Below are 57,671 nucleotides of genomic sequence, written 5' to 3'. Positions count from 1 at the left end.
CAAGGTGGTGGATGCGGGGAAGAGCATCGCGCACCGTCTGAGGGTTCCGTCGGTGGTGGTCCCTTCTCTCGCTTCGAATGATGCGCCCTGTTCCGCGGCCTCGGTCATCTATACGCCCGAGGGCGTTACGGAGGCCTTTGAGGTATTCACGGAAAACCCGGCGCTGGTTCTGATGGACACTGCGGTGGTTGCCGCCGCACCGGCCCGCTATCTCATTGCGGGTATGGGTGACGCCATGGCGACCTGGTACGAGGCACGGGCCTGCTCCAAAAACCCCGCTGCGGTGACGGCCTTTGGTGCAAGGCCGACCCTTGCGGGCGCCGCTATTGCGCAGCTCTGTGCCGAGACGGTGTACCGCGATGGTGAGGCGGCCCTGGCGGCCCTGGCCTCGGGGAGCATTGACGAGGCCCTGGAGCGGATCGTCGAGGCCAACACCCTGTTAAGTGGTATTGGATTTGAGTGCGGCGGTTTGGCGGCGAGCCATGGCTTTGCCCAGGCCTACACGGTATTGGACCACGTGCATAAGCAGTTTCTCCATGGCGAGATGGTGGCCATGGGTGTCCTCGCGCAGCTGGCGCTGGAGAATTGGCATGATGAGGCGCGACGCGCCACGGCCTTTTTTGTCAACGTGGGACTCCCGGTACACCTGGGTCAGCTTGCGCTCTCGGCTGACGATGCCGTAAGCATTGATGCGGTGGTCGAGGCCGCTCTGGCCTTCCCGTTTATGGCGAACATGCCTATGGAAGTAAGCGCCGAAAAGCTGCGGGCGGCCATTGTGGCGGCAGATCGCTTGGGGCGCGAGGTGACTGAGGAGTTGGGGGATGCAGCTTATGCGCAGATACATAGGAGCAGCTAGACCGGGTGTCGGCGGGGCCCTCTGCGCTGCGCTGACGATTTTACTCAGCGCATCCGCCCTTGCCGAGGATGCGTCTCAGTCTGAGGTCCATGGTAGTGTTCATGAATCTTCTTCTCATCACGGCGGACTTGGTTTTCCTCACCACACCCTTGGCGTGTTTTTTGGCGATACCACGGAAACACGCCGAAATCAGGGCTTTACCCTGGGTCTGGAGTACGAGTACCGCGTGAATGAGCAGTTTGGCGTGGGTGCTATCCTGGAGCATGTAGGCGGCGACTTCCATACCAACGTTGCCGTGGTACCCCTGGCGTACCATCGCGGTCCCTGGAAGCTGTACGCCGGGCCCGGCATCGAAGACTCCGAGGAAGAGGGCAGTGCTTTTTTACTCCGAGTGGGCCTTGAGTACGGTTTCCACGTGGGTAAATACGAGCTGTCGCCGCAGATTGACGTGGATTTTGTCGACAATGAGCATCTGTTTATTTTTGGTGTCACGGTGGCGAGACCCTTCTAGCTGCCCGTGAGTGAGCGAGGCCCGAATTTGCACGCCCCTGCAAACCTGCAGGGTGCCCTGGAGGGGGTGCTGCCCGGTGCGCGCTTGAGTGTCCAGTCCGTACTCTCAAATCACGCTCTGTCTCTGGCGTTGATCCGGGACATGGCACCGCAGCGACAGCTCGATGAGGCAACGGCGCGCCGGGTGATGGATAACCCCCTGTACTGGATTCTTTGCTGGGCCTCGGGGCGTGTGCTGGCGGCCCATGTGCTGGAGAACCCGGAACTAGTGCGGGGAAAACGCGTCCTGGACTTTGGCTGCGGCTCCGGCGTGGTGGCCATTGCGGCGGCGATGGCTGGCGCGGAGGAAGTTGTCGCCTGTGATATTGATCCCCTGGCCCTCACAGCGACGCGTCACAATGCAGCCCTCAATAATGTGGCCCTCAGCTTCAGCGACGACTTTGAGGCCGTGCAGGGTGAGGTCGATCTGATCCTGGTGGCCGACGTGCTCTATGACAAAGGTAACTTTCCGTGGCTGCGGCGATTTGTGGAGCGCGCCGATACCGTACTCATCGCCGATTCCCGGGTCCGCGACTTTGCGGTAAAGCCCTACAAAAAGATCTGCGAAGAAATCAGCTGTACCATCCCCGACATGGACGAGGCGGGAGAATTCAATCGCGTCTCGATTTACGCCGCGTCCTCGCGGTCTGTTTATTCGGCTACCGGGGCGTGATGGTGGTCAGGATCGCCGGAGTAAGGCCGTAACCGCCCCTTTTTTTAGGCAGCATTACAGTAAACGAATCCTGCGATAGTTCTCGAGTATCGGTATGATTTTGGGTCCTGTGTAGTGTAGCGGTGCAGTTTCCTCATGCGACTCTGGTTTATCCCCCTGATCTATTCTTTACTCAGCAGCCCCGTCTGGGCTTGGTCCGATCATGCAAGCCTCCTGTGGCCCCTGGTGCGCACTCAGCCGGAACTCCTGAGCCCCTCCCTGGAGGTGGAGTCTCTCGATGCGTTTTTGCAGGCCGAGGCGTCGGGACTGGCAGAGCTGTTGAATAGTCATGAGGCGATGTCCCGGGCGACTCTGTCTCACTACGCCTCGCGACCCGAGGGCTTGGCCTTCTCCGCCGACGCCGATGATTTACGCGACGCGTTTTTGCGTGCTATCCGGGTGAACCCCGAGCTTGCCTATCCCCTCTACCGGCAAAGTACCGTGGAGGACCCTGCCGTGCCGCCCCTCAAAGCACAGCGCTTTGATGATCTGAGTTTTCTCGATGGCGGGGTGTCTCACGATTCCATCGTCTACATCGCGCTTGAAAGCGGTGAGCATGTGGCGCCGGCGCATGTGCTGGCGAGCGGCAGCGATGAGCCGGACTTTGGTATGGACATCGGACTTTTTGCGGATAACGACACGGAATTTGGCGCCGGGTATGGGTTTGGCGATCAGCCCTTTGGCAATCCCAATCTGGAATACAGCTCCCAGGCCCCCTTTCACATGGGCTTTTATCATCTGGACTGGGTGACGCGAAAAGCCCAGCCCGATTTGCTGCGTACCTACCCCGAGTGGCGTGTGTCCTTGTTCCGTGCCCTGTCGCGTTTTGCTTTTGAGACGGGCCACGACTATTGGGGGTGGCGCTTTGCCGGTTGGGGGCTGCACTACATCGGCGACCTCACCCAGCCTTACCATGCCCACCCCCTGCCGGGCGTTGGCACCATGAAAGGTATCTGGACCGTGCTTCGCGGTAAAACCGTAGACGCCATTCAACTGGTATCCAACCGTCACGGCGTGCTGGAGTCCTATCAGTACCAGCGGGTCCAGAAGGCTCTCGAAGAGAAGTCCTGGGACAACATTATCCTCGCCGCCGTTGCCCGGGGCGAACCGGTGCCCGAGTTCAATGAGCGCACTGTCCGCGACGAGCTGACAAAAGAAAGCGTGGATGCCGGCAAAGATCTCGACCTGGCCCTCGTCGTGGATATGCCGCCGCGCTACGTGTCTGATCCGGCCTTTGAGTGGAATGGCTCGGGCGAGGAGGCCGCCATCGTGGTGACCGTTGCCAGCGATCGGGGTGAGATTGCCATCGAGACCCTGGACGCTGTGATCGCCGAGCAAATGCTGCGTTTCTCTCGCTTCGCTCAGGCGTGGATCAATGATGCAAAACAGGCGTGGTCGGCGGATAGTTAAGAGCGCTCCACCGGACCCGGGACCGTTGTCGGTTGCCCGGCCAGGTTTTCCGGTCTAGGCTTTGGATCCCTCAAAAATAATTCACAGGCAGAGGATGCCCCCGCATGACGGATTCCCGAGATTTTGACATTGTGGTCTTTGGCGCCACTGGTTTTACCGGCAGGCTGATTTGCGAATACCTGCACCAAAGCTATGGCGATGAGCCGGAGTTTCGCTGGGCCATGGCGGGTCGCAACAGCGCCAAGCTGGAGAAGGTGCGCGACGAACTGGGCATCGACGGCAGCGTTCCGCTCCTGGTCGCTGACAGCGACGATCAGGAGAGCCTCGATCGCCTGGCGGGCGCAACGCGGGTATTGCTCAGCGCCGCGGGTCCCTACGCGCAATACGGCAGCAATATGGTCGACGCCTGCGCCCGTCTGGGAACGGATTACGTGGACCTCAATGGCGAGCCCCTGTGGATGAAGGACATGATTGCGGCCCACGACGAAACGGCCCGCGACAGTGGTGCACGCATCGTCTTTTCCTGCGGTTTTGACTCCCTGCCTTCGGATCTTGGAGTCCACCTGTTGCAGCAGGTCGCCAATGCGAAGTTCGGGGCACCGCTTCCCCGGGTGAAGTGTCGCGTAAAGGCTATGCAAGGCACGGCCTCCGGTGGCACCGTGGCGTCTTTCAAGGGCACCATGGCTTCGGTGAAAGCGGATCCCGCGCTGTTTGCTGATCTCGTGAACCCCTTCGTGCTCACGGACGGCTTTGTCGGTCCCGATCAGCCGCCGGGCAACGAAATGCTCTTTGAAGAGGAACTCAACAACTGGTCCGGCCCCTTCATCATGGCCTCCATCAATACCAAGAACGTCCATCGCTCCAACCAGTTACTGGGCCATGCCTATGGCGCTGATCTGGTATATAACGAAATGATTCTTCTGGGGGAGAGCAAGCCCGATGCCGCCGGCGGTGACATGGTGCTGGATATGACCCTCAAGCCGGGTGAGGGCCCGAGCAAGGAGGAGCGCGAGGCCGGGTTCTACGACATGCTTTACATCGGCAGTAACGACAACGGCGACAGCGTCACCGTGCAGGTCTACGGGGATCGCGACCCCGGTTATGGCTCCACTTCCAAGATGATTGCCGAGGCGGCTATTTGCCTTGCGCAAACGCCCAAGGGTCACGGGGGATGTTTCACCGCGGCGCCGGTGATGGGTGAACCGCTGCGCAAGCGCCTCCAGGAACACGCGGGCGTGTCCTTTACCGTTTTATAAAGAGCCTTCAGCGGTTTTGTAAGGAGCCCTCAGCGGTCTTATAAAGAACCGTCGGCGGTAATTTCCCGGGTATGAGGGAGCCGCGTATAGCGGCGACTCAGCCAGGCCTGCCAGTCCTCCTGTAGGGATGCTGTGCCGCCGGGATAGTCCTCCAGCGTGACTCTAAGGTCCCTCCGTGAGTCACAGCGGCCGGCGTAGGCCGTAAGGACCGTACCCTTGAGCGTCTCGGCGCCGGCGGGCGTCTCCAGCAGAAAGGCGATCAGGGCCCAGGCGCTGGCGTAGCGCCTTTCGGCATCCTCGCCCATCCATTCCTGTTGCGACAGCGTGGTCAGCGTGTCTACGCTCACGGCGCCCCGGCGCTGCAATAAGCGAAGGTGGTCCGCGTTGCTTGTGAATCGCGCATTGCTGCCCTTTACCTCCAGGGACTCATAGTGTTCCGCAAGTCCTTCGTTGAGCCACGGCGGCGTGGCGCCGAGATGACGCGCAGTGATGAGATGGGAGATTTCGTGAAAGGCATTGCCCAGAGCGCTTCCGCGATACGCAGGGGTGTAGAGAATCAGCGCCTCATTGCTGCGCATGCGGTAGAACCCCGTGGTGGTCCATGCTTCCCCGTTGGGTTTGCCATAGATCTCGCGGAACCGCCGGGCGTCCCCCACAAAGCGGATATTGATTTGGGACTGCCGCAAAGCGCCATCCCCCAGCCATTCCTGCCACTGGGCGTAGGTCCGGGTGGTGCCTACTGCGAGCTTCTCTTCCAGGGCCCGATTAAGCGTGACGCCCTCGGACTCCACACGCAGGGAAAACGCTTTTTCCGCTTCCGCGGCGTTGATGCCGGTGTCCGCACAGTCGCTTGCCGCGAGGAGAGGGGGCGCCGATGCCTGGGTTGAGGACAGAGGTGACCTTAGAGGTGACGCGGAGGGCGGAGATTTGTAGAAAAAGGCCACCGCCGCACCGGCGCAGAGTCCGATGGCGATGCCAAAGATCACCCCGGCAGTGACGGTCTTGCGGTGCTGCCGCGCCTGGTCTCTTAGCCCCCCCATGCCGTGCCGCCGTGATCCTAGCCGGGCATGACTTCGTTGTAATCCGCGGTGATGCGGTCAAGGCGTTCTTTCATCGCCGGCCAGAACTCCGGATGCGTGAAGAGATAGAAAGTGCCCGAGGCCATGCCATCCACGACGCGCTCGGCGAGAGCCTCGACGCTGATGCCCTCGTTGGCAATGATCTGGTCGATCATGTTCATGCCATCCTGCTCTCCGCTGGCCTGCGCCGCTTCCTCAGGATCGGGGTGGTTGCGACGGCTCTGGGCGATGCGGGTTTTTACCCAGGCGGGACAGAGGACCGAGAGCTCGATATTGGAGTTCGCCAGCTCATAGCGCATGGCTTCGGAATAGCCGACAACGGCAAACTTGGTGGCGCAGTAGGCGCCCATGCCGGGGTTTGCCGTATGTCCGGCGAGGGATGCCGTGTTGATGATGTAGCAGGACTCACCGCATGCGCGCATCGCCGGCAGAAAGAACTCTACCCCGTGGACCACGCCCATGAGATTGACGTCAACGACCCAGCGCCAGTCCTGCAGGGGCGTTTCACCGGCATTTGTGTGACCGCCGCCTACGCCGGCATTGTTAAACAGAAAATTCACTTTGCCATGGGTTGCCAGGGTGCGCTCGGCAACCTCGCGATAGGCGTCGGCGTCGCGCACATCCAGAACTTCCGTGTGCACGGTAATGCCCTCGGCGCGCAGCTCCTCCGCCGCTTTATCCAGCGTATTTTCTTCCACATCGGCTAACACCAGGGTCATGCCCTTGAGTCCCAGGGCGCGACCGACGCCAAGGCCGATGCCGGCGGCGCCGCCGGTAATAAATCCCACGGTGTTGTCAAAGTTATTCATGGCGGATCCTGTCGTTAAGAGGAATGATCGGGAAGCTGGGCACAATAAGGGAGAGCTCGGGTCGGGTCCAGCGGGTATACTGACAACCCCGTAGCACTGTTGGCGTCGCTTTCTGCCATTTCGCCGGTACGTGCCTCCTTTTTTCAGCGTTCTAGGAGTTTCCTATGTCGTTTTCCCATCGTCATCCCCTATACGCGGCTCTGCTTGCCGCCGGTTTCGCCCTGTCCCTGGGCGCCTGTCAATCCGATGAAGCTACCGTCGCAGGCAGTGATGCCACAGCTGATGCCGGCATAGCGACTGCGGCTGGAGATGCTGCTGATAATGCTGCTGCAAGTGCTGCGAATGCCGCTGAGATTGCTGCTGAGAACGCGGCAGCGGCTTCAACCGCCGCGGCGCAGGATAGCCTCACCGCGGTGCTGGCGGCTCAGCCGGCAGAAGCGCAGGCCCGTTACGACGCGCGCCATCCCGCAGAGACCCTGAACTTTTTTGGCATCGAACCGGGTATGACGGTGATCGAAGCCCTGCCCGGCGGTGGCTGGTACAGCAAAATTCTCGCGCCCTATCTGGGGGCTGAAGGCACGCTCATCGGCGTTGACTACGATCCGGCCCTGTTCCCCCTGTTTGGTTTTTTCTCCGAGGAGCAACTCAAGGCCAAGGAAACCTGGGTAGATGACTGGCTGGCGGAAGCCCGCGGCTGGTTCGACGCCCCCGTGGCGGATCTCGACGCATTCCAGTTTGGCAGCCTGCCTGAGCGGCTCGATGGGGAAGTGGATGCCGTGCTCTTTATTCGCGCCCTGCACAATCTTGCCCACTTCGAATCCGATGGCGAGTTTCTGACCACGTCTCTGGAAAACACCCGGGATGCGCTAAAGCCCGGCGGCATTGTGGGCGTCGTGCAGCACAGCGCGCCGGAAGATGCCCCCGATGCCTGGGCCGACGGTTCCGCGGGCTATTTGAAAAAGAGCTTTGTCATCAATCGTTTTGAGGCTGCCGGATTTGAGTTTCTGGGGGAGAGCGATATCAACGAAAACCCCCGGGATATGCCCAGCACCGACGATGTCGTCTGGCGTCTGCCCCCGACGCTCTCGGGGAGCAACGACGATCCTGAGCTCGCCGCAGCAATGACCGCCATCGGCGAGTCAAACCGCATGACGCTGCTGTTTAAGAAGCCTGAGTAACGCGGCCCATTGCACCAACAACCCCAAAGCTAGTTAAAACACAGGCCGTGCACCGCTCGGCCTTCGGTCAGCCGCGCTTTCGTCGCTATTTTCCCTCTACCTGCCTATCGACCCTGGGCAGTTGGATCATCCGGTTTCTCTTTGGTTGGACGGCCTGGGAGCTGACGGCGTCCGCCTTCTGGGTGGGCACGATTGCCGGACTCATGCTCGTGCCAACGTTTTTGCTGACGCCGGTTTTCGGGATTACCGCCGATCGCATCAATCCCCGCAATGGACTGCTGGTCACCATCAGCCTGGCGGGACTGCTGGCGGCTCTTGCGGCGATCACGGCGACCCTTGGGTTGCTGGAACTGCCGGCCCTGGCGGCGCTCGCCCTGGTGTTCGGCGCGGTAACCTCCGCCCACACGCCAATTCGCCTGGCGTTTCTGCCCCGTTTGGTGGAGCGCGAGGCCTTGCCCAGCGCAATCGGTTACTCGGCGATTATCTTTAACACTTCACGCATCATTGGTCCGGCCCTGGGAGCCTGGCTGCTCCTGGTCACCTCCGTGCCCGCGGCCTTTGCCACCGCAGCCTTGATCTGCATCGGTGCTGTGTTACTGCTGACCAGAGTGACCGGCACCGAGCGCGAAGCGAGCAGCGAAGCAAAACCCCCATTTATCGCACAGCTGCGCGCGGGTCTTGGGTATCTGCGTCGCGACACGATGCTCAAACAGGTGTTCTTGCTCACGCTTGCCAGCGGCATGCTGGGGCGCACGGTGATCGAACTGTTGCCGGCGGTCTCGGGAAAACTCCTCGCCGGCGACTCAGCGACCCTGGCCACCCTCACGGCGGCGGCGGGCACCGGTTCTATTCTGGGCGGCTTGCTGGTATCGAGGCAGAGCGGGCATCTGCGACGGCTCTTTCATATTGTTCTGCTGGGGCTTTCTCTCTCCGCCATGACGGCCTTCAGTGCCGGGCTTTGGCGGGAGCTATGGGTTACGACGCTTGCTATCGGCCTGATCGCCGGCTGCACAACGACCATCGGCACGGGTTGTCAGGCGCTCACGCAGCTCACCGTGGATGAGGACTATCGCGGGCGGGTGATGAGTCTCTGGGCGGTGGTCGCCATGGGAACGCCGGCGATAGGCGCGGTGCTGGTGGGCAGTGTGGCGGATGTGGCAGGGTTCCCCTTAGCTTTTGCCGGCACCGCGTTGTTTGCATTGGTGGTCGTGCTCAAGCTGCGCAGCAGAGCGCCGGATCACTCCACCGATTCGTAGGGTGTGATGCGGCCGTTGGCGATGCCCTTTCGAAAGCGAGCGACCTCGGCTTTTACCTCGGGGGCAAACAGATACAGGCCAATGATGTTGGGTACTGCGATGAGGAACACCATGGCGTCGGAGAACGCCAGCACCGACTCCAGCTGAATCATGCAGCCCAGGGCGAGGAATCCGCAAAACACGAACTTGAAGATGTTCTGCACCAGGGCGCCTTCACCGAGAAGATAGGTGCAGGCTTTCAGGCCGTAGTAACTCCAGGACACCGCGGTAGAAAAGGCAAACAACAGGGCCGCGACGGCGAGAGGGTAGGGCGCCCAGCTCACGTGATGGGCGAAGGCCGCGGAGGTCAGGGCGATGCCTTCCAGGCCACTGTCCATCAAACCATTGGGGAAGGCGGTCACGACAATCACCAGCGAGCTCAGGGTGCAGATCACCACGGTGTCGATAAAAGGCTCCAGCAAGGAGACCAGGCCCTCGGAGGCGGGCTCATCGGTTTGCACCGCCGAGTGGGCAATGGAGGCGGAGCCGATACCCGCTTCGTTGGAAAACAGCGCCCGCTGAAAACCTACGATCATGGCGCCGATCATGCCGCCCGTGGCGCTCTCCCAGGTAAAGGCCGTGGTGACGATCAAGCTCAGGGCCTGGGGGATTTCGGCGTAGCTCAGCAGAATGATGACCAGGGCTGAGACCACATAAAGCAGCGCCATGGCGGGAACCACCTTGGCGGCAAAGCCGGCAATGGTGCGAATGCCGCCGATGATCACCAGGCCCACGAGCACGGCAATGGCGATGCCAAATAACCAGCCTTTGTCGGCGAAATAGCTCTGCTCGCCGCCGCTGATATTCACAAACTGCACGTAGGCCTGATTCGACTGAAACATATTGCCAATGCCCAGACAGCCGATCATCAGGCTCGCAGCATAAAAAGCGCCCAGGGCCCTCCCCAGTTTTGGCCAGGCACGGACGCTCAGCCAATGCTCCAGGTAATACATGGGGCCTCCGGAGACGGAGCCATCGGCGTTGTGTCGCCGGTATTTCACGCCGAGGGTGCATTCCACCAGTTTGGTGCTCATGGACAACAGACCCGCGACCACCAGCCAGAGCGCCGCGCCGGGGCCGCCAATGGTAATGGCCACGGCGACGCCGCCGATATTGCCGATGCCCACGGTGCCGGAGACGGCGGTGGCCACCGCCCGGAAGTGGGATATCTCTCCCGGGGCATCGGGGTCGTGATAGTCCCCGCGGATGATGCGCAGGGCGAGGGGGAAGGCGCGAATATTGAGAAAGCCCAGGTAAACGGTAAAGAAGCTCGCAGCGACAGCGAGCCACAGCACTATCCAGGGAACGGGGATGCCGGCGATGGGGATTTCGTAAAAAATGAATGACGCCAGGCCGTCAGCAAAGGGTTTTATGAGGGCTTCTACGGTGGCATCGATGGACTGACTCATCAAAGTTTCTCGGTCGAAGGAGTCACGACCATACCGGCTGTGGCGAGCAACACAAGTTTTGGGCGCGAGCCGGCCTCAAAGGGGGCTTACCCGGACTGGTTTTTTTTTGGAGCCTTAGCTGCACTGGTCTTTAGTGGGGCGAAGCGAGGACAATAGCGGGGTCGACAGCAACGGGAAGGTGAGAAGACAGCAAATGGCCAGCTACTCGGTGATCAATCCCTGGAATGACGAATGTCTCGGGGAGTACGTTTATGCGGACGCAGGGGCGGTTAGCGCAAGCCTTGATGCTCTTCGCCGCGGTGAGTTGATTCAGCGCAGTCTCGCAGCCCATGAACGTGCGGATATCCTCAGGCGCCTGGCGGAATTGCTCAAAACCCATAGAGAAGAGCTCGCCATGCTCATCACGGCGGAGATCGGCAAAACGATTTCCGATGCGCGGGTGGAGTTGGACCGGGCGTTCAATACCACCATCGCTTCCGCGGAAGAGGCCCGGCAGATCGCCGGCGAAGCGCTGGACTCCGATGCCTACCCGCCCACCCGTGAGCGCATTGGCGTCGTGGTCTGGCGGCCCCTGGGTACGGTGCTGTGCATTACACCGTTTAATTTCCCCCTGAATATTGCCATGCACAAGCTGGGGCCGGCCTTTGCCGCGGGCAACGCCGTGTTGTTTAAGCCCGGTCCGCAAAATACCGCCTCTGCCCGGCGTCTGGTGGAACTCTGCTATGAAGCGGGGATGCCTCCCGAAACCCTGCAACTGTGCATTCCCGACGTCCCGGCCATGGCAGAACTAGTCGCTCACCCGCAGATCAAGGCGATTAACTTTACCGGTGGCACCGCGGCTGCCAATGCCATTGCCAAAGCCGCAGGTTTTAAGAAGCTGCTCCTTGAACTCGGCGGTAACGACCCCCTGATCATCATGCCTGACGCCGACATCGATGCGGCCGTTGCGGCTGCGATTAATCAGCGTTTCGCCACCGCCGGGCAGCGCTGCACCGCCACCAAGCGCGTGTTTGTGCATCGCGAGGTTTACGCGCGCTTCCGGGATGCGCTGGTGGAAAAAACCCGCACTCTGGCGGTGGGGGATCCGACCTTGGAGACGACTTTTGTGGGCCCCGTGATTCACGCTGCCGCCGCCGATGAAATTAGTGGGCGCATCGAGGATGCGCTATCCCGAGGAGCGGTGCTTGCCTGTGGTCACAAACGGGAGGGGAACCTTCTCTGGCCGACGGTCATCGAGGAGGTTCCCGATGATGCAACGCTGGTGGTCGAGGAGACCTTTGGGCCGGTGCTGCCGCTTCGGCAGTTCGATCATCTCGATGAGGTGGTGGAACTGGTGAATGCCTCGCCCTTCGGGCTCCAGGCCGGTGTATTCACTCAGGATATCCGCGTGATGCGACGGCTGTTTGATGAGCTGGAGGTGGGGCTTTTAGCTACAAACGATGGGCCGGGTTTTCGGGCGGAGCACTTCCCCTTCGGTGGCGTTAAAGACAGCGGTATCGGCCGTGAGGGCGTGAAGTACGCGATTCGCGAGATGAGCTATCAAAAGACGCTTGTGATTTGAGGGGTGGTTTTAGCGGTGGGCGTTGAAGCTTCAGCCCATTTTTTTGGGATGGTTGCAACGCGAGTGGCGATGACCGCTTTCGCCTAATTTGAGACGTTAGCTTTATCAAATCTTGGGCAATAAAAAGCCCTCACTCTGAACTGCCCCCCATTTGTTGGACAGTTTAGGCGGAGTCTTCAAAGGCCTGAGTTCGGTAAGCAACGGGACTTAGGCCTTTTAGTTTGGCTTTGATTCGCCGATGATTGTAATAGTCGATGTAGTCGTGGATCTCGGCTTCGAGCGCTCTGATCGATTCAAACTTTTCGCCATTGAAGCACTCGCTCTTCAGATGCCCAAAGAAGTTCTCCATCACCGCATTATCCAGACAGTTGCCCTTGCGAGACATGCTTTGGGTCATCTGTGAAGCTACCAGCCGTTCCCTAAATCCCTCCAGCTGATAGAGCCAACCCTGGTCAGAGTGCAGCAGCGGCTGCTCTTCAGGCCCGAGCAAAGCCCGAGCATCATCCAGCATGTCGTTGACCATCCTTGCGTTGGGGGAGCTGCTCACTCGATAGGCAACGATCTCTTGATTGAACAAGTCCATCACAGGCGACAGGTATAAGCGCCGCCCGGCCACGTTGAACTCGGTAACATCCGTCACCCATTTCTGCCTGGGCTCAGGCGCATAGAACTCTCGATTCAGGCGATTTTCGGCGATGCGACTAATTTCGCCTCGATAAGACACAAAACGACGCCGACGCACCTTGGCTCGCAGATCCATGTCCTGCATGAGGCGCTGGACCTAATTGTGGTTGATCGGCAGCCCCTGTAGCCGCAATTCCAGTGTTACACGCCGATAGCCGTAACGCGCCTCGTGATCACGGAATACTGCCTGGATCCGAGCCTTGGCATGCCTATCGACATCGGGTTGCTACCGTTTAGCCTGCCAGTAATAGAACACGCTGCGAGGCAGGCGCGCCGCCCGCAGGAGGTATTTAAGCCCATGCATGTGCCTCAGTTCAGTCACCGCTAGCGATCGTTGTTCTCGTCCGATCGCTGCTCCCGAACCAAGGCTTCCAGCTTTTTTAGGTAGTCGGTCTCCGCTCGGCGGTAGAGCAGTTCCTCGCGCAACTCCTCAGCGGTCATCTCCTCGACGGGTTTATCGAGAATCTCATCCAGATCCGCTCGCCCCTTAGGTCGTTTACGTTTCATGCGCTTGGGTCTCCGGCTTAGTCCGGCTTCGCCGGCCTGCGCGAACCGCTTTGCCCATGTCGCTACGGTGCTTGGAGAGGCAATACCGAAGTGCGCGCTGGCCGTCTTGGCAGACCATGACTCTGCGCGCATCTTGCTCAGAACGCTAGTTTTGAATGCGACACTGAAGTGTCCAGAGCGCTTGGTGAGGCCTTCGTAACCGTGATGCTGGTAGAGACTTAGCCAGTTGCGAATGTGCGATGGACCAACACCAAAACGCCGGCTTAGGCGTCTGGCGCCATCACCTGTAGCTAGGTGGTAATCAATGATCTGACATTTATCGTCAAAGGAATACTTCGTTATAAAGAACAAACCCCCGAAGTTGGTTTGTCCAACTATCGGGGGTCAGTTCACTCGGAGGGCTGTATAAGGAGTGCCGTTTACATTTTTTTGCGCTTCGACCATCCAAGGCCTGCAAGGCCGAGGCCAAGAAGGGCGAGGGTCGCAGGTGACGGAACAGAGGCTTGAGCCGCTGCTGTGGAAAAAGCAACCTCACCAAGAGAGCAGTAGGGGCTACCACACGAATTCATATCCAAGCGCACATATTGAGCGTTCACGCTGCCACCAAGAGAAATCACGTCTGCGAGGTAGTCAACACTACTTGCGTTGTCCGTGGGAGCAAAATCGCTTACCCGTTCCATAAACGTGCTGCCGTCTACTGAGGTCAGAATATCCAGCGACAAAATGCCCGAAACATCCTCGTTCCACAAGGCAATTTTATCGACACTAAACAAGCCACCCAGATCGTATTCAATTACCCCGCTTGTTGTGCCACTTTGGGAAAAGTATTCTCGCTCGGCAATAAGCGAATGGAGGGGATTCAACCCCAAATAGGTATCGAAATCATCGACGCCACTTGTAAACCCGGTAAGCAACCCTGACTGATCAATGGTATTGCCAACGCTATATACCGCGCTGAATTCAGTGCCAGATATAAGCGTCGCAGAGACCGCTCCTCTTATTATTCCGGCTTGCACGCTTCCTCCGATCAATAAACCGAAAAGTGCTGCCACAACGCTAAGTTTGATTTTCATAGATATCTCCTTTTACGAGTATTAAGCATAATATGGTCCAAAAAAAATAAAAAATATAATTATCATAATGTTACCGTATTGACAGAAGGCTTAAATCGCGCCTGAAGTGCTTTATTGTAAAAAATACTGACACTTAGCTATGCGTATGTGCGAAACGTAAACGCAATGACCAACATAACCAGAGAGTTAACAAACGTTCGCGTGTGACTGTTTCACGTAGTTTTTTAGGCGGGGCTACTGATACGACCGCCTTGAGGTGGGAGCAGTCGCCAAACACCGCAGCCAGATAGTGGGTTTTGGCAGACATCCTTCAATACTTGGCCGCTTGTCTTCTAGCCAATTTGGGAGGCAGCTGGCAGCAGCTGCGGCTCTACTATGACACTGTTCTTGACTAGAGCGACAATACACGTGGTTTGAGCAGTAAAACCACTTTCAACCGCGTTTTGTACACTAGATAGAAACCGGGTGGCTCACACCCACAAATCAACGACTCCGATACAGCCCCACATGCACCAGCGGAGTTTTCGCAGGAGTTCCGGGTAGAACCTGTTTGGGCACTTTGTTCTTTACGGGCTCCAAAGACAGCAAGTAGCTACCAATGGCGCGCGCATCGTCGGTGCTTAGTTGGGCGTAGCTTGTCCAGGGCATGATCGCCATGGTCTGGCGGCCGTGGCGGGTTTTGCCGCTGCGCAGGAGAGTAACGATTTCGTCAAGAGTCCAGTCACCCAGGCCCGTTTCTTTATCCGGGGTGAGGTTAGGCGGATACACGGCACCGGGGTAGGTGTTCACCATGGGATTGCTGTAGGCGATGCCGATCGTGGACCCTGCCAGGGTTTTATTCGGATCCGGTTTGCCGATGAGTGCTCCGTCCGTGTGGCAGCTTGCGCAGCCCAGTAAATTCACCAGGTAGCGTCCTTTGGCAACCGCCTCGTCGTCGGATCCCATGGGCAGTTCAATACCCTTGCTGGCCTCCACGGACGTCATACCCTTGAGGGGGTTTGGCGTCTTGCCGGTGCCTCGCTCATCCGCGGCAGCCGCGAAGGAGGGCATGACAATGGCCGAAACCAGCCCCGCCGTGAAAGCGATCCTCATGATTATCCAGAACTTCTTATCCATGGATCAGTACCCCTATGCCTTGGTGATTCTGCACCCTGTTTTTAAGCTTGAATCAAGGTGCTTTAAAACTGCCAGCCCAGTTCGGCGCGAAAGGCGTCGAAGGTCGGGTCAGCGCCCTGGCCACCGTCAATGGTCGTTTGTTCCCAGCCGCCGCGAACAAACATGCCGCGGCCGAATTCATAGCGCAGGCCGGCGCCGATATTCCAGCTGAAGTTGGTTTCTGCGTAGGTAGAGTAAAAATTGCTGCAGATGTAACCCCACCAGGGATCCCACCAGCAGCCTGTGCTTGGGGGTCCGTCGGCCACATTGGAGTCGAGATAGGTCCAGCCGATGCCCGCCTGCACGTAGGGGGTGAAGGGACCATCCAGTAGGTTCCAGACGCCGTTGAACTGGCCCGTGAATGTCGTCAGGCGGTGGTTGATGAACACCAGGCCCTCGTCTTCCGTATCGAGCACCGCGTCATAGTCGGCGCGGGACCAGGAGCCGTCAAAGCGCAGGGCGAGGTTCTGGGTAAAGTTGTAGCCAGCGCTGAAGCCGATGCCGTAGCCGCTGTCGATATCCACGGAGGATTCATTGAGGCCATCGCTGCTCTCGGAGCCGGTGAGGTAAAGCCCGATGGTGGTCTCCCACTTACCAGACCGCTGAACCATAGGGCCGGCGAACTGGGCCTGCGCAGTGAGGGAGAATAGCGCTAGGGCGACGATGAGTAATTGCGCTGTGCGCATAGGAACATTCCTTGTAGCAATGTGGACAAAAACCGTTTGAATTTGATGGCGGCTTTGAACTCGGCAGCAGTGGCTGACAAACGACGTTAATGCCCGCCAGTGCTGCACGACCTTGAAAAATTATAGCAGCCCACTCTTACAGATCACTATTTCAATTCCCCTCCGCAATTCCCTATTGCAATCCAAAGCCCCGTTAGCCCACGATAGCGCCGGTCACAGGCTTGCCGACGCGTTCCCCATGGGCAGCGACAGGCATCAGAAAACGAAACCTGGAAAACAAACCAGCAAATCATCTGGCAATGACACCAACAAAGACACCGACAAAGAAACCAACAAAGACACCAGCAAAAAAAGAGACCCGATATGAAACCCGAGACGATTGCCCTGCACGCAGGCTATGAGGGCGACCGCGGCAACACCCGCGCCGCGACGACCCCCATCTATCAGACCACCTCCTTTACCTTCGATGACACGCAGCACGGTGCGGATTTGTTCAATCTGGCGGTGCCGGGAAATATCTACAGTCGCATTATGAATCCCACCAACGGCGTGCTCGAAGAGCGTCTCGCCCAGTTGGAGGGGGGTGTCGGAGCCCTCAGTGTGGCTTCCGGTATGGCGGCGATCCGTTATGCCATCGAGGCCATCACCGAGGCGGGGAACAATATCGTGAGTACCTCGCAGCTCTATGGAGGCACCTACAATCTGTTCGCGCACACCTTCCCGCGGCAGGGCATTGAGGTGCGCTTTGCCGAAGCGGACGATTTTGACGCCGTGGCGGCGCTCATCGACGACAACACCCGGGCGCTTTTTTGCGAGTCCATCGGCAACCCCGCGGGGAATGTCGTGGATATTCAGCGCTGGGCGGACATTGCCCACGCCGCGGGCGTGCCTCTGATCGTGGATAACACCGTTGCCACGCCGATCCTCTGCCGCGTATTTGATCACGGTGCCGATATCGCCGTGCACTCCCTGACCAAATACATCGGCGGCCATGGCACCACCATTGGCGGTGCCATCGTGGATTCGGGCAAATTCGATTGGGCGGCGCAGCCCGAGCGCTTTGCGGTGATGAACACGCCGGATCCCTCCTATCACGGCGTGGTGTACACCGAAGCCCTGGGCCCGGCGGCGTTTATCGGACGCTGCCGCGTGGTGCCCCTGCGTAACACGGGCGCTGCCCTGGCGCCTCACAGCGCCTTTTTGATCATGCAGGGCCTCGAGACCCTGGCGTTGCGCATGGAGCGCCACTGCGACAATGCCGAAAAAGTCGCCGATTACCTCCTGGGTCATCCAGCGGTCAAAAAGGTCAATTACGCGACCCTGTCCGACAGTCCCTATGTGGAGACCTGTAAAAAGATCTGCGGCGGTCGCGCCTCGGGGATCATCAGCTTTGAGCTCGAAGGCGGGCATGAGGCGGGGGCGCGGTTTATCGACGCCCTGCAGTTGATTCTGCGCCTGGTTAATATCGGCGATGCCAAATCCCTGGCCTGTCATCCCGCAAGCACGACGCACCGGCAGCTCAATGCTGAAGAGCTGGCCTCGGCGGGGGTCAGCGAGAGCATGGTGCGTCTGTCCATCGGCATCGAGCACGTGGATGACATCATCGCGGATCTTGAACAGGCACTGGCTGCCAGCGCCGGCTAGGGGCACAGATACTGCGCGGGGCGGCTATGACCGCCCTGAGTTATTCAGGCTGTTAAGCACGGTTAAGCGGTTGCAGGGACCCGGGGGCGATGGCCCTCGCGAAGGTGCTCAATGTTCTCGCCGCCCAGGGTGCCCCCACTCAAGGTATAGGCACGCCCAAAGCCTTTGACGTAACGCCCCTGTACAGGCGCGAGGGAAAACAATCGAAAGTCCGCCAGTTCGCTGAGGCGTCGGGGCCGCTCGCCAAATCTTTTCTCAAGATGGTTCAAAGCCATGTTTCCCGCATCGGACTCAGTTTTCAACTGCGTGGCGCGTACCTGATAGTTCACGCGAACCCGGGCAAAGTATTCTTCGGCACTATCCTCGTCCTCGATGATTAATACCGAGGCTCTGGGATTCGCAAGAAGATTCAGGCCGTGCACCGCAATATCTGACAACACCACGTACAGGCGATCGTCAGCGACTGCAAAGGGTGCATAGGAGGCATAGGGCACACCATCCTCCCCGAGGGTCGCCAATTGCAGTGTCTTCCGTTGTCCTATAAAGCCCAATACCTCTTCCGCCAGGCGGCTCTGTAGAGCGGTGTTTTTCATAGTTCCTTTTCCTCCTGTGCTATGAGTGATCCCTGGATCTGCAGCAGTTGAAAAAACGCCAGCTGATGGGCCAGAACCTCCCCTTGGGCATCCCGTCCCAGAAACACCTTGAACAGGCACTGCGCCTGTGGGTCTTCAAAGACGAAGGCGTAGCTTGGGCGACCCCGGTGCGGCTTATCCTGAAATCTCACGCGGTGTAGCTTTGCAAGGGCAAGATGCCCATGGAAACCGCTGCCGTTGTTCATGAGATTCAGGTGGCCCTCACTGCGCTGCCCCCGGGGAAACTCCCCGCTGAACTCAAAGACACAGCCGCCGTGTAAAACGATGCAGGTGACGGGTCCCAGGGACGGCAGATGCTCTAAAAGAGGAAGCGTGTCTTCGGGGGCTAAAAAATCATGTTGTGTTATCGGACTGGTCATCGGGCACTCCTAAAAGCTGTAAACGGCTGAAATGATCACTTCGCGACCTGCCTGGGGAAGCTGGTCCCAGGCGCGCTGGTAAAAGCGGTCCCCGAGATTGTTGACGTTGAAGTCAATGCGCAGGGCATCAAAGCCTTGGGGACGCCAGTGGGCATAGAGGTCGACAACGCTGTAGGCATCGAACTGCGTGTTGGGATCAAGCTCAGGAACATCGATGCGAGATTGTTCTCGCGCGTGAATAAAGCGAAGTCCCGTGAGGATGTCTTGTCGGGTGAACTGGTAGCGCAGGTCAGCATTGAAGGTGTCCGCGGGAATGTTGGATAGGTCCTCGCCGGTGACATCGTCGCTGCCGCGGGTGGAACCGAAGCCAAGGCGTAGCTGCAGATTGTTGGCGGCATAGCTTGCGGAAATTTCACCCCCGCGCAGGGTCGCGGCATCGACATTGACCCAGCTGGTGTTACCCGGATCGGGTCGACCCATAAAGCTGGGGCCGCGGACAATTTGCTCAATAAAGTCATCGACTTTGTTTTCGAAGACACTCGCGGAGAGATTCAGGCGGTGGCCCGAGCGGAAGCCGGGGAGTTCGAGCGTGGCGAGCAATTCCGTATTGGCCGCGGTTTCGGCATCGAGATCCGGGTTGGGGGTAAAGCTGTTGCAAAACCCCGGGCCCATGCAGAAGTGGGTGCCGCTGCTATAGAGCTCCTCGGCGCTCGGTGCGCGAAACGCCCGGTCGTGGCGAAGGGTGATGCTGAGGCTGTCACTGGGGCTAAAGCGCAGGGCGGCCGAGGGTGACAGGGCATCGTCGCTGCGCTCGCTGTTGAGATTGTCCGCACGGGTTTGAAAGTCGTCATAGCGCACACCCAGATCGAGACGCCAGGATTGACCAAGGGGCACCTGCGCCATGCTGTAGGCGCTCCATACCTCGGTGTCGGCCTGAGGGGGCTCCGGTCGGTTCAGACCGCTGCGCCGGGCGTCAAAGGACTCCTCATAGGCATCAATGCCAAAGAGGAGCTCAGCGCCGCCGATGGTGGCGCGGGTGCTGAGGTTGATGCCCACGGTGTTGAGTTCCGTGTTGTCGTCCCGACCATCGCTGAGGCGGCGCTCATCCATGGAAACGCGGTTTGTGTAGAGGAGCACCTGCGTGTCGAGCATGTCGCTGGGGTGGCTGTAGCGGTACTCGAGGCTGCCGTTATGGGTTTCTTGCTCCCGCTGTAACAGAAAGTTACTGCTGGCGTTGATGGGGGCGGTACCGTTAGACGGCACGGCGCCATCGAACTCGGCGCCGCGGTAGATGAGTTCCAAGCTGTGATTGTCACCCAGGCTTTGACGGAATTTTGCGAGGACGCCGCGGGTGTCAGCCGCCGAGCCTTCGAGTCGTTCCCCATTGCCCAGGGTGACGTCGTCACTGTCCCGAACATAGCCCGATAGCAGCCAATCGCTGCCACCCTGGCGGCCGAGGAGGGCGGCGGTGGTGGTTTGCTGACTGTTGTTGCTGTTATAGCCGCTTTTGAGGAATCCCCCCATAGATTGCTCTTCGGCCAGAAAGTCATCGGCGCGCAGCGTGCGCTGGGCCACTACCCCGCCCAGGGCGCCGGAGCCCCAGAGACTGGATACGGGTCCACGCACCGCTTCCACGGAGGCGAGCAACTCGGGATCCAAGAAGTAGCCCGGGCGATGACCGGATTCAAAACTCTGGCGCGCCCCATCCACGGTCTGCAGGACTTTGTTGCCCGTGAGTCCTCGGATGTTCAGCGCCTGGTTGGCCGCCCGGGGACCGCCTGCGACACTGATATTGGGCTCGTAGAGCAGGGTTTGCGCCACGGACTGGGCCTGAAAGCTTTCGATATCCATGCGATTCAGAGTGGCAATGCTTCGCGCGACATCGTCCAGATTGCTGTCAAGGCGGGTAGCCGTGACCGTGACGACTTCCAGTCCGGCTTCTCTGTCTTCCTTGGCGGTCGCCTCGCCAGAATCTGTGGCGAGGGCGGCGGCGCTGCTTGCAAGCGCCACGGCCACGGCGATGCAGCGCGGGAGCAGATGCGTCGCGGGATTGTTGGCTTTTAGCCTGGAGTGGACGGTCGCGTGGGAGGTGTCGTGGGAGAAGGTGCCAGTGCTGAGCATGGGGCGGTGTCCTGTGAGTCGCAAAATGTTGTGGTTCAAAACAACGGTAATAAATCTTATTCTAAATGTAAATAACAATGATTCGTATTTGATTTAAGCGAGAAGCTCTGACACTATTTCGGCCACGTCTCATCAGGAAGATTGTCATGCCCGATATCGCATCCCCATTTTTTGCACGATCGCGTGAGCTTTCGCGGAGTCTTTTCTGCCGCAGCACCGCACTTACCCTACCCATTGCGGTGATGACGCTGCTGCTCTTGCCGGTGACGGCCTACGCGGAGGCGTCGACCCAGCGCGTGACTAGCACCGATGCCGCAATTACCGAGATTGTTGTTGCGCTGGGGGCGCTGGATCGACTGGTGGCTGTTGATGACACCAGTGACCTTCCCCCGGAAGGGGCGATTCTCCCGCGTCTTGGCTACCACCGGGCGCTCAGTGCGGAAGGTTTACTCGCCCAGCGTGCGGATCTGGTATTGGCCTCGGAGCATGCAGGGCCGGAGCGAGCCCTGGCACCCCTGGCAGCCGCGTCCGTGGCGCTGGTGCGCTTACCCGTTGCCCATAGTGTCGACGGACTCAAAGCTAACATCCGCGTGATTTCTGAGGCTCTGGACTTGCAGGAAGCGGGCCGGCAGTTGCTGGCGCAGATCGACCAGCAGGCCGCCGTTATCTCCCGGCACTCTTCGCTCTCTGCCCGGCGTGCGGTGCTGCTGCGCGAAAGTAATGGCGAGCTCCGCGTCGCCGGAGAAGGGTCAGCGGGCAATGCGCTTCTTCAGTTACTCGGCGCCAACAATGCCGTGGACTACAACGGGTATCGAACCTTCACCGCCGAGGGTCTGCTGGCCCTGAACCCCGAGGTTCTGCTCATAGCCGACGAAACCCTACCGGCGGCTGCGCAGTGGCTGAGCGGCTATCCACTGCTCCGTTACTCTCAGGCGGCCCGAGATCAGGCGGTGGTGAGCGTGGATAGCCGAGCCCTGGTAGGCGGATTGAGCCTCAAGGCCTTGTCCGAGGCGGAGCGCATACTACGAGCCACAACCGCTCCCCAGCAGGTTTCTCATCCGTGACGGTGAATAGGTCTACTGTCCGCCGCCTGGCTCCCCACACCACAGCGATCTGTTTGCTAGCTGCACTCCTGGTGGCCGGCGGTTTGTCCTTAACCTCCGGTGCTGTGTCCCTGCCCTTTGGCGCGGCTCTTCTGGCGCTACCCGATGTCGTGTTTGGCCTGGGCATGAGTTCTCTGGAGGGCTACGAAAAAGCCGTGATGCTCGAGTTGCGGCTGCCCCGCAGCTTGCTGGCAGTCGTGGTGGGGGGGCTCCTCGCCCAGTGCGGCGCGGTGATGCAGGGGCTGTTTCGTAACCCTCTGGCGGATCCCGGCGTGATTGGTGTCTCCGCGGGCGCTGCTCTGGGTGCGACCCTGGCGATCTTTTTCCTACCCAATGCCCAGCAATCCATAGTCTTACCCCTCGCGGCATTCGCGGGTGGCTTCGTCACCAGCATGCTGGTCTATTCCCTGGCTCTCGATGCCCGGGGCACCTCCGTGGTCTTGCTCCTCCTCGCCGGCGTCGCAATCTCGGCCCTGTCCGGCGGGGCTATCGCACTTCTGAGTTATCTGTCCGACGACGAGCGTCTGCGGGATATCGCGTTCTGGCAGATGGGTTCCCTGGCGCGGGCCGACGATGTGTTGCTCGGCGTTCTGGCCCTTGCGGCAGTGGCGGTGGCTCTGCGTTTTCAAGGGCGTGCCAGAGCGCTGAACGCACTGCTTTTGGGGGAGTCCGAAGCTCGTCACCTGGGCATTCCCGTGGAGTGGTTGAAGCTCGAGCTCATTGTCCTGGTCGCCCTGGGTGTGGGACTCGCCGTATCCGCCTGCGGGCTTATCGGGTTTGTGGGTCTTGTGGTGCCGCATATGCTGCGCATGCTCTGTGGACCCGATTACCGGGTGCTACTGCCCCTGTCGGCCCTCGGGGGCGCTTTGCTGCTCATTGCCGCCGACAGCGCGTCGCGCGTAGTCATCGCCCCGGCGGAGCTGCCCGTGGGTATTGTGACGGCACTCATTGGCGCGCCGTTTTTTATGATGCTGTTGCTGCAGATGCGAGGGCGCGGACTGTGACTCTCCGGGTGATCGATCTGCAGGCGCGTCGGGGCGGGTTTGCTCTCACGGTGCCGAGCTGGGAGGCAATGGCGGGAGAGTTTCAGGCGCTTTTAGGCGCCAATGGTGCAGGAAAAAGTAGTTTCTTTGCTGCCCTGGCAGGGGATATACGTTGCCGCGGCACCGTTGCCTTGCAGGGCCGAAACATCAGGGAGTGGACGGCCGCGGAGCGGGCGCGCAACGTCGCGGTCCTGGCTCAGCAGTCCCATATCCCCTTTGCATTTACAGCGCAGGAGGTGGTGGCCCTCGGTCTTACGCCTCTCAGCGTGGATTGGCGCGAAGGGCAGCGTCGCGTGCGCCGGTCCATGGATCGTTGCGACTGCGAGCACCTTGCGGACCGCTCTTACCCCGCCTTATCCGGGGGTGAGCGTCAGCGCGTGAATCTTGCCCGGGTGCTGCTGCAGCTCAGTGAATCCCAGGGTCCGCCGGTGCTCCTCCTCGATGAACCCACCTCGGCCCAGGATCTGGGGCATCAGCATGGGATGTTGCGGATGCTCCGGGACCTCGCCCTCAATGACGGATACGCGGTCGTTGCGGTGCTTCATGACCTCAATCATGCCCTGCGCTACGCCGGTCGATGCGCCCTGCTCGCCGATGGCAAGCTCGTGGCATCGGGGCCTGTGCGCTCAGTGCTGAGTGCCGACCGGGTAGAGCAGTTCTGGGGTTACCGGCCCCGCCTTGGGCATCTGGGAGGTGAGCCGGTTCTCCTTTGAGTGCATCTAGGGGAGAAAGCCCGGGCGCAGTTTGAGAGAGAGGGCAAAGAAGCCGCTGGCGCCCACGCTGATGTCCAGGTCCTCCAGCTGGCTGTCGTCGCTGTTAAAACGAATGCCGCGCAGGCCGCCCACACCGGTGCGCGCTTCCAGCCAGAGGTTTTTGTGGATTCGGCGTTCGGCGCTTAAGCCGAAGTCCCAGGCATCGAGGCTTATCGCCACTTCGTTGTTCACGGGCTGCAGGCTCCAGGCCGCGCCCGATGGCGACGCGCCGAGACGGAACATCCAGTCCGGGGTCGGCGCATACACTACGGCCGGCCAGGGCATGATGGCGCTCAAGGTCCAGCGCGGATTGATTACCCAGCTGGCACCTAAATAGGGGATGAGGTAGCTGTCGTTGGGGCTGTCATCACCAAACAGACCAAATGCCCACCACAGGGTTTCGTTTTGCGTGTACCGGGCGAAGACGCCGCCCATGGTCTGCAACGTCCAGTTCGAGTCCTGCTGGGTACTGCGATGACCCACGGGCATGACAAAGGCTGCGGCCTGCCATTGGGGGTTGACCTGCCGGAACCAGCCAATGGGCAGGCCCACGGAGTCCACGCGAAAGTCATCAATCTGCTCGTTGTCCGTTTTAAAACGATTGCTGCTGAGATAGGCGCCGACAATCACCGCATCGCGCTCACTCACCAGAAAGGGGACGCCCGCCGCTGCGGACGCGCCCTGCTGTTCGAAGTTCAGGGCTTGTCCCGTGAGGGCGCTGTCAACGGTAGCCTCGCCATAGCTGCGGGCGCTGGTGTAGGCGATGGGGATGAAGGGGGCGTTGGAGCTGCTGCGTTGAAAAACAATCTCGCTGTTCTCAAAGGCCGTGACCGTGTCCTGCACAAAGTTTTGTGCCTGGCTGCTTGCGGCAAGAAAAGCACTCGCAGCAAAAAGAGTCATCGCAGCAAAAAAAGTGCGTCCAACTATCCGAGTTGCAGTAATCAGAGCTGTTGCAAACAAATCGATGAAGTCTGCCGGCTTAGAGGGCGTACGGCCGTTGTGGTCTCAGGCAACGCGACGACGGTCGTTATGCACCCTGCGGTCCCGGTCGATAACAACGCCATCAATCTTCAGGGGAAAAACATTGGCATGGTGCTGCCGGCGGTCTTTGCCAGAGCGTTCTTTGAACTGACCGCCGGAGCGTTCTGTGCGGGAAGAATAGGGGGAGAGGTCAGATTGCATGGCCTCCAGTTCCTCCCGGAGATCTTCGCCGGTGATGTAGCGTTTTGCGGCGGAGACAAAAACCCAGGCTGCAATCAGGAATGCACCCAAACCGAGAATACCGATGACGGTGAGTAGCACCTCCATCAGCTTATCGTCGTGACCGAGCAATAAACCACATTCTGCTCGACTTACCTCCGCGCTGGTTTGCCCAAGTTTACCCCGTGTCAGGGGGCTTGCAAGGGCTGGGCCACTATTTTTTTACCCGTAATTACAGGCGTTTAGGGCGGATATGGCAGGGAAGTGTAAAAAATGCTGACAGCGAGTCCGAAGTGGGGTGGGAGCGCTCTATCGTGCGCCCTTTCCGAAGAGAATCACCTCGGCGGTTTGCAGGAGGACCAGAAAGTCCAGAAACAGGCTGCGGTTCTTCACGTAGTAGAGGTCAAACTCCAGCTTGTTAAAGGTGTCTTCCAGGGAGGCACCATAGGGGTAGTTCATCTGGGCCCAACCGGTGATGCCTGGCTTCACGCAGTGGCGCTTCTCATAAAAGGGCACCGTCTCATTGAGTTCGCGAACAAACTCGGGACGTTCGGGGCGGGGGCCTACAAAGGCCATGTCACCGGCCATCACGTTGATGATCTGGGGCAGCTCGTCGATACGGGTCTTGCGGATGCACTTGCCGACGCGGGTAACCCGGGCGTCATTGCTGGTGGCCCAGCGCGCCTTGCCGTCGCCCTCAGCGTTAACGGTCATGCTGCGAAACTTGATGACTTCATAGATGCGGCCGTTAAGACCCACGCGCTTCTGCTTGTACAGGATCGGAGCCCCAAAGCCGTCTTCGAGCCAGATGGCGAAGACCGTAAGCAGCATAAAAGGCCAGGCGATCATTAGCAGCAAAAAGCTCATGGTGACATCAAAGAGGCGCTTGGCGATGTTGCCCGCATCGGCTCGCTGAAAGCCGGCGCCAAAGGTAAACCAGCTGCTGTGGGCCTGGCGGATGAGCACTTTGCCGGCCTCCTGTTCAAAGAAGTCAACGATGTCCAGGACGCGAACGCCCATGCCGCGACAGCGAAGGAGATCTTCCTTGGGCATATTGTCACGACGGTCTTCCAGGGCAACGACCACTTCTTCAATGTCATTGCGTCGTACGTATTCGGAGATGGGGCAGTCCAGAGCCAGGGTTGGCTCGCCCTCGACCACGGACTCCTCGCCTACCTGGCGCACGAAGCCTACGATGCGAAAGCCGCGGCGATCGGCCTTGCGGCGCATCTTCTGACTGATAGTGGCTGCAGTGGGACCTGTACCCAGGACGAGCACGCGACGCTTGAACTGCTCAAGATCAATGAAGCGCGTCCATAAGAGACGGTTGATCAAGGCTGCGACCAGGGCGATGGCCGCTGCGAGGGCAAAGTTGCCGCGCCAGATGTGCAGGTCGGGCATCACGTAGAAAATAAGTGACATGGCGACGGTCATGAGGCCGAAAGCGCCGGCGGTGCGCAACAGTATGCCGTTAACCCCCTCGCGCAGCTTGGGCTCATACAGGCCCATGGAGAACATCGCCAGGGTGGTAACCACCGCAAAAATCACCGCCTGTAGCGGTAAGTTGTTGATCTGACTGCTAAAGCCACCGGGAAGGCCGATGAAGTAGAGAGCTGCGCCGGCGTAAATGGCCGCGCCAAAGAGCATGAGATCGATGAGCGCCAGCCAGTAGTAGCCAACGTTGATATGGTGGTTGAAGATTCTTACTGTGCCAACTAAGCCGGTCATGGTGCACCCTTCGGGTTTTCCCGTGTCCTTCAGGTTTTTCTTGCCGGAAGGACTGTGTGGTTCGCGTTGAGTCTTCACTCTAGCCAACGCCGGCGAGATTACACGCCCTCTTATAAAGAAATGTGACAGCGCGCTCAAAAATACCCGATCTGGGGTAAAAGGCAGCTTGACGGGGTGTGAGCGGGGTCACGTTTGGGGGCTGGTTGAGTGCTGGTTGGGCACCTATTGTAGGCCTGTGTGAGTCCTGTCTTAGTCCTGTGGCGGGCCCGCGGCTTTCGTAAATGCCTCTGGCAAGCCATTATGGCGCCTGCTATGGTCCGTCACTACCGAGTGCACCTTTTTGATTTATCGCGTCACACAATATTGCTACCTTTTACTGCTGTCCCTCCTGTTATCGGGCGGCAGCGCTGCAGAGGAGCTTCCCGATCTCCTTGAGCGCCTCACCCCCTCGGTGGTGGGCGTGGGAGCGGCCTACCCGTTGCGTGCCCCCACCGGGGGGCGCCCACCGCGGCGGCTCCTGGGGACAGGCTTTGTGGTGGAGTCGGAGGGTAAGAGCTACGTGGTGACCAACGCCCATGTCATTCCCACGGATTTGGACAGCGATGGCCGTGAGCAGCTGGCGGTGTTCAGTGGTCGTGGCAAGCTGTCCCAACAGCGCTTTGCCCGACTCCTGAAAAACGACGCCCAGCACGACCTGGCAGTGCTTGCCTATGAGGGTGATCGCCTGCCGGCTATGACCCTTGCTACGGATGACCGCGTGCGCCCCGGCGAGCGCGTGGCTTTTACGGGCTTCCCCATCGGCGCGGTGCTGGGACTCTATCCCATCACGCACGAGGGGATTGTCTCGGCGATCACGCCGGTGGCCCGGCCTGCCGATCAGGGCAGGTACCTGGATGCCGTGCAAATGAGTCGCCTGCGCAAACCCTTTGATGTTTATCAGCTTGATGCCATTGCCTATCCGGGTAATAGCGGCTCGGCGGTGTATCGCGTGGCCACGGGTGAGGTCATTGGCGTGATGAACAGCGTTTTCGTCAAGGAGAGCCGTGAGACCTTGCTCTCGGCGCCGTCGGGGATTGCTTATGCAATTCCCGTGAGCCATTTACGAACGTTATTGGACGAGAACTAGCTCTTGGCGAGTCTAGCTATCCCACAGCAGCTCAGCATCTCTCGGTTGCTACAGTTTTCGATCGGCGTCGTGGTGTTGGCGATTTATCTGCCAGCTGTTGCTAATTTGCCGCGGGTTGGCTCGCCTATGCTCTGGGCGCTTTTGGTCTTCGGGTTTTTGCTTATCGTCTTACCAAGGGTCTGGCTGCTTATACTTCCGGTGATTACTGTATCGGTGGATCTTGCCCCTTGGTCCGGTCGTTTTCTCTTCAGTGAGTACGACGGATTTATTGCCGTGACCCTCGCAATTTCCGCTCTGTTTTGGCGGTTTCGCGTCAGCTCGATATCAAAAACTTGGGTATTGCTGCCGCTGTTAGCATTTGTCGCGCTGCATGTTTCCAATATCAGTGATCTTTCTGCTTTTTGGCAGCCGCCCGGTCGCTTGTTTGAAAATCCCTATTATTCCTCGCAATACAGTTACAAGGTCGGTAAAGGCTTACTTTGGGGCTTTTGTTTGGCACTGCTCTTAACATCACAATTGCTAGAGAACCGCAGCGCTACGTTGCGCATGGCCATGGCCGGCGTGATTGCAGCGTCGTTCACTCTGTTTGCTTTGGCATTGTGGGAGCGCGGTAGCCTAGCCACTCTCGTAACAGCTGATAACTGGTGGCAAGTGGCGCATTCGGTTCTGAACTTCTCAAGTGCTTACCGTATAACGGGCATCTTCGCAGACATGCACACGGGGGGCGAGGTTATTGACGGGCTTATGATTTTACTACTTCCTATCGTGACACTCGCCTTTTTCCGCCAACGAACTATTTTTTTTAGCCTGCTGCTCTCTGGAGCCGTGGTCTCCCTTGGTTATTGCATTATCGTGGGTGTTACAAGGGCTACGTGGGCTGCCGCATCTGTGTCCGTCGTACTGACGCTAATAGCCCAGGTGGCGATGACGAAACGGCTACGGGGCAACGAGTTTTATGGTTTGCTGCTTAGCGTTTCGCTTACGATCTTGGCTATGGTCGAAGCTTTTTGGTTGCAGTCTACCGGGGGGAGTACTGCATTGCTTGTGTATGGCGCGACCGTCTGTGCCTGGGTTTTTCTTCAATCGATAAACTTTCTGACCGCGAGGCATCGTTCTTTCATCTACTTCGCTGTCGTGGCTGTCCTAGCTTTTTTCGCCTTTCAAGCGCATTCCGAAAGTCGTTACGCTGTTTCTAACGCTGTATCTCTCTTTGCCGTACCACTTTCTGTGCTGTGCTTTAGTGCGTTGCTTTGGGTCTCTTCGCCTAGAATTCTGGCAGTGGAGTTTTTGGCTCAGGTGAGAGTTGCTTTGGCGCTACTGATTTTTCCAGTAGGAATCGCGCTTGCGCTTACCGGTTTCAGTATGTCGGAGCGGGTAACTGCGAGCAGCAGAGACTTTGAAGCCCGTATGGATCACTGGCAGCGGGTGATTGATAGTAGCGAGCAGTACTCAACGGCTAATTGGTTGGGTAATGGTATTGGTAGTTTTCCCCGCCGGTACATTAGCGCCTATCCCGATACGCTTGCCGATATCGGTAGTTACGTAGTTATTGATGACTCTCCGCCGCGGCTTCGTATCGGCGGCGGCAGCGATCTTGCGATGATTCAACGTGTCGATGTTGAACCATATTCTGCTCTGTTGTTCCGATTACGGACACGATCTTTGGGAAAAGGCGCATTGCGAGTGATTTTATGCCGCCAGAATCAGTTGATATTTGATCGATGGGGACAAACTTGCGTGGGAGGGCTAATCCCTTACGGCCAGACGGAGTCGCCGCTGGATGAGCAGGGCTTCGAAACCCATGAAATCGCGTTCAACGCGGGCAAGGTGCCCGAGGGTCCAGCATGGACGCGATGGCCTGTGTCACTGCACATTGTACATTCTCGCGGGAAGTCCCCTGTTGAGATAACGGATTTGAGCCTTCTGGGTAGTTATGGGCAGGCGCTTTCGAACGTGGATTTCGCTCAAGGAACTGACTACTGGTTTTTTCACGCAAACTTCGCGCATTTACCCTGGCATGTGAAGAACTTGTGGCTTCAAACATGGTTTGAGATGGGGTGGCTGGGTGCCTTCTTGGGTGTTGTTTTGCTCTGGTTCGCCGCTCGGCGTGCCGTTGGAGTCGGAATTAAAGATTCAGTGGTGGTAGGGGCGTTTTTGGCAGTGATCTCGGTAGTGATTGTGGGTGCATTTGGATCCCCCTTGGATTCGGCACGGGTGAGTACCTGGTTTTACCTGCTTCTTTTTATTGCATTGCTGTATAAGAGGGAAGATGCAACAGGCTTTGACGACCTGACTGCGGAGCCTGCGTTAGCGATTGAGCCGAGGCCTAACCATGCTCGCGAGGGTGAGCTGAAGTGATCTGGCCGTTTCGCAAACCCGACGTGACCGTGCTTATGGTGTGCACGGCCAATGTCTGCCGATCCCCGGCGGCGGAGGCGCTCCTCCGCCATCACTTGCAGCAGCGGGGCATGGGGCGATCCATAGCCGTGCGCTCCGCAGGGACCGATGTCGGAGCACCGGGTCGACGCCCGGATCCGCGCGTTGTGGGTGTTCTCGAAGAGATGGGGGTAAAGGCCTCAGGAATCCGTGCCCGGCAGATCACAGAGAAGATCCTCGCTCAAGCTGATCAGATTCTCGTGATGGAGCGCAGTCACCTCGATGCGATTGTCGAACGATTTCCCGATGCGCAGGAGCGGGTGAGGCTCCTCGATGCTCAGGGCGCTGACGTTCCCGATCCCTATTTTGGTAACAAGGCGGGGGTTCGTGCTGCGGTGGAACACATCGATCGCTTAACGCGGGAGTTTGCGCAAACCCTGTCCGAGGGCTGAAGAGGCTCTTCCCCAGGCCGGCATAGGTTGCCGAAGGCCGCTGAGACCCTCCAAGGGGGCGGCATCGCAGGCAAAAGCCTTCTATACTGCGCGTTGACGCTAACTGGAAACTTTTCATGCCAAAGCCAGCAATCAATCCCGAGATGTCCTCACTCTTTATGGACTTTGCCCAGTATTTCGAGCTGTCGCTGGCCGTGACGCCAGAGCAGAAAGCACTGGTATACAGCGTGCGCTACAGTGTTTATTGCGAGGAATTTGGTTACGAAGACCCTGACGCGTTTCACAACAACTGTGAAACCGATGACTTTGATGATCAATCAATTCACTGTCTGGTAATGCACAAATCTTCAGGCTTGCCTGCGGGTTGTGTTCGCCTGGTCACGGTGGGGGAGGGCGACGGCATGCCTATGGAAAGTCACTGTAAAGGTAGTCTTGATGAGGCTTTCTTTAACAACTTTGAAAACAAGCGCGCAACGATGGCGGAGATTTCCCGTCTTGCCGTGGAAGGGAACTTTCGTCGCCGGCGCGGTGAAAGTGCTACGCGTTTTGGCAACACCAGTTCTCTGCACTTTGCGGCGCGTGAGGAGCGAACGTTCTCACTTATCGCGGTATCGTTGTTTCTTGCAGCCGCCGCTTGCGCCGACCTTGTTCGACGCAGGGATTGCTTCGCGATCATGGAGCCGTTTTTGCCAGAGATTCTCAGGCGCACGGGGATTGTCGTAAAACGGGTTGGTGGTGATTTTGATTACAAGGGCGTGCGGGCTCCCTACTATCTGAATATCGATGAGGCGGTGCGTGCTGCACCGGATGAACTCCGCCTTTGCTACGAGGTGGTGCGCAGTCAGTTTGCTGAAGTTCTCGCCCCTGATGGTGAGCGCAAGGCGTCTCGTGGTCAGGAGTCCTCCCCCTTACTGCAGCCGGGTATGATTAGCGTGGCTTAAAGCTATAGAACCTTTGCATCAGCTAAGGTTCGTGTGTAATTTTTTAACGCCCTCGTTTCTTAGATAGGAACCAACCAATCATGTTCTCCTCAAAAAACGCACTGTGTTTGTTTTTCGCCTTCTTTGTTGCCTTGGCGGGGTGTTCGCCGCAGCTGACGCCAGAAGAGTTGCTGGCTCGGGCAGAGACTGCAATCGATGAAGGTGATCTGGCGTCGGCAGAGATCGATTTGAAGTCGGTGCTTCGTGATGCTCCGGAAAACCCAAGAGCCCGTGCATTGTACGGGGCGATTAACATTCAGCGACTGGAAGCGGACGCGGCGGTAGAGCAATTCGAGCGTTCTCTGGCGGCTTTGGAGTCCGCAGAAACAAGACTCTCCTTTGCCAAGGCCCTTGTGCAGGCCGGCGAGAGCGCGGAGTTGGTATCCGAGTGGCAGATAGGTTCTTTTGTCACTATCGAGAGTGAGGCTCAGTTTCAGGCGGCACTGGCTCAGGCGTTTTTGGCGCAGGCTCAGCCTGATGAGGCAAAAGCCGCACTACAGCGAGCGCTGGCTGCCGGCGAGGCGGATGATAACTACATAGCGTTCACTCAGGCACTGGTCTCGCTACAGGTAGATCGCGATCAGGAAACAGCGCAGGAATCCCTTCAGAGCATCGTAGAGCGAGACCCGAAGCATGCGCGTGCATGGAGTCTCCTGGGCTTGCTGGCCTGGCAGAATCGAGATTTTGTGGCAGCCGAGGAATATTATGAGAAAGCGGCAGCCGCAAATCCCTATCGCGTAGGTGACCGCATCCAGTTGGTAGAGACCCAGGTGCGCCTGGGCAAAGCCGACGTGGCCAGCGCTAATTTGTCAAAGCTGGAAACACAGCTTCGTAATTACCCTGCGATTCGATTTCTGCGTGCCCAGCTTTTGTTTGACGAGGGAAACTACGAGGGTGCGATCGACCTGTTTAACCAGATCCTGTCGGTGAGCCCGGACAATCCCGGAGCACTTCTGCTCGCGGGTAACGCAAATGCCCGCATCAACAAACTCCCCATTGCGCGCAGGCACCTGGAACGTTTTCTGGAGCTGCAACCGGGTAGCACGCAAGCGGCCCTGCAACTGGCGCAGGTGAACGCCCTCATGGGAGAGCCCGGCCGAACCGAAGAACTCGCCCGGAGTCTTCTGGAGCGCGAGGCAGACAATCAAACGGCGCTCACGCTTCTGGCAAACGCCCTTGCGGCGCAGGGCATGCATGCCGAGAGTGCTCAGGTTTTTAAGCAGCTTGCTGATTTGCGACCTGAGTCAACTGAAAATCTCGTTGCACTGGGCTCTCAGCAGATTGTAGCTGGCGACCTCGATGCGGGACTGAAGCAGCTTGAGGACGCTCTTGCCGGGGACCCAGACAATAGTCTGGCGAGAGAAAGACTCATCGAGGCCAGGCTGGTGGCTCAGGATTTGGACGGGGCTCTGGAGGAAGCGTCCCGTTATGTGGAGGTTGAGCCGGACAGCACGAGGGCTCTGATCTTTCGTGGCCGGGTGCTTTTGCAAAGGCAGAACACAGACGCGGCGAGAGAGGACTTTGAAGAGGCGCTTCGGCGTGATCCTGCCAGTGTTCCGGCGCGCGGTGGATTGGCCGCGATTGCTGTGCTGGGGCAGGATCTCGAGGGCGCCCAGTCGGAGTTTGAGAAGTCTCTTGAGGCGAACCCCGGTAACCTGCAGAGTAGTTTGAATCTGGCTGTCGTCCTTGAGCGCCGGGGTGAGCTTGTCGAGATGGAGCAGGTTTTGTCCGCAGCCGTGGAAGCAAACCCCACCGCGGTTGCGCCCAGAGTGGCGCTGGCGCGAAAAGCCATGATGGACAAGCAACCTGCGATAGCGATCGAATTGTTGTCCGTCGAGGAAATCGCCCGACAAAAAGACGTTGGCGCTTTACAGACCCTGACTGGCGCGTACGTGCTTGCGGAACAGGCGGAGCTTGCGCAGTTAAGCGCTAAAGAGCTTTTGGAACTGCGTCCCAACGATCCGATGGTTCTTGCACTCTCAGCGAGAGCTGATGTTCTTTCGCAGGACTTTGCATCCGCAAGGGAGCAGTTGGAGTCAGCGCTGGAAATGGCTCCCAACGTGTCGGCCCTGCGCAAGCAGCTTATCGAAGTCCTGGTGTACGAAAGAGAGCTGGATCTCGCTATAGATCAGATAGAGCAGCTCTCGCCGGAGTCTCAGAACGAAGCTGCCGTGTTGCAGTTGCGCGGGAGAATAGCGTTAGCACAAGACGACGCCAAAGGGGCTGTGGATTGGTTGGCTCGGGCTTACGAGAAATCACCCGACAGCGAGAGCCTGTTCTTTCTTGCTACGGCGCGATTGGCCAGCGGAGAGCGCACGGAGCTCGTCGGTGAGCTGTCGAGTTGGATTGAAGCTCACCCCGAGGATGCCCGCAACCGATCAGTGCTGGCGGCTCTTCTGATTGAGACAGGTGATGAGGCCGGCGCAACGGCGCAGTATCAGACGTTAATTGACGACGGATCTGAGGACGTCGTGGCGCTCAATAACCTTGCATGGTTGATCCGAGAGCAGCAGACCTCAAAAGCGCTTGAATACATACAGCGCGCCGACCGCTTGGCGCCTGACAGTTTCAGCGTTAAGGATACCTACGCCATGGTGGAGCTTGAGCGAGGCGAGTTTGATCGGGCTTTGATGTTGAATCAAAGAGCCATCGACGGTGCACCGGACCCAAAAGAGGATTTGTTGCTCAATCGAGCGCGTATTCTTGCAGCCGCAGGTCGCGGTGATGAGGCCAGAGGCGTTCTCGAGAAACTGCTGTCGCAACCTGACGTCGAGCAGGAGCTTGAGGCGCGCGCTCTACTGGAGTCGTTGTGATCGCGGTGGTGCCAATGATTATGCTCCCGCAGCGCTTTCGGGGTGGCCTAACTCGGTAGCTGCGTCCAGATCACGACGAAAGCAGCGACCACCGCAATCCACACCACCAGCCAACCCATCGTTGGAACGTTCTGTCGGGTCTCCCGACGCCTGTCCGTGTCGTCCCGGGGGGTCTGTCGTCTGTCTTCGCTCATTGGGCGAAGAGTAAAGTGCTTTGGCAAAGATGCAAACCCTTGTCCACTGACCTTTTTGGGGTGGGGGGGTGACGGCGCTGTGCGATGGTGATCCGGGCCAGGCCTGCAGCTTACTTCTCGCGCATGCCGTACTTTTCCATCATGGAGTAGAGTGTTGGGCGAGTGATGCCCAGTAACTCCGCTGCTTCGGTCATGTTGTCATCGCTGTGGGAGAGGGCGCGCAATATTGCGGCTTTCTCCGCCTGCTCGCGTACCTGCTTGATATTGAGAGGGAGCTCGTTGGCGGCTTTCAGCGTGTCCTCCAGAGCGTCTTCCAGCTCGAGATCCTCGACGGTAACCTGGGCTCCTTCCGCCATGATGACCGCCCGTTTGATGCGGGATTCGAGTTCTCGTACGTTGCCCGGCCAGGCGTAATTACCGATGGCACGTAAAGCGTTACTGTCGAAACTTTTTACTCCGGTGCCCTTGTCTCCGGCGAAACGTGACAAAAACGATTTGGCGAGAACGACGGCATCGCCCTCACGCTCCTGAAGCGTTGGAATATTAATGACCATTTCACTGACGCGGTAGTACAGATCTTCGCGAAACTTCCCCTCAGCAATGTGCTGTTCCAGGTTTTGGTGCGTCGCACAGATCACGCGCACATCCACGGGAATCTCCTTGCGACCGCCCAGACGCTCCACGACTCGTTCCTGCAAAAAACGCAGTAGCTTCGCTTGCAGTTCCATCGGCAGGTCGCCGATCTCGTCCAGAAACAGGGTGCCACCGCTCGCATGCTCGATCTTACCGATGGTTTGCTGGCTCGCACCGGTAAAGGCACCTTTTTCGTAGCCGAAGAGCTCGCTTTCCAGCAGAGTGTCAGGAATGGCGGCACAGTTGATGGCGACCATGCGTTCTTTGGCGCGGGGGCTGAGCTCGTGAATAGCCTGGGCAAATCGCTCTTTGCCCGTGCCTGAGGCCCCCAGAAGCAGGGTGGTGATATCGGTCGGTGCAATTTTTTCTACAGTACGACAGACCTTCAGCATCTGCGGACTGACAGCGATGATGTTGTCCAGAGGCATGTTGCCGGTGGAGCGCTGCAAGGCCTGGTTCTCACGCTCAAGCTCGTACACATGCTGCGCACGTTCTACGAGAAGGGTGAGTAACTCCGGGTCTGCCGGCTTCTGGTGGAAGTCATAGGCGCCGCCCGCTATGGCTTTTACGGCATTGCCACGATCGTTGTCTCCGGTGACAACAATGACCTTGGTCTCGGGGGCCAGGGAGAGTATCTCGCCCAGCGTCGCGAGACCCTCGGTAACACCGCCGGGGTCGGGTGGCAGACCCAGGTCAAGTAGGACCACTCCAGGCTGGTGGCGGCGCAGGGCCGTGATGGCGGCCTTGCGATCACCCGCGATAATCACTTCATGGCTGTCAAAGGCCCAGCGAAGCTGACTTTGCAGCCCTTCATCGTCTTCGACTACCAGTAATGGTGTTGCCGCATCACTCACGGGCAGGCTCCGGTTGTTGCTGTAGGCTAATCATAATCTTAGTGTGCCACGCTACCAGTTACAGAAGCCGTGCCTGGTTCACAGCTTTCATCATTGTGGTCGCTCAAAAGGCTCTCATCAGCAACGGGAAGGGACACGGTAAATTGTGTACCCTGCCCCGGTGTACTGCTCACGGTAATGTCGCCTCCCAGTTGACGGACATACTCCCGTGATTCGAACGCGCCAATGCCCATTCCTGTCAGTCCCTTGGTGGATTCAAAGGGTTTGAAGAGTTTTTGCTGGACAAACTCCGGCGTCATACCGACGCCGGAGTCCTGAATGCTTACCCGGGCGGCGCCCCCTGTAACCGTGACCGTGACCATGATAACGCCGGTGTCATCGGTGGCTTCCTGCGCATTTTGTATCAGGTGACCAAAAACGGTGGTGAGTCGCTCCCGGTCAGCCACAACGGCGACCACTTCAGCGACGTCCAATGTTGGATGGGGGAGCAGCGATGCCCTTTGCCTGATGGTTTTTTCCAGCAGATCACCCAAATCAACCAGACCGGGTTCCGCCGTGCGCATGCCACTCCGCATCTGGTCCATGAGACGCTGCATACGGTTAACGGAGTTTTCGACGGTGCCAATCATGTCATCAACAAAGGCGGGGTTATGCCGGTGTTTTTGAGCGTTTGAGACCATGAGCGATTGTTGGGCCAGAATGTTTTTGAGGTCATGAATAACGTAAGCGGATAATCGATTAAAGGCATCAAACTGGCGGGCTTCTATAAGCGCGTGACTGGCGCGTTGTTGGGCCAGCAATGCCGCAGCCTGTTTGCCGGCGGTTTTCAGGAGGTCACGATCTTCCCAGTTGACGCTGTCTTTGAGATCCGTGCGGGCAAGCATCAGCAGTCCCTCGAGGGTGCCCTGAAAAAACAAAGGCACAATCAACCAGAGTTTGTCGTGATCGGCTATCCACGGAGGTAACTGCAGGTCTGTGTAGAGATCGGGCTTTCGCCGCCATTCGAGAAGATCAATCACCCAGCCGCTGTCGGTGATCCAGTGTTGCAGGTTCCCGGACTCCCGTACGTTCGGTCTATCGAGTTCCCAGGTTGCAAGTTCATTCAACTGACCCCCGTCGTTCTGGTGAAGGAGTATTCCTCCCGGGCTCTGGGTTATGGTCGCCATAGTGCGAATGATGCCCCCGGGCACGTTTTCCAGCGCTGCAAGCTCCTCGGTAAAACGCAGCCACTCCACACGGTAATCGTAGCGGTAGCTGAAAAAATGTTTGGATAGCCACACACGCAAACGCGCACGGAGAGTGCCAGAGAATAATAGAGTAACCAGTAGCGCGGAGCTGCCCGCCAGAAAGGAAACCTGCAGGACGCCGCCCCAATTGCCGCCCAGATATTTGATGAAGTACCCGATGATCGCCATAGCCAGCAAATAGGCACCGGCCGCCATAAGTGTGACCGTGTGGAACACGACGTGTCGGGATACGTGGACGTCCATGCGCCAATTGCTGTTACGCGCAATCGCAACAATCAGCCAGGGCACGCTGAGCGTTGCGACAAGGCCCCGAGCCTGCCATAGCTGGGCGTCGAGCTGGCGAAAAAGTAAGGCCTCTGCATACATGAGGAAGTCAAAGGCGAACATGATGCCCAGGCCCAGGCAGAGAAACTTCACACCCCAACGTTCCCCGGCACTGGCGTTGCGGTAAATCTGTTCCACCAGCAAGAGTCCGGTGATGGCGACCGCCAGCCAGAGCATCAGCGCATAGTCGCTGATGTCTGCAGGGCTCAGGCCCAAGGTGTCTCCGAGGGGGCGCAGTGCCAATATGCCCAGAGATACTCCGATGCCCGCCAAAAACAGCGTTAACCAGCGCCGCTGAAGCCAGACCCAGACGTTACCGCTCTCCTGAAACCCCAGAAGCTGGAGCATAAAAAAGAGCCACCCCGCGTTTCTTGCCAGTTCGCTGACCTGAATAAGAAGAATAGGTGGATATCTGTAAAGGGTGCCGGCAGCAACGATGGTGGCCCAGAGCGCCGTGGCTGTGGTGGCCATGACGAGGGCAGGTCCCAGTGGACGCACCCGCCACTGGGCCACGAGCAAAAAGCCCAGAAGCACGTAGCTCAGGGCGGCGATTGCATAAGTGAGTAGTCCGATATTGCCGTTCAAGGCCATGGTCCTGCCCTTCGATGACGTTCGACCCTATACTCTCACTTTCTTGCTGTAAATGAAGGAAGCAGAAATTGGAGAACCGGGACACAGTTGCCATCGTGGGTCTGGGGTACGTCGGTCTGCCCCTGGCTGTGGCCTTTGGTGCCCGGCAACGGACCATAGGTTTCGACCTGAATGAAGCCAAGCTCGACGCTTATCGTGAGGGGCGTGACCCCAGTGGCGAGGTGTCGCCGGAACAGTTGCGTGCCGCGACCCGGCTGGAGCTCAGCAGCGATCCTGCGGTATTGGCGCTGGCGGACGTCATTGTGGTGGTGGTCCCGACGCCGATAGACGACGCCAAGCGGCCGGATCTTAGGCCTCTGGAAGGCGCCTCACGTACCGTCGGCGGGCATATGAAGCCGGGCACGATCGTAGTTTTTGAGTCCACGGTGTATCCCGGTTGTACCGAGGAAGTTTGCGTGCCCATTCTCGAGGAGAGCTCGGGTTTATCCTGGGCGGGCCGCCAGGGCGGGGAGGCCGGGTTTTTCGTGGGGTACTCCCCGGAGCGCATAAATCCCGGTGACAAAACCCATCGCCTGGAGACCATCGTGAAAGTGGTGGCGGGGGACACGCCGCAGACCCTCGAGACCCTCTCGGCGTTGTATGGCTCCGTGGTCAGCGCAGGTATTCACTCTGCCCCCAGTATTAAAGTGGCCGAGGCGGCGAAGGTCATCGAGAACACCCAGCGCGATCTGAATATTGCCCTGATGAATGAGCTGGCGATGATCTTTGATCGCCTGGACATCGATACCCTGGATGTATTGGAGGCTGCGGGTACCAAATGGAATTTTATGCCGTTCAAGCCCGGCCTGGTGGGGGGGCACTGCATTGGCGTTGACCCCTATTACCTGACTTACAGGGCTGAAAGCGCGGGCTATCACCCGCAGGTGGTGCTGGCAGGACGGCGAATCAACGACGGCATGGGCAAGTTTATTGCCGAACAGACGGTGAAGGAACTGGCTCGCCGGGGTCTGCCCATTACGGGCGCGGCGGTCACCGTACTGGGTCTGACGTTTAAGGAAAACTGCCCGGACCTGCGTAACTCAAGGGTGCCCGACATTGTCAGTGAGTTGGCGGCCTTTGGCTGTGAAGTATCGGTGCATGATCCCCTGGCGTTTTCAGAAGACGCGCTCAGGGAATACGACATTACGTTAACCGAGTGGGACGCTCTGCAACCGGCGCAGGTGGTTGTGCTGGCCGTGCCCCACGCTTCCTATATTGAGAAGGACCTGCAGGCATTTTGTGATTTGCTGAGCGACGACGGGTTTGTGGTGGATGTGAAGGGCATGATGGATCGCGAGGCCGCGGGTAGGGTCGGGCTTACACTCTGGCGCCTGTGAACAGGCTCACAGATGGAGCAATGTTCCCGTTATTGGGCTTGTGACTGTAAAGAAAACCGACGACACTGAGATCCCAAGGTTGATAAATCGCTTTAAATGCATCCCGCAGTGGCCCGTGGTGTATAGATTGTTAGCTGTAATAGTCGCCTTGAATTAGACTTGATGCTTTGTAAAGCTGATTCGGACGCACGGAGGCCTTCAGGGCTTTATAACTATGTACGACCGCTTCTACGGATTTAGTGAAGAACCGTTCCGGCTCAGTCCGGATCACCACTTCGCCTATCAGCACCGCGGCTATAAAAAAGCGCGCGCCTACATGGCCTACGCTTTTATGCGTGCGGAGGGTTTTGTGATGGTGACCGGTCGCCCGGGCACTGGCAAAACAACCCTGGTCGGCGCGCTGATGGACGACCTCGCCGCTGAGCGCGCGCAAATTGCCAACCTGGTCTGCTCCCAGCTGCAGGCCGATGATCTGCTCAGCATGGTTGCTCATGAATTTGGTGTGGATCTTGATGTCACCAACAAAGGCCAGCAACTACAGCATCTATCGCGCCAGTTACAGAAGTGGCACCGCGAGGGGCGTCGGGCATTGTTAATAGTTGACGAGGCCCAGGACCTGTCTGTCAGTGCCATGGAAGAACTACGGTTGCTCACGAACATTCAGGTGGGCGGCAAACCGCTGTTACAGATTTTTCTGCTCGGTCAGCCCGAGCTTCGTGAATTGATTCTGCGTCCCGAAATGGAGCAGGTTCATCAACGCATCGTGGCGGCAAGCCATCTGCAGCCGTTGGAGCCGGATGAAACCGAAGAATATATCCGCCATCGTCTTAAGGCAGTCGGCTGGCAGGGCGATCCCGCCATCAGCAAGGCTGTTTATCCCCTGATATCCAAATTCTCCGAAGGCATTGCCCGGCGTATTAACCTGATCTGCAGTCGCCTGATGTTGCACGGCAGCGTCGAGGATCTGCACCGCATCGGCTCGCAGGATGTGCGGGCGGTGGTCGAGGAGCTCCAGGGTGAGAGTCTGGCAGCAGGTTCGGTGTTTACCGAGCATGATTTTGATGTGGAGGATGTCTACGAAGGCGAGCTGGAAGCGGTGCCTTCTGCGAGCGCAACTACGAGCTCAACCGAGGATACGGTTACGACGTCCAGTGAGCCTGGTTCAGGCACCACGGGAGACAGAAACGCACTCTGGCGTCGCAGGATGCGCCGACAGAGTTAATAACAGCAACAGGTCTCACCCCAGGGTTGGCAGGAAGAGGAAAGGGTATGAACACAGGGCAATTTGCAGGAACAGTGAAGGTGGTGCTCGCGTTGATGGCGAGTGCGTTTTTAGTGGCGTGTAGTAGCAAGCCTACGGTCCCTGAGGGGCAACGCTTCAGTGAGCCCGATTACAATTATGTGATTGGTCCGGGCGACACCATGGAGATTTTTGTCTGGGGTAACGAAGAGCTAACGACCACCGCGATTGTCAGGCCAGACGGCAAATTCACCACCCGCCTGGTAGAAGACCTTGAGGCGAGTGGTATGACTCCCACGCAGTTGGCTCGTGCGATCGAAGAGGCCTACGGCGAGTATGTGCGTCAGCCAGTCGTGAGCGTTATTGTTAACGGTTTTGTGGGAGTGCCCGAGCAGCAAATCCGTGTTGTTGGCGAGGCAGCGGAGCCTCGTGGTGTCCCGTTCAGACAGCATATGACCTTGTTGGATCTGATGATTGCTGTGGGCGGTATGACCGAGTTTGCCGCAGGCAATAAATCGGTACTCGTTCGAACGCATAATGGTCAGCAAACCTCATACGGTCTGCGCCTGGACGACTTGCTCCGCGATGGCGATATCTCCGCCAACATGGCGCTCATGCCCGGGGACATCGTGATCATCTCTGAGTCCTGGTTTTAATCCAACGCCCACGCAACCGATCTAGGCAGCGGAGCCAACATGCAGGAAATTATCGGTCAGGCTTTGACCTACGTCTGGGGTATCTGGCGCCATAAGTGGCTGGCTCTGGCTGTAGCCTGGGTGGTCGCATTGGGGGGGTGGGCATATGTATACAAAATGCCTGAGTCCTATGTGGCCAAAGCCAAGGTGTACGTGGATACCAACACGGTGCTGCGGCCCTTGTTGCGAGGCCTTGCCATCACGCCGGATATTAACCAGCGTGTGCGCATGATGAGCGGTACGCTCTTTAGCCGTCCCAATCTAGAAAAGCTCGCTCGGATGACTGATCTGGATCTTACGGTTACAGACGAGGAAGACCAGGAAGAACTGATCAGCGAACTGCGCGATACCATTTCTCTGGTAGGGCAGCGCGGTAACTCGTCGCTCTACAATATCCAGGTAAAACACCCTGAGCGAGACACTGCCCGACGTATCGCGCAGTCGTTGATCACGGTGTTTATCGAAAGCTCGCTGAATGAAAAGCGTGACGACAGCACCGGGGCCCAGGATTTTTTGGATGAGCAGATTGCCGACTACGAGCGGCGCCTTATTGAGTCCGAAGATCGCCTAGCACGCTTCAAGCAGCAGAATGTCGATGTACTTCCCAGTAAGGCCGGGGCCGATTACTACACCCGACTGGAGACCACTCGAGGAAGATTGCAAGAGGCTCGGCTTGCGCTTAGCGAGGCGACGGAGCGCCGGGATGCCCTGCGAGAGCAAATGAGTGGCGGTGGTTCGGTTGACGGCCTTGTTGCGGCAGGCGTTGTTACGCCCACGGATGCGCGGATTCAGCAGATGCGCTTGCGCTTGGACGGTCTTTTGGCGCGCTACACCGACAAACACCCCGAGGTGCGCCAGATACGGGGCCTGATAGAGGAACTCGAGAACCAGCGACAAGGTGAGCTACAGGCCATAAGCGAGGGTGGGCCAACGCCCGCGGGCAGTGGTCAGGGCGCCTCTGATATGCAGACTTTGCTGAGCTCCGCCGAAGCAACCGTGGCCGAATTGAACGTGCGGGTAGCAGAGTACGAGCGTCGGGAGAAGGAGCTAGCCGCCAAGGTTAACGAAATCCCGGAAGTCGAGGCGCAGCTCAAGCAGCTGGATCGGGACTATCAGGTCGTGGTGAACCAGCATACGGAACTGATGGAACGTCGAGAATCTGCGCGCTTGTCCCAGGGTGTAGAGGACAACGCCTCGGATGTGAGTTTTAGGGTAGTAGATCCACCTTTTGTGCCCAGCAGGCCGTCGGAGCCCAATAAACTGATACTCAACGTGTTGGTGCTGTTTGCAGCTTTGGGTGCGGGGGCCGGGCTGGCCTTGATTATCTCGCTGCTTCGACCCATTGTCGTGGACGCGCGCATGTTGGCAGAGGTAACCGGGCTTCCGCTATTGGGCGTGGTTACTCACAACAAGGACAATGCGGAGGTAGTACGTGATCGTCTGCGTTTTGGGGTGTTTGCCATGGCTGCCAGCTTGCTCCTGGTTGCGTTTGGTGGGGCACTGTTTGCTCCGGAGATTATCGAGCGGGTGGCGGCACTATGAGCATTATCGAAAAGGCGCTCAAGTCTAAGGGCAGCAAAACAGAAAAGGATTCGCCTGGGAAAAGTAAAGCAAAACCCTCGTCTTTGCCGGAGGCAGAGCAGCAGTCACTCAGCCAAGAAGGTACAGCGGGCTCCGCTTTTAGCAAAGAGCAGGCCCTGCGTAATGGTGAGGACTTCATCGTTGAGTCTGGCACCGGGACAAGCGATGTCGAGCAGGTGATAAACGGCGAATCAGCAACGGGGAGCGTGATAAGTGCTCCCGTTAATGTTGATCGCCCAATGCTGGAACTGCCCTTTGAAAAGCTTCAAAAGCGGGGCTTTTTGACCCCGCAGATACCCCGAAGTCGTATTGCCGAGGAATACCGGGGCATCAAACGGCCCATACTGCATAACATTGCGGGCAAGAGCTCACGGCCCATCCCCTATGCAAATCTGGTTATGGTGACGAGCGCCCTGCAGGGCGATGGCAAAACCTTCTCGTCGATTAATCTCGCGCTGTCCATCGCCATGGAGCAGGATAAGACCGTGCTGTTTGTGGATGCGGATGTAGTGCGCGCCACTGCCGGTAAGACTTTGGGGGTTCCCAGAGGCACGCCTGGCCTGATCGACCTGTTGGACGAAGACAGCAGCATCGACCCTGCCGACGTGATTGTGCGCACCAATGTCGACACCCTTCGCGTATTGCCCGCGGGGAACACCAGTGACAAGTCAACGGAGTTATTGGCTAGCGACACGATGCATCATTTTATGATCGAGCTGTCGAATCGCTACCCCGACCGCGTAATTGTATTTGATTCGCCGCCGCTGCTCCTCACCACAGAGTCCAGCGTGCTTGCATCGTTTATGGGGCAAATCGTGTTCGTCGCATCGGCTGATGTGACCCCCCAACATGCGGTACAGGAAGCACTGGAGCAAATTGGTGAAGACAAGACGGTGGGTGTGATGCTGAACCGCGCATCCCGGCGTCGCTCCAAGCTGCTGGGTATTGGTAGCTATGGCTACGGTTATGGCTATGGTTATGGGTATGGGTATGGCGCTGATCGTGAGAATGACGCCAAAGAAAAGTCGGGTATGCAATGAAGCTTAAAGCGCTGAATCGAACAGTCGGTGCAGCTGTCGCCGCAGCCATCTCCAGCCTGTTTAGCGCCTCTAGCACAGTGGGCGCAGAATGGAGTAATAGTGCGGGTCTGGCCCTTGGCTCCTACTACTCCACAAACATTTGCAGAGCCGAAACCGATGAGGAGGATAAAGTCGTTGGCACGGTGACACCGAGTGTTAACGTTCGAGGCGAGGGTGCCCGGGCAAACATGAGCTTGCGAGCTGCGGTGGAGTACAATTCTTTGGCAGAAAGTTCTGTCGAGTGTTCTCAGGGTGGAGGTTTTCCCGGTATAGATCAGCTCGAGGCTTTTGTTCCTCGCATTGACTTTGTATCAGAGGCGGAAGCTGTCGAGAACTTCCTCTTTTTTGAAGCCGACGCTTTTGCGGCTCAGAACGCAATCAACCCGTTCGTAGCTGGCGGTGACGATAACGTCAATGCCACGGGGAATACCAATATCACCTACCGTTGGGGCGTCGGTGCGCGGATTGACCGCCAGTACAGTGAGCGCTGGACAACTCTTTTACGATACAACTATAACGAACAATACAACTCCTTTAATCAGGTGCTAGGTGACAGCCAGGAGGATCGGGTCGAGATTGATGTTGGCATGATTCCAACGTCCAGTCGGTTCAGTGCCGGCATCCGTGGGCAGTATAGCGAAGTCACTTTTGAGCAGACCCCGCTACAGCCAGAGTTTGTTAACCGCTTGTCATCATTGGAGTTGCGCGCTGCATTGCAGCTGAGCCGGACATGGCAGTTTAATGGGTATGTTGGTGAAGAAGACAATGTCTTTTTGTCGAGTTCGGATGAAATAGATGGCAGTTACTGGGATGTGGGGGTCCGCTGGACGCCGAGCCAGCGTGTAACCGTTGATGCAGGTTATGGTGAGCGCTTTTTTGGCGATACTCCCAGATTCTCTATCGATTACCGACATAAACGCACTACCCTGCGAGCTAGCTATCGCAAAGACTTACAATTCCCCAGGGATATTCGAGCACCGTCGGGATTTGACCCGGACGATCCTCTCGATCCTGGGCTGGGAGTGCCTGGAGAGCCGCTTCCGGGAGCTGGCGATCCGACATTTCTCGGGCAGTCGCCAGTCTTGAATGAGATTTTCACGTTAAGTTATCTGTTTAGTGCGAGACGTAGCAGTTTCTCTTTGCGCGCCAGTGACTCTCAGCAAACGCGCGCCCGAGATGGAAGTGTGGCTGATTTTCAGACCGTTTCGGGCACGGTGTCGCGATCCCTGGGTACGGCGCTAACCGCCAACATAACTCTTAGTTGGACGCAGAACTCCGGGGGGATTGGTGTTGTTACTGAAGATTTAGTGCAGGAGTTTGAGGCATGGCGTGTGCGGGCGGGTTTCCAAAGACAGCTTGCTCAGAATACTGTACTGACCTTCAGTTACAGCTATACGGATCAGACGTCCAATGCTTCATTTAATTCGTTGCTCAACACCTTTGAGGAGCACCGGGTCGAGCTTGGTTTAAGGTTTGATTTTGGCCAATAGATTTATAGAGACGTTTTCTGGGCTGGCCAGCACGTGACAGTAATTCCGCTTCGTAAAAATGCTATGACTGTCGACGTGGAAGACTACTTTCAGGTGTCGGCTTTCGAAAAAAACGTAGCGCGCGATGCTTGGGAGACTACTCCGCTGAGGGTTGAGAAAAACGTAGATCGCATTTTGCAGGTTTTTGACGATCATGACGTGAAAGCAACTTTTTTCACGCTCGGATGGATCGCCGAACGTTGTCCCGCTATGGTGAGTCGTATTGTTAGCGAGGGACACGAGCTGGCAAGTCACGGTTGGGAGCATGTACGAGTCACGAATCAAACTCCCACCGAGTTCAGCGCCGATGTAACCAAGACCAAGATGTTTCTTGAGGACCTTGGCGGGTGCTCAGTTAATGGTTATCGCGCCGCAAGTTACTCGATTGGCGCGTCTAACCTTTGGGCGTTGGATGTGCTGGCTGACTGTGGTTATCGATACAGTTCGAGCATTGCGCCAATCAAGCACGACCTTTATGGCATGCCCGATGCTCCCCGTTTTCGCTTTACGGCTGCACAAGGCCGGTTGGTAGAAGTGCCTATCACTACGATTCCAGTAGCAGGTAAGAATATCAATTGTGGCGGCGGTGGCTGGTTCCGGCTTTTTCCCTACAGCTTTTCTAAATGGGCCCTTGGCAAGGTAAACAGCAAAGAGCTTGAGAGCGGCCTTTTTTACTTCCATCCCTGGGAGATAGACCCCGAGCAGCCACGTATCGAGGGTGCCGGAGCCAAGACGCGGTTCCGGCATTACCTCAATCTTTCGCGGATGCAAGGAAGGCTTGAAATGCTGCTCAGCGATTTCAGCTGGGGCCGCATGGATGACGTGTTCTTCAACGATGAAGAGCGACGCGCTTGGCAGGAAGTGGCGTCAGTTGCATGAGCGGGGTCAGTAAACCTCGGCTGCTGTTTCTTACGCATCGTATTCCCTACCCACCCAACAAAGGCGACAAGATCAGGTCCTTTCATCTTCTTAAGTACCTGTCGGAATACTTCAGCATCTATCTGGGTACCTTCGTTGATGACAAGAACGACTGGCAGTATTGTGCTGCGGTACGCCGGTATTGTGCTGACACGTTTTTTGTAGGCAGAAGTCCTCGCCTGCACAAACTACTCTCACTCCAGGGCCTGTTTTACGGGCAGCCCCTGTCGGTCACTTACTACAAGAGCTCCGCCATGCAGCGGTGGGTGAATAAGACCTTGGAGAATCAGGCAATAGAGCAAGCTTTGATTTTTTGCTCTCCAATGGCTCAATTTGTTGGCGGTGGCACGGCTTCAGATGGCCCCCTGAAAAACACCGTGATCGATTTTGTCGATGTGGATTCCGAAAAGTGGCGCCAATACGCCGATGAACAAAGCGGGCCGCTCGGCTGGATTTATCGTCGTGAGGCGGTCACGTTGCGTGCTACTGAGTGTGAGTTGGTCAGGTCTAGTCAGCGAAGTTTTCTTGTATCGCGTCCTGAGGCTGAATTAATGCGGCGTCGCGTTCCCAGCAATCGACAAGCAATCGACTATTTTGAAAACGGTGTCGACACCGAATTTTTTTCCCGCCCCACCCACGGGTTAAATCCGTTCTCTGATGACGCTATGGTGCTGACGTTCGTTGGTGCGATGGATTATTGGCCCAATGTAGATGCTGTGACCTGGTTTGCAAACACAGTGTTTCCGGCTCTGCGAAGAGAGAACCCTGCGTTAGAATTTTGGATTGTTGGCTCAAAGCCTAACAACGATGTGCGTGCATTGACTGCAAGGGAAGGTGTTTATGTGACGGGGCGTGTGGAAGACGTTCGTCCCTACCTCGAGTTTGCACATGCCGCGGTGGCACCGCTGCGCGTTGCTCGCGGGGTGCAAAACAAGGTTCTGGAATATATGGCGATGGAGTGCTGGGTGCTAGCTAGTAATGAGGCAATGGAAGGTATCGAATGTGGGGAGCTGGCAGGGGTATTCCCCTGCACTGGCGTCGATGACTATCGAGATTCGCTGCGTCAAATTGAGTCTGACAGTGCAAATGCCCATCGTAGTCAGTTGAGGGCGCATGTGTGTGAACAGCGTGCGTGGGCCGCATGCATCGCGCCGGTTCGAGATGCGCTGCTGGGACAGGCTTGCTGATCCGATGTCGAGTGCCATTCCTCTTTCAGAACGCCGATACGTTCAGTTGCCGGAGTCTTCCAGACCGGTGCTCATGGTCGTAGTTGATACCGAAGAGGAGTTCGATTGGGAGCGATTTCCTGACCGAAAGTCCACAGAGGTTACGGCGATGCAAAATGTCGGACTTGCGCAAGAAAGATGCGACGCCTTTGGATTAAAGCCGTGCTACGTCATTGACTATCCAATCGTTTCTCAAAGCCAGGGGGTTGTGGACCTTAAAACTTATTACGGCCAGGGGCGTTGCGAAATAGGGGCTCATTTACATCCATGGGTGAACCCGCCGCTTACCGAGACGCTTAGCGTAGCTAACATGTACCCGGGGAACCTGGACCGAGAAACAGAGTTCAAAAAGATACAGGTTCTTCGTGATGAGATAACGAAGGTTTTTGGTAAAGCCCCTAGAGCCTACAAGGCGGGCCGTTATGGGTTTGGACCGCATACGGGAGATACGCTAGAGAAACTGGGGTTTGATATCGATCTGTCGTTTTCTCCACCAGTCAATCATAGCGATAGCGGCGGCCCGGATTACAGTGATGAAGTTTCCACACCTTTTTGGTTCGGAAGAGAGGGGCACCTGCTTGAATTGCCTTTGTCTGGCGGGTTTGTAGGGGTGGCCGGTTCATACGCGAAATCGCTTTATAGTCTTTCCCGGCGCCTGGAGTTCGCTCGAGTCCCGGGGATATTCTCGCGTCTCAAAGTGGTAGACAGGCTGCTTTTGTCGCCTGAGGGCTTTACCCTGGAGGAGCTCAAGCAGCTTACGCGCTTTCTGTTCTCTCGAGGTCAACGCGTCTTCTCGTTCGCTTATCACAGCTCTACGTTAAAGCCGGGCTGTACAGAGTACGTGCTGAATGATGAGCAGCTGGCTGCATTTCTTCAGACATTCACAGATTACTTTGAATTTTTCTTCGGTGAACTCAACGGTGTACCGGGTACGCCAACTGAGGTTTACGCTCAACTGGAGCAGCTTAAATGAAAGTTATCGGCATATCCCCGCTGGATAAGGATGCTACCGTGGCACTGGTAGAGGACGGCAGAATTGTATTCGCTGCGGGTGAAGAGCGATATTCCCGGTTAAAGCAGCAGGACGGCTTTCCTGCACTGTCGCTTGCGGCGGGTCTAGAGTACGCAGGCTGGAGTCTTGATGACGTGGATTTGGTTGTTTACCCATTTCTTGAGGCCGACAAAGAGGAAGAAAAATTTGATGCCAACCTGGCGGAAGAAAATCGCTTTCTGGACAGCTACGAACCGCAGGCCCTTGATGAATTGCTTGCTGCTGCTGATGCTCGAGTGCCCGAACGTACCGAGACGGTTCATGGTTTAGACAACCCGAACGAAAAGTTAGAGAAGTCAATTCTCCATAAAGTTTTTTATAGCCTGGCCGCCAAGCAGCCTTCTCTTTCAAAGCGATTTGCAAAGGCCGGGTCACGACAATGGCAGGAAGAAGCCCGCACTTCTCATCGCCGTTGGCAGAGCGAGCTGGAGAGTGGCCTTCGTAAAGCGGGCTATTCGGGTGCTGTACGACGCCTTGAACATCACGCATCGCACGCGGCGAATAGCTATTACGCCAGCGGGTTCAACCGCGCTTTGTGCATCACTTTAGATGGCTATGGCACGGGGTTGGCGGGGTCTGTTTCACTTGCCGAGGATGGAAAAATAAAACGCCTACATGGCGTCAGCTACCCGAACTCCCTGGGGACTATGTATGAACATGTAACGTCCAGCTTGGGATACAAGCCGGGACGTCACGAAGGCAAGATTGTTGGCCTTGCTGCTTTTGGTGATCCTGCGGTACTGGCTGATGTATTGCTCAGCCGGATTGATCAGCACGGTGGTGACTTTGGTATCTATCAGTCCAACAATATTTATTTTTCGCGGTATCTCGCGGCGCGCTATCCAAAGATCGATGTGGCTGCTGCCTATCAGTATGTACTTGAGGTCGTCGCCAAGGATTTTGTGGCGCACTGGGTGCGCGAGACCGGGGTAGATGCGGTAGTGCTTTCTGGCGGTGTCACCGCCAACGTCAAGCTCAACCAACGCATTTTTGAAATACCCGAAGTTAAAGAGATTTTTGTCTATCCGAATATGGGTGATGGTGGCTGTGGTACCGGTGCGGCAATGCATTTTTCCTGGCCAGGGGGCACTCTACCAAGCATAACAAACTCCTATTACGGTCCAGACTACAGCGATGAGGACATCGAGAGCGCGCTTAATGACGCCAAGCTCAGCTTTGATCAGCCGGAAAACTATGCGGCTACCGTCGCGGCGCTTATTCATGAGGGTAACGTTGTTGCGCGATTTGATGGTCGTATGGAGTACGGCCCCAGGGCCCTGGGTAACCGATCCATCATGTATCACGCACGCGAGCCGGAAGTGAACCAGTGGCTGAATAAACGCCTCGGTCGGACGGAGTTTATGCCCTTTGCGCCCGTTACCCTGTATGAGGCTGCAGAGGAGTGCTATCTCAACATCGAAGGGGCAAAGCATACCGCCGAGTTTATGACGATCACCTTTGACTGCTCAGAGCAGATGAAGCGGGATTGCCCTGCCGCTGTGCACGTAGATGGCACCGCCCGTCCGCAGCTGATCCGTCGCGAAGTTAATCAGGGGTATTACGACATTCTTAAGGAATACGAGAACCTCAGTGGGATATCCAGTCTCATAAACACCAGCTTTAACATGCATGAAGAACCCATCGTCCGGAGCCCGGCCGATGCAATTCGTGCATTTTTGGCAGGCGGAATTGAGTGGTTGGCGATAGGTCCCTATCTGGTTGAGCATCCTGATCGTGGTGACAAACCGGCTGGACACTAAAGTTTGGAGAACCACGCATCCGATGGTTACCGCGTGGAGCTGGTTTCTAGTCCCTCCCGGTCTGAGGTAGAAGAGTTTTGGTGTGATTTGCAGGGCCGTTCGGACGGGAAATTCTTCTTGTCCTGGCTGTGGATTGGCACGTGGATTGATGTAATGGAGCCCGCATTCGACCTATTGGTCGTGCGTCGTAGCGATGTAGTCGTTGCACTAGGGTGCCTATCAAAACCGCTGTGGCGTAAAAGGAACGGAGTGCCAATCTGTCGGCAGGTGTTTTTAAACGAAACTGGCGATGCTTCGCGGGATCAACAGTGGATTGAGTACAATGGTTTTTTAACGGCAAACGGGCATAAAGAGAAGGCCACTGAAGCAGCAGTCAATTACCTGCTCGCGTTACCGGGTTGGGATGAATTGGTTGTGGGTGTGGCTTGCGAGAGCGAGCTAAAGCTCTTTGATAACCCGGGCTTTTTCCATAAACATATACGGTGGGAGTCCACCTCGCACGCGACCGATTTAACAAAGTTCACGGCTGAGAGTGCTTTTCTGAGTAGCTTGTCGCGTAACGCGCGACACCAGGTTAGGCGAACAGCACGCCTTTATGAAGAGTATGGCGAACAGCGCATTGAGCGCGCGGCAACTGTTGATGAGGCGCTTGTTATGTTGGATGAAATTGCGCCCATGCACGAAGAACGGTGGGGCTCTGGCTGGTTGGGCAGTGGTTTTTCCAATCCGCGCTTTGTGCATTTTCATAAGTTACTTATCAAAAGCGGATTCTCGGAGGGGAAAATTGACGTTATCCGCATCCGCTATGGCGCCGAGGTGTTGGGATACTTTTACAACATACTGTTCGACTCGCGGGTCTATTTTTATCTCAGCGCTCTTCCGCGAGTAGAAGATAATCGCCTGAAGCCGGGTCTCTTGGGGCATTCTTTATTGATCGAGCGTTATGCACTAGCAGGTTTTGAGTCCTATGACTTTATGGGTGGTGGTGAGTCTTATAAGGATCGTTTGGCTTCTCGTGGTGAGACTGTTTGTCGGGTGGCGTTTCAGCGGCCACGGCCACTCCTTCGTCTGGAGAGTGCACTAAGACGCTCAAAGAACTTGTTGGATAGAAACCAGTGATTAGTATTGCTTTCTTTTACCTGACTCAGATCATAACTGTGGTGCTCAGTTTCGCTTACATGCCCATTATGGCTTTTGTTGGGTATGAGCTGATTTACTTTCTGCATCATGAATCTCGGTGGTGGATAAATTCTGTACCAGATCTGCGGTATTCGTTTTTCTTCTCTATGCTTGTATTGATAATGGCTGTTGTCACAAGGGCTCGCGGAGAGGGTCTAAGGGTGCTCGCAGCCCCATCGTTTCGCTGGCTTTACCTGTTGGTTTTTTTGTATGCGGCTACTTACTTCTACTCGCTTGCTCCGGCTCTTCACCTGACGACTCTCGAGGCCTACCTTAAAAGCATCATGGTAGTGTCTGCGGCACTGGTGCTTTGCCGTGATCGAACGGCGCTCAACTACATTATGGCGGGGTATGTATTGGGAGCCGCCTACATCGGATACTATATTTTTGAGGTGGGCCGTAATTCAGGAAACCGCGTTGAGGGGATCGGCACTGTCGATTCGCCCGACGTTAATGGGCTGGCCGCAATGCTTGTGCCTGCTGCCATTCTGGCGCTTCACTTTTTTTGGACGAACAAAAAACCGTCGTACCGATTTGCTGTTGTAATAGCGGGCGGACTTATTACCAACGCACTTGTATTGATGAACAGCCGAGGCGCCTATCTCGGGCTTGGCATGGGTGCTGCCTATTATATGTATCGATTGTTTGGAGCGAATTTGGGGATTCGCAATCTAAGGCTCAAAGTCATAGCGGTTGGACTGTTGGGTGTCATTGCAATGTTATCTATCATGGATAAGTCGGCGTTTGACCGAGTGTTTTCGATTCAATCAGAGAGCGCGCTCTCGGCGGAGCAGGAGACCGGCTCGACGCGCGTGTTCTTTTGGATGGCGGCGCTGCGTATGACAATTGATCACCCTCTGGGTCGGGGGGCTTACGCGTTTCATCTTAGTTCTGACCGCTACATCCCTGAAGGTATTGATACGGGAGGTTCTCGTCGGCGGGCACCGCACTCCTCTTGGTTTCAAACACTGAGTGAAGTGGGGTTTGCAGGATTGTTTATTTTTGTGATGGTTTTGTGGTCAACTTACACAATGCTGAGGAGGTGCCGTAGCCAACTTAGACAAACTCAGGACAGCAATGGTTTTTTCACTATTGTCGCGATCGAGGCTTCTTGCGTTGGTTATCTTATATGTATGACGTTTATCGATCGAATGCGAGCTGAGGGACTACATTGGTTGATTCTTTTTGCAGCTGCGGCGTACCAGATTTATTTTCTGCATGCGAAAAGTCCGGTGAAGCGAAGTGCTTCCTCAGTTGACCTTTAAACGCCGCCCTTGTTTCTGAATAGAAACAAGGCCACAAGTAGTAGCAGTGCGGGGATTGTCCATTTCAGAAAGTATGCGAGTTTTTCGAAGTAATACTTTTTAGTTATGAACGCTTGAGGCCCATCCCATCTTTGATTGGTGTGCGTGAGCGCCTGCGTAAATTCTGAGACCGTACTATCGTATTTATCCTCCGCGGCGTAAGCCGCGATCAGTCTTGCTGGGTGCAGCATTGCCTCGTTCAGTGATATGGCCGCTACCACACCGAAGTCGGCATCTAGGAGGAATTCTTGATCGCCCAATCGGGCTACTACAATCACATGATCGGGCATGCTGACGATTTGGTTGCTAATGCCTTCGGTAGTAAGAATTTGTGAAAGCAAAATACTGGCATCTCCGCATATGCCGATACCGCGTTCGATGGACTTTTCCACATTACTAAAATGGTAGCGTTCATATTCAGGGATTTTTGTGATGTAGCGCATGCCCCATAGAATGTAGTTTTCCCATACTGGGACTTGCTGATGAAATCTGTTGGCATCGAATCTCTCCCAATGGATGTGTGCCATTCCGTCAGCAATAGAGTGGGTGACCCTGTTCAGAAATTCAGCGTCGGTTTCTTGCTCGCCACGCACTATTTCTTCTTCTAGCTCATTCTGTGATAGCAAGAGGTCACGTTCACCAAAACGCAGCACATCTGGTGTTAGGCCCTCAGGACGAAGATTTTGCGTAAGTCCAAAGAAGTTCAGTGAAAGTAGCACCAACCCCGCAGAGGCAGCTAATCGTACGGTCAGTGTAGTCGTTTGACGCATTTCTTGTTTTGCGCAGGGCTTCCTATTTGGGTGATGCGGTGGGTGCTTGTCCTTAGACCGCTGTAGCGGCTCGCGTATACTACAGAAAGGCTATACTCGCACAAGTTGGGCAGTGCAATTATTTTTTCTGAGATATTCTATGAGTAACGTGACCAGAAGAAGAGCAATTACGCTAATAACCGGTACGGTGACTTTAGGGCTCGCGGGCTGCGGTGGCTCTTCTAGTTCGTCGGAGGCGGGGGTCGCCACCGCCTCTGCACTGCCTGGTGCGCAAATACCGCCTGAAGAGTTAGGGTCCGAGGGGGATGCCATATTCGGTTCTTCTTATCTTGGTGTAACGCGCGTAAGGAACATGAACTTTGGCGGGGAATATATGCGAGCTGCCTTTGGCCATGGCGCTTTTGCTGTTCGAGATAATTATCTTTGGCTCGCAGGCCACGAGTATGGCAATGGCGTTGGTAAGTTTGGACCACTGGCCTTTGAGGATACAGAGCTTCAAGATGCTCCTTTAGCAGACAACGTGATGCCGTATGTACAAATTGAGCCAAGAGGGAATTCCGTTAGCTGGCCTATAATGGGTTTGTACGATGACGGAGGACGAGTTTTTGTACTCACGCAAGAATACTACGATGCCGATGCTAACAATACTAAAGACCTTGCCATACTCCACTATGACGGGTCAGTCGATAAGTTTTATTCAACGAAAGGTCACGCACGCTCAGCGGGATGGATGCAAGAGATCCCTTTTGTATGGCAGCAGTCTCTAGGCGGCACCCACTTACTGGGAAGTAGTAAAAACACTCCGATAAATCATCGTCATTCCATTGGCCCCTCGCTATACGCCATGGACGGGTCTCCAACCGGGGCAGCAACAGCAAAACCTTTAATGCTTTTCTCGCTAGAAAACCCGATGGGAAGCTACGATCGGCAAGAAGTTGGTGACCCTGTTTTCAATGAGCTCTCTCGAGTGTGGACTGGATTCATTTGGGGCGATGACTATATCTGTATTGGGAGAACTGGTGGCCTGAAGTCAGGCATAGCCTACAAAGTTCGAGGTTCTGGGTTTGACGCTCTTGAGGCTGATGACTACTACAATTATTACTGGAGGTTTAGACTCCAGGATATTTTGGATGCACCTAATATCTTCGATCCTCGACCGTATGAATATGGGGAGCTCGAACTAGGCTTTGGTGTCCGAGGTGCTTATTTTGATGACCGAGAGGGCATTCTTTATCTGTGTAGCTATATGGACACCAGTCAAGGTGGTCCGGAGAAGTCGCCCGCCATTTTTGCTTACAGGTTTCCTAAGGCATAGCCTATCTGATTCAGTTGCACCTCTAGTTAAGTGGCAGTACTCGAACGTTACTTGCCGTTGAAAAGGAATCGAAGTTTGCGGTTGGGTATTATCAAGAAAAGGTGGAAAGCTAGAGTACAGATCAAAACAATGCATATGATAGCGGGAAAACCAATCCAGAATGCTAGTTCAAGCTTAATGGCAATGATTCCAAGAATGATCACCATTGCGTGGTGAAAGAGATAAACAGTGTAGGCAGAATCGGACAGGAACTGCCAGCTTCTTGAGCTACGGTTAGCAAAGTAATGGAATGACTTAAACACCACTAGAATCGCGCACCAGGCTGCTAGGGTTGAAAAATAAAGTTGAAAAATCGCGTCAAGGCGTCCCACATCAGAGAGATACTGCAGTGAAAGTTGACACGCCACTAACAACGCTATCAGCCAAGTCGCAGATAAACCGATTGCTTTATCTAGAAACTGAAACTTGGTGCCAAACAAAAGCCCTACCGTAAAGAACGGCACGTACAACACCAATTGATAGACTGATATTGTGTTCCAGAACTGACTGTAAAGAGGGAACCCTAATTGGCCCAGCGACATTATTAGCAACGTAATCGTTGGTAAAAGTAGCAAGAAAAATAGTCCTGATAGTTTCGCAGCGTGATCTAGAAAAACGTTTGCTAGCGACGACACCCTCTTCGGCACGAAGGAAAAAACAGTTGCTGTCACGAAAAAGTAAAATGTCAAATTAGCCAGAAACCAGAGATGACTGACCCAGCCTCCTTGCAGGAAGAAGGTTTCCCAAGTGTCACTTGACCATCCCGATGCACTTAAAACATAAAACTGAAGAACATTTAATGTTAGTGCTGTTGTAACCATCGGTATGACGAGTCGCGGAATTCTCACCTTAAGAAACTTCAATGCCCCATAGCGCTGTAATGTTAAGCCGCAAAAGAAACCAGAAATAACGAAAAACGCAGGCATTCTAAAGAGATGAATGGATTCGTAGAAAACTTTGGCTACTTTGCTCGAGTCCGTTGTCGTGTACAGGACCCATGACTGGTCTGGATTATAGATTTGCGCTGTATGTAGGACGACACCTAGCATCATCAGCACAGCGCGCATTGAATCCATGTAATGTAGACGGGTCATATTGCTTTGCAAGCCTCAGTGATAGTTGGTAGAAGCTTACGGTAACCTCGATCGTTAAGGTGTACTCCGTCTTCCTCAAAAAAAGCTGATGCGTTTTCTTCTTCAGACCATGCTGTATCTATGTAGTTACCTCTTGAATTGGCAGAGGCCCATTGTTTGGCAAAGGCGTTGAACTGACGAAATTCGGGCCAAGCGGCTTTTCTTGCAGTAGAGAATTTCAAGCCGATTATTATGATTTTCGCACGCGAAAACTTTTTCTCTAGCATATTGAGTAGCTCAGTGAATTTCTCCTGGATATCGTAAAATTTCTTGCCGTTAGACAAGTCGTTCTCTCCCGCATACAGCAGTATGGTATGAACTTGGTCGTCTGGTTTGATTGCAGACATATACAAGCTCACGTCTATTAGTAGCGCAGAGTTTAGCCCTCTCAATCGGAAGGGGCGGCACTCAGCGAGGGCGTTGAACGGGATACGCCGAATTGTTGAAGTGCCCACCAATAAAGTAGTGTAGGTCCCGCCCGCTAAGTCTTGGATCAAAAAGAGGTGACGACTTCTATCAGCATCGTCGCTTTTATAGGTGTACAAAGCGATTAACGCGACTACTGAGCTTACGGTTAACGCTATCCTAAAGCTGGTTGTTATTGTGTAAATCATCACATTCCGGTTCGGTCTCTACAGGGGGAAGCAGGCAGGTAACCGGGCGTTCGGCAATACATAGTGAATCGCCACCAGTTCTCTAGACACTTTCCAGTTGTTTTTCGTGATGCTGTTCGTAGTCTACAGGTGACAGCAGGCTGTTCGAGCCATGCCGGCGTCTGACGTTGTAGAACATCTCGATATAGTCAAAGATATCGGCCCGGGCATCCTGCCGGGTCGGATATATCTTGCGCTTCACGCGCTCGCGTTTCAGAAGCTGGAAGAAGCTTTCAGCGACTGCGTTGTCATGGCAGTTGCCGCGTCTGCTCATACTGCCCTCAAGGCCGTTTGCGCGTAGAAACGCGCTCCAGTCATAGCTTGTGTATTGACTGCCCTGGTCCGAATGAACAAGTACCTTGCTCACCGGCTTGCGACGCCACACCGACATCAACAAGGCATCTAGAACCA

General features: G+C 56.5%; 51 protein-coding genes and 2 pseudogenes (2 of these 53 cut by a window edge). 30 read left to right on the top strand and 23 right to left on the bottom strand.

Annotated features, from left to right (window positions below):
- From KT71_RS15830 to KT71_RS15810, 5 genes are all read left to right on the top strand, one after another.
- Positions 1-856: the 3' portion of a glycerol dehydrogenase gene (locus KT71_RS15830; protein WP_008294349.1), read on the top strand. The gene continues 398 nt to the left of window position 1, outside the view; the window shows 856 of its 1,254 coding nt (coding positions 399-1,254); its start codon lies off the left edge, out of view; it ends in the stop codon at positions 854-856.
- The gene (locus KT71_RS15825) at positions 822-1,367 is read left to right on the top strand and encodes an outer membrane beta-barrel protein (RefSeq protein ID WP_023660179.1); all 546 of its coding nucleotides are present in this window, start codon (positions 822-824) and stop codon (positions 1,365-1,367) included. Before KT71_RS15830 ends, KT71_RS15825 begins: the two co-directional genes overlap by 35 nt.
- 27 nt (positions 1,368-1,394) lie before the next feature.
- Complete coding sequence (locus tag KT71_RS15820) at positions 1,395-2,078, top strand: class I SAM-dependent methyltransferase (RefSeq protein WP_023660178.1); 684 nt, start codon at positions 1,395-1,397, stop codon at positions 2,076-2,078.
- A gap of 135 nt (positions 2,079-2,213) precedes the next feature.
- Positions 2,214-3,527: a phospholipase C/P1 nuclease family protein gene (locus tag KT71_RS15815; protein WP_008294352.1), complete on the top strand. Its 1,314-nt coding sequence runs from the start codon at positions 2,214-2,216 to the stop codon at positions 3,525-3,527.
- A 104-nt stretch (positions 3,528-3,631) separates the two neighbouring features.
- The gene (locus tag KT71_RS15810; protein ID WP_008294353.1) at positions 3,632-4,783 is read left to right on the top strand and encodes a saccharopine dehydrogenase family protein; all 1,152 of its coding nucleotides are present in this window, start codon (positions 3,632-3,634) and stop codon (positions 4,781-4,783) included.
- A gap of 38 nt (positions 4,784-4,821) precedes the next feature.
- Here KT71_RS15810 and KT71_RS15805 read toward each other — a convergent pair whose 3' ends face one another.
- On the bottom strand, positions 4,822-5,823 hold the full coding sequence (locus KT71_RS15805) for a DUF1570 domain-containing protein (protein ID WP_008294354.1): 1,002 nt from the start codon (positions 5,821-5,823) through the stop codon (positions 4,822-4,824).
- A 17-nt stretch (positions 5,824-5,840) separates the two neighbouring features.
- Positions 5,841-6,671 carry an SDR family NAD(P)-dependent oxidoreductase gene (locus tag KT71_RS15800; RefSeq protein WP_008294355.1) on the bottom strand — a complete coding sequence of 277 codons (831 nt, stop codon included), beginning with the start codon at positions 6,669-6,671 and terminating at the stop codon, positions 5,841-5,843.
- Between the two features lie 164 nt (positions 6,672-6,835).
- Here KT71_RS15800 and KT71_RS15795 point away from each other — a divergent pair, with 164 nt between their 5' ends.
- Positions 6,836-7,849, top strand: a complete 1,014-nt coding sequence (locus KT71_RS15795) for a class I SAM-dependent methyltransferase (protein ID WP_008294356.1) — start codon at positions 6,836-6,838, stop codon at positions 7,847-7,849.
- A gap of 47 nt (positions 7,850-7,896) precedes the next feature.
- Positions 7,897-9,105 (top strand): MFS transporter, encoded by a 1,209-nt coding sequence (locus tag KT71_RS15790; RefSeq protein ID WP_008294357.1) that lies wholly within the window; start codon positions 7,897-7,899, stop codon positions 9,103-9,105.
- Here the strand turns inward: KT71_RS15790 and KT71_RS15785 are convergent.
- Positions 9,087-10,553, bottom strand: coding sequence for an alanine/glycine:cation symporter family protein (locus KT71_RS15785; protein ID WP_008294358.1), 1,467 nt, complete (start codon positions 10,551-10,553; stop codon positions 9,087-9,089). The genes KT71_RS15790 and KT71_RS15785 overlap by 19 nt on opposite strands.
- 193 nt (positions 10,554-10,746) lie before the next feature.
- On the opposite strand from KT71_RS15785, the gene safD reads away from it, so the two are divergent.
- Positions 10,747-12,114: a sulfoacetaldehyde dehydrogenase SafD gene (gene safD, locus KT71_RS15780; protein WP_023660177.1), complete on the top strand. Its 1,368-nt coding sequence runs from the start codon at positions 10,747-10,749 to the stop codon at positions 12,112-12,114.
- A 163-nt stretch (positions 12,115-12,277) separates the two neighbouring features.
- Here safD and KT71_RS15775 read toward each other — a convergent pair whose 3' ends face one another.
- From KT71_RS15775 to KT71_RS15755, 7 genes and pseudogenes are all read right to left on the bottom strand, one after another.
- Complete coding sequence (locus tag KT71_RS15775) at positions 12,278-12,883, bottom strand: IS3 family transposase (protein WP_008294360.1); 606 nt, start codon at positions 12,881-12,883, stop codon at positions 12,278-12,280.
- Between the two features lie 12 nt (positions 12,884-12,895).
- Positions 12,896-13,000 (bottom strand): annotated as a pseudogene (locus tag KT71_RS21420) (IS3 family transposase); the annotation flags it as partial.
- A gap of 122 nt (positions 13,001-13,122) precedes the next feature.
- Positions 13,123-13,305 (bottom strand): hypothetical protein, encoded by a 183-nt coding sequence (locus KT71_RS21120; RefSeq protein WP_051403822.1) that lies wholly within the window; start codon positions 13,303-13,305, stop codon positions 13,123-13,125.
- 12 nt (positions 13,306-13,317) lie between these two features.
- Positions 13,318-13,656: pseudogene (locus KT71_RS21415) on the bottom strand (helix-turn-helix domain-containing protein); the annotation flags it as partial.
- A gap of 68 nt (positions 13,657-13,724) precedes the next feature.
- Positions 13,725-14,378: a PEP-CTERM sorting domain-containing protein gene (locus tag KT71_RS15765; protein ID WP_008294362.1), complete on the bottom strand. Its 654-nt coding sequence runs from the start codon at positions 14,376-14,378 to the stop codon at positions 13,725-13,727.
- Between the two features lie 483 nt (positions 14,379-14,861).
- A complete protein-coding gene (locus tag KT71_RS15760) occupies positions 14,862-15,494 on the bottom strand; it encodes a c-type cytochrome (RefSeq protein ID WP_008294363.1) in 633 nt (210 codons plus the stop codon).
- 62 nt (positions 15,495-15,556) lie between these two features.
- Complete coding sequence (locus tag KT71_RS15755; protein ID WP_008294364.1) at positions 15,557-16,219, bottom strand: porin family protein; 663 nt, start codon at positions 16,217-16,219, stop codon at positions 15,557-15,559.
- Positions 16,220-16,582: 363 nt separating this feature from the next.
- On the opposite strand from KT71_RS15755, the gene KT71_RS15750 reads away from it, so the two are divergent.
- Positions 16,583-17,863: an O-acetylhomoserine aminocarboxypropyltransferase/cysteine synthase family protein gene (locus tag KT71_RS15750; protein WP_008294365.1), complete on the top strand. Its 1,281-nt coding sequence runs from the start codon at positions 16,583-16,585 to the stop codon at positions 17,861-17,863.
- A 62-nt stretch (positions 17,864-17,925) separates the two neighbouring features.
- Here KT71_RS15750 and KT71_RS15745 read toward each other — a convergent pair whose 3' ends face one another.
- Genes KT71_RS15745 through KT71_RS15735 form a run of 3 tightly spaced genes read right to left on the bottom strand, consistent with a single transcriptional unit; the run spans position 17,926 to position 20,996 of the window.
- Positions 17,926-18,456 carry a pyridoxamine 5'-phosphate oxidase family protein gene (locus KT71_RS15745; RefSeq protein ID WP_008294366.1) on the bottom strand — a complete coding sequence of 177 codons (531 nt, stop codon included), beginning with the start codon at positions 18,454-18,456 and terminating at the stop codon, positions 17,926-17,928.
- Positions 18,453-18,875 (bottom strand): ChuX/HutX family heme-like substrate-binding protein, encoded by a 423-nt coding sequence (locus tag KT71_RS15740; protein WP_008294367.1) that lies wholly within the window; start codon positions 18,873-18,875, stop codon positions 18,453-18,455. The genes KT71_RS15745 and KT71_RS15740 overlap by 4 nt, the downstream gene beginning before the upstream one ends.
- Positions 18,876-18,884: 9 nt before the next feature.
- Positions 18,885-20,996 carry a TonB-dependent hemoglobin/transferrin/lactoferrin family receptor gene (locus tag KT71_RS15735; RefSeq protein ID WP_008294368.1) on the bottom strand — a complete coding sequence of 704 codons (2,112 nt, stop codon included), beginning with the start codon at positions 20,994-20,996 and terminating at the stop codon, positions 18,885-18,887.
- A gap of 146 nt (positions 20,997-21,142) precedes the next feature.
- On the opposite strand from KT71_RS15735, the gene KT71_RS15730 reads away from it, so the two are divergent.
- The 3 genes from KT71_RS15730 to KT71_RS15720 are packed head-to-tail and all read left to right on the top strand — an operon-like array spanning position 21,143 to position 23,855.
- A complete protein-coding gene (locus tag KT71_RS15730) occupies positions 21,143-22,060 on the top strand; it encodes a heme/hemin ABC transporter substrate-binding protein (RefSeq protein ID WP_008294369.1) in 918 nt (305 codons plus the stop codon).
- 53 nt (positions 22,061-22,113) lie between these two features.
- A complete protein-coding gene (locus KT71_RS15725; protein ID WP_040362419.1) occupies positions 22,114-23,103 on the top strand; it encodes a FecCD family ABC transporter permease in 990 nt (329 codons plus the stop codon).
- Complete coding sequence (locus KT71_RS15720) at positions 23,100-23,855, top strand: ATP-binding cassette domain-containing protein (RefSeq protein ID WP_008294371.1); 756 nt, start codon at positions 23,100-23,102, stop codon at positions 23,853-23,855. Before KT71_RS15725 ends, KT71_RS15720 begins: the two co-directional genes overlap by 4 nt.
- A 6-nt stretch (positions 23,856-23,861) precedes the next feature.
- Here KT71_RS15720 and KT71_RS15715 read toward each other — a convergent pair whose 3' ends face one another.
- The 3 genes from KT71_RS15715 to KT71_RS15705 all read right to left on the bottom strand — a co-directional run bounded on the left by KT71_RS15715 (position 23,862) and on the right by KT71_RS15705 (position 26,822).
- Complete coding sequence (locus KT71_RS15715; RefSeq protein ID WP_202962363.1) at positions 23,862-24,737, bottom strand: DUF6268 family outer membrane beta-barrel protein; 876 nt, start codon at positions 24,735-24,737, stop codon at positions 23,862-23,864.
- Between the two features lie 162 nt (positions 24,738-24,899).
- Positions 24,900-25,202 (bottom strand): hypothetical protein, encoded by a 303-nt coding sequence (locus tag KT71_RS15710; protein ID WP_008294373.1) that lies wholly within the window; start codon positions 25,200-25,202, stop codon positions 24,900-24,902.
- A 201-nt stretch (positions 25,203-25,403) separates the two neighbouring features.
- The gene (locus KT71_RS15705; protein ID WP_008294374.1) at positions 25,404-26,822 is read right to left on the bottom strand and encodes a TIGR03013 family XrtA/PEP-CTERM system glycosyltransferase; all 1,419 of its coding nucleotides are present in this window, start codon (positions 26,820-26,822) and stop codon (positions 25,404-25,406) included.
- A 340-nt stretch (positions 26,823-27,162) separates the two neighbouring features.
- Between KT71_RS15705 and KT71_RS15700 the strand changes: the two genes are divergently transcribed.
- From KT71_RS15700 to prsT, 5 genes are all read left to right on the top strand, one after another.
- Positions 27,163-27,948, top strand: a complete 786-nt coding sequence (locus KT71_RS15700; RefSeq protein ID WP_008294375.1) for a S1C family serine protease — start codon at positions 27,163-27,165, stop codon at positions 27,946-27,948.
- 3 nt (positions 27,949-27,951) lie between these two features.
- Positions 27,952-30,306, top strand: coding sequence for a hypothetical protein (locus KT71_RS15695; protein ID WP_008294376.1), 2,355 nt, complete (start codon positions 27,952-27,954; stop codon positions 30,304-30,306).
- A complete protein-coding gene (locus tag KT71_RS15690) occupies positions 30,303-30,776 on the top strand; it encodes a low molecular weight protein-tyrosine-phosphatase (protein WP_008294377.1) in 474 nt (157 codons plus the stop codon). Before KT71_RS15695 ends, KT71_RS15690 begins: the two co-directional genes overlap by 4 nt.
- Before the next feature lie 116 nt (positions 30,777-30,892).
- Positions 30,893-31,717 carry a PEP-CTERM/exosortase system-associated acyltransferase gene (locus tag KT71_RS15685; RefSeq protein ID WP_008294378.1) on the top strand — a complete coding sequence of 275 codons (825 nt, stop codon included), beginning with the start codon at positions 30,893-30,895 and terminating at the stop codon, positions 31,715-31,717.
- A gap of 80 nt (positions 31,718-31,797) precedes the next feature.
- On the top strand, positions 31,798-34,569 hold the full coding sequence (gene prsT / locus KT71_RS15680) for an XrtA/PEP-CTERM system TPR-repeat protein PrsT (RefSeq protein WP_008294379.1): 2,772 nt from the start codon (positions 31,798-31,800) through the stop codon (positions 34,567-34,569).
- Between the two features lie 47 nt (positions 34,570-34,616).
- On the opposite strand, the gene KT71_RS20710 is transcribed toward prsT, so the two are convergent.
- The 3 genes from KT71_RS20710 to prsK all read right to left on the bottom strand — a co-directional run bounded on the left by KT71_RS20710 (position 34,617) and on the right by prsK (position 38,412).
- Positions 34,617-34,763: a hypothetical protein gene (locus KT71_RS20710; RefSeq protein WP_154662956.1), complete on the bottom strand. Its 147-nt coding sequence runs from the start codon at positions 34,761-34,763 to the stop codon at positions 34,617-34,619.
- Positions 34,764-34,873: 110 nt separating this feature from the next.
- Positions 34,874-36,256, bottom strand: coding sequence for a PEP-CTERM-box response regulator transcription factor (prsR, locus tag KT71_RS15675; protein WP_202962468.1), 1,383 nt, complete (start codon positions 36,254-36,256; stop codon positions 34,874-34,876).
- Positions 36,257-36,288: 32 nt separating this feature from the next.
- On the bottom strand, positions 36,289-38,412 hold the full coding sequence (prsK, locus tag KT71_RS15670; protein WP_008294381.1) for an XrtA/PEP-CTERM system histidine kinase PrsK: 2,124 nt from the start codon (positions 38,410-38,412) through the stop codon (positions 36,289-36,291).
- Between the two features lie 68 nt (positions 38,413-38,480).
- On the opposite strand from prsK, the gene KT71_RS15665 reads away from it, so the two are divergent.
- The 12 genes from KT71_RS15665 (at position 38,481) to KT71_RS15610 (ending at position 53,311) form a co-directional block, all read left to right on the top strand.
- Positions 38,481-39,788 carry a nucleotide sugar dehydrogenase gene (locus tag KT71_RS15665; protein WP_008294382.1) on the top strand — a complete coding sequence of 436 codons (1,308 nt, stop codon included), beginning with the start codon at positions 38,481-38,483 and terminating at the stop codon, positions 39,786-39,788.
- Between the two features lie 214 nt (positions 39,789-40,002).
- Positions 40,003-41,010 (top strand): ExeA family protein, encoded by a 1,008-nt coding sequence (locus KT71_RS15660; protein ID WP_008294383.1) that lies wholly within the window; start codon positions 40,003-40,005, stop codon positions 41,008-41,010.
- Between the two features lie 47 nt (positions 41,011-41,057).
- Entirely contained in the window at positions 41,058-41,684 is a 627-nt protein-coding gene (locus KT71_RS15655) for an XrtA/PEP-CTERM system exopolysaccharide export protein (RefSeq protein WP_023660174.1), read from the top strand.
- A 39-nt stretch (positions 41,685-41,723) separates the two neighbouring features.
- Positions 41,724-43,265 carry an XrtA system polysaccharide chain length determinant gene (locus tag KT71_RS15650; protein ID WP_008294385.1) on the top strand — a complete coding sequence of 514 codons (1,542 nt, stop codon included), beginning with the start codon at positions 41,724-41,726 and terminating at the stop codon, positions 43,263-43,265.
- Positions 43,262-44,344, top strand: a complete 1,083-nt coding sequence (locus KT71_RS15645) for an XrtA-associated tyrosine autokinase (RefSeq protein ID WP_008294386.1) — start codon at positions 43,262-43,264, stop codon at positions 44,342-44,344. Before KT71_RS15650 ends, KT71_RS15645 begins: the two co-directional genes overlap by 4 nt.
- The gene (locus KT71_RS15640; RefSeq protein WP_008294387.1) at positions 44,341-45,873 is read left to right on the top strand and encodes a TIGR03016 family PEP-CTERM system-associated outer membrane protein; all 1,533 of its coding nucleotides are present in this window, start codon (positions 44,341-44,343) and stop codon (positions 45,871-45,873) included. The genes KT71_RS15645 and KT71_RS15640 overlap by 4 nt, the downstream gene beginning before the upstream one ends.
- Before the next feature lie 33 nt (positions 45,874-45,906).
- The gene (locus tag KT71_RS15635) at positions 45,907-46,791 is read left to right on the top strand and encodes an XrtA system polysaccharide deacetylase (RefSeq protein WP_238549431.1); all 885 of its coding nucleotides are present in this window, start codon (positions 45,907-45,909) and stop codon (positions 46,789-46,791) included.
- Positions 46,788-48,017 (top strand): TIGR03087 family PEP-CTERM/XrtA system glycosyltransferase, encoded by a 1,230-nt coding sequence (locus KT71_RS15630; RefSeq protein ID WP_008294389.1) that lies wholly within the window; start codon positions 46,788-46,790, stop codon positions 48,015-48,017. Before KT71_RS15635 ends, KT71_RS15630 begins: the two co-directional genes overlap by 4 nt.
- Positions 48,018-48,021: 4 nt before the next feature.
- A complete protein-coding gene (locus tag KT71_RS15625) occupies positions 48,022-49,029 on the top strand; it encodes a polysaccharide deacetylase family protein (RefSeq protein WP_023660173.1) in 1,008 nt (335 codons plus the stop codon).
- Entirely contained in the window at positions 49,026-50,867 is a 1,842-nt protein-coding gene (locus KT71_RS15620) for a carbamoyltransferase family protein (protein WP_008294391.1), read from the top strand. The genes KT71_RS15625 and KT71_RS15620 overlap by 4 nt, the downstream gene beginning before the upstream one ends.
- Before the next feature lie 3 nt (positions 50,868-50,870).
- Positions 50,871-51,986, top strand: a complete 1,116-nt coding sequence (locus tag KT71_RS15615; protein WP_023660172.1) for a GNAT family N-acetyltransferase — start codon at positions 50,871-50,873, stop codon at positions 51,984-51,986.
- Positions 51,983-53,311, top strand: a complete 1,329-nt coding sequence (locus KT71_RS15610) for an O-antigen ligase family protein (RefSeq protein WP_008294393.1) — start codon at positions 51,983-51,985, stop codon at positions 53,309-53,311. Before KT71_RS15615 ends, KT71_RS15610 begins: the two co-directional genes overlap by 4 nt.
- Here the strand turns inward: KT71_RS15610 and KT71_RS15605 are convergent.
- The gene (locus tag KT71_RS15605) at positions 53,308-54,120 is read right to left on the bottom strand and encodes a hypothetical protein (protein ID WP_023660171.1); all 813 of its coding nucleotides are present in this window, start codon (positions 54,118-54,120) and stop codon (positions 53,308-53,310) included. The genes KT71_RS15610 and KT71_RS15605 overlap by 4 nt on opposite strands.
- A 139-nt stretch (positions 54,121-54,259) precedes the next feature.
- Here KT71_RS15605 and KT71_RS20560 point away from each other — a divergent pair, with 139 nt between their 5' ends.
- A complete protein-coding gene (locus tag KT71_RS20560) occupies positions 54,260-55,435 on the top strand; it encodes a hypothetical protein (protein ID WP_008294395.1) in 1,176 nt (391 codons plus the stop codon).
- 47 nt (positions 55,436-55,482) lie between these two features.
- Here the strand turns inward: KT71_RS20560 and KT71_RS15595 are convergent, their stop codons facing one another.
- The 3 genes from KT71_RS15595 to KT71_RS15585 all read right to left on the bottom strand — a co-directional run.
- Positions 55,483-56,568 (bottom strand): acyltransferase family protein, encoded by a 1,086-nt coding sequence (locus KT71_RS15595; RefSeq protein WP_008294396.1) that lies wholly within the window; start codon positions 56,566-56,568, stop codon positions 55,483-55,485.
- On the bottom strand, positions 56,565-56,954 hold the full coding sequence (locus KT71_RS20785) for a GDSL-type esterase/lipase family protein (RefSeq protein WP_169729164.1): 390 nt from the start codon (positions 56,952-56,954) through the stop codon (positions 56,565-56,567). The genes KT71_RS15595 and KT71_RS20785 overlap by 4 nt, the downstream gene beginning before the upstream one ends.
- Positions 56,955-57,303: 349 nt before the next feature.
- Positions 57,304-57,671 (bottom strand): IS3-like element ISGpr2 family transposase gene (locus tag KT71_RS15585; RefSeq protein ID WP_169729146.1) (it continues 780 nt past the right edge of the window). Within the gene, positions 57,304-57,671 belong to an annotated coding region that runs on past the window's edge; the region does not span the whole gene.

The organism is Congregibacter litoralis KT71 (genome assembly GCF_000153125.2).
In the GTDB taxonomy this organism is placed as follows: domain Bacteria; phylum Pseudomonadota; class Gammaproteobacteria; order Pseudomonadales; family Halieaceae; genus Congregibacter; species Congregibacter litoralis.
Note: the sequence above shows the minus strand (reverse complement) of the source record. Positions and strands in the feature narration are given on the sequence as shown.

Coding starts and splice junctions, on each gene's coding strand:
- KT71_RS15825 (WP_023660179.1), top strand. CDS start 822: ATGCAGCTTATGCGCAGATACATAGGAGCAGCTAGACCGGGTGTCGGC.
- KT71_RS15815 (WP_008294352.1), top strand. CDS start 2,214: ATGCGACTCTGGTTTATCCCCCTGATCTATTCTTTACTCAGCAGCCCC.
- KT71_RS15810 (WP_008294353.1), top strand. CDS start 3,632: ATGACGGATTCCCGAGATTTTGACATTGTGGTCTTTGGCGCCACTGGT.
- KT71_RS15805 (WP_008294354.1), bottom strand. CDS start 5,823: ATGGGGGGGCTAAGAGACCAGGCGCGGCAGCACCGCAAGACCGTCACT.
- KT71_RS15800 (WP_008294355.1), bottom strand. CDS start 6,671: ATGAATAACTTTGACAACACCGTGGGATTTATTACCGGCGGCGCCGCC.
- KT71_RS15795 (WP_008294356.1), top strand. CDS start 6,836: ATGTCGTTTTCCCATCGTCATCCCCTATACGCGGCTCTGCTTGCCGCC.
- KT71_RS15785 (WP_008294358.1), bottom strand. CDS start 10,553: ATGAGTCAGTCCATCGATGCCACCGTAGAAGCCCTCATAAAACCCTTT.
- safD (WP_023660177.1), top strand. CDS start 10,747: ATGGCCAGCTACTCGGTGATCAATCCCTGGAATGACGAATGTCTCGGG.
- KT71_RS15775 (WP_008294360.1), bottom strand. CDS start 12,883: ATGCAGGACATGGATCTGCGAGCCAAGGTGCGTCGGCGTCGTTTTGTG.
- KT71_RS21120 (WP_051403822.1), bottom strand. CDS start 13,305: ATGAAACGTAAACGACCTAAGGGGCGAGCGGATCTGGATGAGATTCTC.
- KT71_RS15765 (WP_008294362.1), bottom strand. CDS start 14,378: ATGAAAATCAAACTTAGCGTTGTGGCAGCACTTTTCGGTTTATTGATC.
- KT71_RS15760 (WP_008294363.1), bottom strand. CDS start 15,494: ATGGATAAGAAGTTCTGGATAATCATGAGGATCGCTTTCACGGCGGGG.
- KT71_RS15755 (WP_008294364.1), bottom strand. CDS start 16,219: ATGCGCACAGCGCAATTACTCATCGTCGCCCTAGCGCTATTCTCCCTC.
- KT71_RS15750 (WP_008294365.1), top strand. CDS start 16,583: ATGAAACCCGAGACGATTGCCCTGCACGCAGGCTATGAGGGCGACCGC.
- KT71_RS15745 (WP_008294366.1), bottom strand. CDS start 18,456: ATGAAAAACACCGCTCTACAGAGCCGCCTGGCGGAAGAGGTATTGGGC.
- KT71_RS15740 (WP_008294367.1), bottom strand. CDS start 18,875: ATGACCAGTCCGATAACACAACATGATTTTTTAGCCCCCGAAGACACG.
- KT71_RS15735 (WP_008294368.1), bottom strand. CDS start 20,996: ATGCTCAGCACTGGCACCTTCTCCCACGACACCTCCCACGCGACCGTC.
- KT71_RS15730 (WP_008294369.1), top strand. CDS start 21,143: ATGCCCGATATCGCATCCCCATTTTTTGCACGATCGCGTGAGCTTTCG.
- KT71_RS15710 (WP_008294373.1), bottom strand. CDS start 25,202: ATGGAGGTGCTACTCACCGTCATCGGTATTCTCGGTTTGGGTGCATTC.
- KT71_RS15705 (WP_008294374.1), bottom strand. CDS start 26,822: ATGACCGGCTTAGTTGGCACAGTAAGAATCTTCAACCACCATATCAAC.
- KT71_RS15685 (WP_008294378.1), top strand. CDS start 30,893: ATGCCAAAGCCAGCAATCAATCCCGAGATGTCCTCACTCTTTATGGAC.
- prsT (WP_008294379.1), top strand. CDS start 31,798: ATGTTCTCCTCAAAAAACGCACTGTGTTTGTTTTTCGCCTTCTTTGTT.
- KT71_RS20710 (WP_154662956.1), bottom strand. CDS start 34,763: ATGAGCGAAGACAGACGACAGACCCCCCGGGACGACACGGACAGGCGT.
- prsK (WP_008294381.1), bottom strand. CDS start 38,412: ATGGCCTTGAACGGCAATATCGGACTACTCACTTATGCAATCGCCGCC.
- KT71_RS15660 (WP_008294383.1), top strand. CDS start 40,003: ATGTACGACCGCTTCTACGGATTTAGTGAAGAACCGTTCCGGCTCAGT.
- KT71_RS15655 (WP_023660174.1), top strand. CDS start 41,058: ATGAACACAGGGCAATTTGCAGGAACAGTGAAGGTGGTGCTCGCGTTG.
- KT71_RS15650 (WP_008294385.1), top strand. CDS start 41,724: ATGCAGGAAATTATCGGTCAGGCTTTGACCTACGTCTGGGGTATCTGG.
- KT71_RS15645 (WP_008294386.1), top strand. CDS start 43,262: ATGAGCATTATCGAAAAGGCGCTCAAGTCTAAGGGCAGCAAAACAGAA.
- KT71_RS15640 (WP_008294387.1), top strand. CDS start 44,341: ATGAAGCTTAAAGCGCTGAATCGAACAGTCGGTGCAGCTGTCGCCGCA.
- KT71_RS15630 (WP_008294389.1), top strand. CDS start 46,788: ATGAGCGGGGTCAGTAAACCTCGGCTGCTGTTTCTTACGCATCGTATT.
- KT71_RS15625 (WP_023660173.1), top strand. CDS start 48,022: ATGTCGAGTGCCATTCCTCTTTCAGAACGCCGATACGTTCAGTTGCCG.
- KT71_RS15620 (WP_008294391.1), top strand. CDS start 49,026: ATGAAAGTTATCGGCATATCCCCGCTGGATAAGGATGCTACCGTGGCA.
- KT71_RS15605 (WP_023660171.1), bottom strand. CDS start 54,120: ATGCGTCAAACGACTACACTGACCGTACGATTAGCTGCCTCTGCGGGG.
- KT71_RS20560 (WP_008294395.1), top strand. CDS start 54,260: ATGAGTAACGTGACCAGAAGAAGAGCAATTACGCTAATAACCGGTACG.
- KT71_RS15595 (WP_008294396.1), bottom strand. CDS start 56,568: ATGACCCGTCTACATTACATGGATTCAATGCGCGCTGTGCTGATGATG.
- KT71_RS20785 (WP_169729164.1), bottom strand. CDS start 56,954: ATGTCTGCAATCAAACCAGACGACCAAGTTCATACCATACTGCTGTAT.